Here is a 56,494-nt window from a genome sequence, read left to right on the forward strand (position 1 = left end):
GACCCCGAGGCCATGCGGCAGAAGATGGTCAAGGAGTACAAGTCCGAGCTGATGCACCCGTACTACGCGGCCGAACGCGGCCTGGTGGACGACGTGATCGACCCGGCGGAGACGCGCGAGGTCCTCATCAAGTCCCTGGCGATGCTCCAGACCAAGCACGCCGACCTGCCGTCCCGCAAGCACGGCAACCCCCCGCAGTAACCCACAGGTACCGCTGCGGAAACCTCTCTCACGGAGACTGTGACCTATGAGCACCCCTGACATCCGCGTCGAGAAGGGCCACGCCGACCCCGAGGAAGTCGCCGCCATCACGGCCGTCCTCCTCGCCCGCGCCGCCGCCCAGCCCGCCGAGACCCCGGACCGTCGCCGCCCCAAGGCAGGCTGGCGCCGCCTGGAGCGCGAGGGCGGCTTCCGAGCCCCGCACAGCTGGCACTGAGCCGTACAGCGACACAGAGGCCCCGACCGTCACTTCGTGGCGGCCGGGGCCTTCGCGTGCGTACGGTGGGCTGGTTGACGCCGAGGGAGGGGGAACTGGTGGGTGTGCCGGGCGAGTTGGCGGACGAGGTGGAAGTGATCGACGCGCTGCTGAAGTCTCTGCCGCAACCACAGGTGGACATGACCGACCCCGAATGGTTCGCCAAACTCAGCGCGGGACCGCTGCCGCTGGACCAGGCGAACGTCCGAGCGGAGGCCGAGGCGGCCCTGCGCGAGCTGCTCGCGCTCTACGAGCGGGGCGACGAGCGAGCCCGGACGGCCGTGCGGGCGCTGCTGACCCGCTGCCACCGGTTCTCCGAGGCCACCGGAGTGCCGCGCGGCCGGACCCCCGAGGCCTTCCGGCAGCAGTTGCTCCTTCTGTCCGCGCGGGACCAAGGTCGTGACACCCGGGACGAGATGGTCTGGCTGAACGACATGTGCGAGCGGGCTCGTGAGGCGGGCGTGGACATGCGCTCTCTCCTCCTGGAGATCGCCGAACTCTCCAGCACCGAGGACAAGTACGGGATGGGATCCGTCCGCGACATCCTGCTCAGGGCCGCCGGACGCGACCCCGTCGGGCTCTGGTAGCTCCCGGCCGACACAAAGGCCCCTGAGCCTCCTTGGAGGGGCTCAGGGGCCGTGTGGCGTGTCGGAGTTCTAGCGGAGGCGCGCCATGAGGGCGTGCTCCACCAGGGTGATCAGCGCCGACTTCGCGTCCGCGCGGTGGCGGGCGTCCGTCGTGATGATCGGGGTGTCGGGGCCGATCTGCAGCGCCTCACGGACCTCGTCAGGGTTGTACGGCTGGTTGCCGTCGAAGCCGTTGAGGGCGATGACGAAGGGGAGACCCGAGTTCTCGAAGTAGTCGACCGCGGGGAAGCAGTCGGCGAGACGCCGGGTGTCCACGAGCACGATCGCGCCGATCGCGCCGCGCACCAGGTCGTCCCACATGAACCAGAAGCGGTCCTGACCGGGCGTACCGAAGAGGTACAGGATCAGGTCCTGGTCCAGGGTGATACGGCCGAAGTCCATGGCCACCGTGGTGGTGGTCTTGTCTCCGGTGTGGGTGAGGTCGTCGATGCCGGCCGACGCGGACGTCATCACGGCCTCGGTGCGCAGCGGGTTGATCTCCGAAACGGCCCCGACGAACGTGGTCTTGCCCACGCCGAAGCCACCCGCCACCACGATCTTCGCCGAGGTGGTGGAGCGGGAAGGACCGCCGCTAGAGCTTGCGAAGTCCACTGAGCACCCTTTCGAGCAGTGTCACGTCTGGCTGGCCGCCGGCGTTCTCGTCGCCGCCGGGCTGATGGATCGCGACCAGTCCTGCCTCCGCCAAGTCGGCGACGAGGATCCTGGCCACACCGAGAGGAATGGTCAGCAACGCCGAGATCTCGGCTACCGACTTGATCTCCCGGCAGAGGTTGCAGATCCGCTGATGCTCGGGCAACTGGCCCTGCATCTGGTGCGGCTGCGCGGTGGTGTGCACCAGCGCCTCGATGGCGAGCTGGTAGCGGGGGCGCGTCCGGCCGCCGGTCATGGCGTACGGGCGCACCAAGGGGTTGTTCGACGCCCCTGCGGGCGCCGGCTCAGGGGAGCGTCGCTGCGGCTGCACCGGCTGGATGCGCGGCGCCGGCGGCTGGTCGTACGGCGACGGCCCGGGACCCTGGGGGTGCTGAGGGGCGTACGGCTGCCGCTGGCTGGGTGCGGAGGGGAAGTTGTAACGGTTCGGGTTCTGGGCGCCGTCGTTCTGGCCCTGTCCGGGACCGTACGACCAATTGCCCGACGATGAACCGCCTGGGGGTGTTGCCACTTTCTCTCCTCCTCCGACTGTGCCGGGCACCGCATCACTGTGGAGCCGCGTCCCGAAACCTTACGGCCCCGGGACGCCAAAACGCACCGTCTGTCTGTTAGTTGAGCAGGCTCCCTTGGAGCTCCGCACGCAGATCGGGCGTCAGGACCGTACCGGCACGGTCCACCAGAAGGGCCATCTCGTACCCAATGAGGCCGATGTCCGCCTCCGGGTGGGCCAGGACCGCGAGCGAGGAACCGTCGGATACGGACATGATGAAGAGGAATCCCCGCTCCATCTCCACAACCGTCTGGTTCACGGCGCCGCCCTCGAAGATGCGGGACGCACCCGCGGTCAGCGAGGTCAGACCGGACGCGACGGCCGCAAGCTGGTCGGCGCGGTCGCGCGGAAACCCTTCGGACATCGCCAGAAGGAGTCCGTCGGCGGAGACCACCACCGTGTGAGACACCCCGGGGGTGTTGTCCACGAAGTTGGTGATCAACCAGTTCAGGTTCTGTGCCGCCTGGCTCATCGGGCTCACACTAACGCTCCTGGTTGTAGGTGCTGTCAGGACCGAGGCCCTGGCCGTTCGTTTCACTTCCTGCGCTTCGACCCCGCTGGACCCCGCGGCGCAGGTTGCTCAGCCTGCCCCGGACGTCCTCGGGAGCGCGGGAGACCTGTGGGCCCCCCTGGGGGGTGGTTTCGGCGGCACCCTCGACCAGGTTGGCCTTGGGTACCCGCCTCGGCAGACCGGAGGAGGTGACCCCGCCCGCCTTGGGCTTCTTGAGCGCCGAAGCCTGCTGCCAGCGCGCGTCGTTGGCCGAGCGCCAGTCGCCGTTGCCGGTTCCGTTGCTGCTGTTGCCGTTGCCGTTGCTCTCCGGTGCGGAGGGCGTCGGCTGCGGGTTCACGGAACGCGTGCCGAACATGTCGGTCGTGGTGCCGCCCGTGCCGTTCGCGCCGCTCGTGCCGTTGGCCGTGCCACCGCCCGATCCACGGCGGGGAAGGCCGGCGTCGGTCAGCTCGTGGACGGCCGACGGGCCCGGACCGGGACGATCGAAGCCTACGTGGTCCCGCTCACTCACGTCAGCGGCCTGCGCGGATTCCGCTTCGGGAGCGTACTGGTCCTGGTAACCGTTCTGGTAGCTGTCCTGCTGCGGCCAGTCGTCCTGGTAGCGGCGCTCCTCGAAGGCCGGGAAGGACTCCGGGGCGGAGCCGTGGACGGCCGCGGACTCCTCCTGGACCGGTTCCGCATACGTGGGCTCGGGGTAGCCGCCGCCGTTCGGCGAGAACGTGTCGCCCTGCGGCAGGCCGCCGTTCGGCGCGTAGTACTGCTCGTCGTACGCCGGCTGGCGGGGCTCCTCGTACGCGGTGCGCTGCGAGTCGGCGTACGCCGACTGCTGCTCCTCGTACGCGGCGGGCTCCTGGTAGCCGTTCTGGCCGTTGTCGTACGCGGCCGGACGGGCGTCGAACTCGTTGCCGTACGACGGGGCCGCGGGCGTCTCCTGGCCGGGCTCCGTGGGGTGCGCCTGGGCCTCCAGGGCCGCGCGGCGCTCCTCGCGCATCAGGGAGCGACCCACCGGGTCCAGCTCACGGATGTCGTCGGGGATCTCGGTGCTGTAGCGGCTGTCGTCGAAGCCCAGCTCGGCGGCCGTACGCATGGGCAGACCGTTGTTGAAGTCCTCGCCCTGGTACTGCTGCTGCTCCGGGATGATCTGCGAGACGGTGAACTCGTCCACCGGCGCCTGCTGCTCGCCACCGCCACCGTGGGTGATCGCGTCGGGCAGCATGACCAGCGAGGTCGTGCCGGCCTGCTCGCCGGAGGGGCGGAGCTGGACACGGATGCCGTGCCGGTCGGACAGCCGGCCGACCACGAACAGGCCCATGCGCTGCGAGATCGCGGCGTCCACGGTCGGCGGGTTGGCCAGCTTGTGGTTGATGTCCGCGAAGTCCTCGGCGGTGAGGCCGATGCCCTTGTCGTGGATCTCGATCATCACGCGGCCGTCGGGGAGACGGGTCGCGGTGACGCGGACCTTGGTCTGGGGCGAGGAGAACGTGGTGGCGTTCTCCAGGAGCTCGGCGAGCAGGTGCACGAGGTCGGTCACGGCGCGGCCGTGGATCTCGGCCTCCGGGACGCCGGAGAGCTCGATGCGCTCGTACTGCTCCACCTCGGAGGAGGCGGCGCGCAGCACATCGACCAGCGGGACCGGCTGGTCCCAGCGGCGGCCGGGCTCCTCGCCGGCGAGGACCAGGAGGTTCTCGCCGTTGCGGCGCATACGGGTCGCGAGGTGGTCCAGGCGGAAGAGGTTCTCCAGCTGGTCCGGGTCGGCCTCGTTGTTCTCCAGGTCGGTGATCAGGGTCAGCTGGCCCTCGATCAGCGACTGGTTGCGGCGCGAGAGGTTGGTGAAGATCGCGTTGATGTTGCCCCGCAGCAGGGCCTGCTCGGCGGCGAGCCGGACGGCCTCGCGGTGGACCTGGTCGAAGGCGCGGGCGACCTCGCCGATCTCGTCGGTCGAGTTGATCGGGATCGGCGCGACCCGGGTGTCGACGCGACCGGGGTCGGTGCGCGAGAGCTGGTCGACCAGCATCGGCAGGCGCTGCTCGGCGATGCCGAAGGCGGCGTTGCGCAGCTGGCGCATCGAGCGGGACATCTGGCGGGCCACCATGCCGGCCAGGATGAACGCGGCGAGCAGGGCGACGACCACGGCGGCACCGGTGATGAAGGCGTCACGCTTGGCGTCGTCGGCGATGGTCGCGGCCTCGCTCACCGCCTTGTCGGCCATGTCGGACTCGATGGTCCGGTAGGTCTTGTACTTGAGGGTGTTGAACGCCCACCAGTTGTTGGCCGTGACGCCCTTGGCGGCGAGCGTCTGGCGCTCGGCCGCGTCTGTGGAGGAGATGCTGCCCACGAGCTTGACGAACTCGGCCGTGTCGGTCGTCGGCGCCGGCACGTAGTTCGGGTTCTGCTTCGCGGCGTCCTGGGCCATCGTCTTGCCGTCGGTGAGGGCCTGCGCCTGAAGCGACTTCAGCTTCGCGGCGTCGGCCTCGGTGCCACCACCGATGTACTCCTCGATGGCGATGCCCTCGAGGTAGGCGTAGGAGGTGAGCGCGGTGCGCTGGGCGCCCAGGTCGGTGGCCTTGGGGCCCGGGGCGATCAGCAGGTGCATACCGATGGCGCGCTCCAGCGACAGAGACGCCTTGGTCAGCGCGATCGCGTAGACGGTACGGCCGTAGCTGGTGATGTTTCCGGTGCCCAGACCGAGCTCGTTGGCGAACTCCATCAGGGGGTGCGCGACCTGGACGTAGCCCTCTTCGGTCTGCACGCCCTTGAGCCGGCTCGTGTAGGCGTTCGTGCGCAGGGCCTGGAGGCCCGCCTCACCGTCGCGGAACAGCTGGAGGCGGCGCTGGAGGCCCGCCGTCTGCGGCATGTTCTGGGCGGCCTCGTCGAAGGCGTCGGCGGCGTCGTCCGTGGCCTTGCGGGCGGCGACGACCGTCTTGTCGTCCTCGCCCTTGCCCTCCAGGAGGGGGGCGGCCGTGGTGTCCCGCTCGGTGTAGAGGGCGTCGCCGTAGGTGAGCGCGGCCTGGACCAGGCGCGCGGTCTTCTCGGCGTTCTCCGCCTCGGTCCAGGTGTCGATCGAGCTCTTCACCTGGAAGCCGCCCATGACGAGGCCGACCAGCACGGGTATGAGCAGGATCGCGTTCAGCCTGGTCGGCACCCGCCAGTTACGGGGGGACAGCCGACCACCGCTCGGCGCCGGAGCAGCCGTTGGTTCGGATCCGGGCACAGGGGCGGGCGCCGCTCCGCGCGGCGGCGGGGTGAAGTTGCCCCGGGCCGACGGCTCGGGACCGTTCTTGCTTCGCCTCACTCGACCAACAACCTCTCGGAGGGGTCGGCACCTACGTTGTGCCGCAGTCTCTCAGAGCCCAGTTCGCCTTCGACTGATGAGTACGTCTTTGACTATTGGGCAGTTCAGGCATTCCAGCACGTGGTCCTGCGCTCGTCCAAACATGGGAGTGCGGGGATTCCGAGTGATGTAAGCCCTAGATAAAACGGTCATAAAGAGCGAGCCCCGTCAAAAGACGGGGCCTTTGTGGACGCAGCGACACCGGTTGACCGCGACGCGTGGCGATACCACCCGATTCCTCTGCCGAAACGTTATGAACACCGGGGCCGACCGTGTCAAAGGACACAGTCGGCTCCGGTGCATCTACGACAACTGCCGTATGGCGCGGACGATTTGAGTGCTATCGCAGACGTGCCATGAGGGCGTGCTCGACCAGTGTGATCAGGGCACTCTTCGCATCTGAGCGGTGTCGGGCGTCCGTCGTGATGATCGGGGTGTCCGGGCCGATCTGCAGCGCCTCGCGCACCTCCTCGGGTGCGTAGGGCTGGTGTCCGTCGAAGCCGTTGAGGGCCACGACGAACGGCAGACCGCTGTTCTCGAAGTAGTCGACCGCGGGGAAGCAGTCGGCCAGGCGCCGGGTGTCCACCAGGACCACCGCGCCGATCGCGCCGCGCACCAGGTCGTCCCACATGAACCAGAAGCGGTCCTGACCGGGCGTACCGAAGAGGTACAGGATCAGGTCCTGGTCCAGGGTGATACGGCCGAAGTCCATGGCCACCGTGGTGGTGGTCTTGTCCCCGGTGTGGGTGAGGTCGTCGATGCCGGCCGACGCGGACGTCATCACGGCCTCGGTGCGCAGCGGGTTGATCTCGGAGACGGCGCCCACGAACGTGGTCTTGCCGACGCCGAAGCCGCCGGCCACCACGATCTTCGCGGAGGTGGTCGCCCGGCCTCCGTCAGAGCTTGCGAAGTCCACTGAGCACCCTTTCGAGCAGTGTCACGTCCGGAGCGCCGGTGCTCTCGTCGCCGCCCGGCTGGTGAATGGCGACGAGCCCCGCCTCGGCGAGGTCCGCGACGAGGATGCGGGCCACGCCGAGCGGCATGGCCAGGAGCGCCGAGACCTCCGCGACCGACTTCACCTCGCGGCACAGATGGCAGATGCGCTGGTGCTCCGGGAGCAGGCCCATGAGCGCTGCCGGGTCGGCCGTGGTGCTGATCAGGGCCTCTATGGCCAGCTGGTAGCGCGGCCGGGTCCGGCCACCGGTCATCGCGTACGGACGTACCAGTGGCTGGTCGCCCTCATCCTCGTACGGCTCCGCGTACGGATCATGAGAGGCGGTGGGCGGGGTCATTGATCCTCCGGGCGGGACAGCAAACTTCCGGTCAGTCGTGCCGTCTTGGTGAGGCCGGTGGGGGGATTGTGTCGGCCGACGGTGATTTCGTGAGGCGGGTGGATCGAGGCGGTTCAGTGAAGCAGACTGCCCTGTAGTTCCGCGCGGAGATCGGGCGTGAGGACCGCACCCGCGCGGTCTACGAGAAGGGCCATCTCGTAGCCGACGAGGCCGATGTCGCACTCGGGGTGCGCGAGGACGGCCAACGACGAGCCGTCCGAGACGGACATCAGGAACAGGAAGCCCCGTTCCATCTCGACGACCGTCTGTGCCACGTTGCCGCCCTCGAAGATCCGGGAGGCGCCGGCCGTGAGCGAGGTCAGACCCGACGCGACGGCCGCCAGCTGGTCGGCACGGTCACGCGGGAAGCCCTCGGACATCGCCAGCAGAAGACCGTCGGCGGACACGACGACGGTGTGGGACACCCCGGGGGTGTTGTCCACGAAGTTGGTGATCAACCAGTTGAGGTTCTGTGCCGCCTGGCTCATCGGGCTCAACTAACGCTCCTGCTGGTGAGTGGGGTTCGGGAAGCTGCCCGTCTGGCCGTTACCGCCGACCTGACGACCTTGTGCGATACCCCGACGGAGATTGGTCAGACGGCCGCGTACGTCATCAGGCGCACGGGAGACCGCCGGACCGGCTTGGTGCTGTTGCTGCTGAGCCGTGCCCGGGACGAGGTTCGCCCGGGGCACCCGGCGCGGCAGGCCGGAGGTGGTGACACCGCCCGCCGCGGGCTGCCGGACGCGCTCGGCCTGCCGGACGAGATCGTCGTTCGGCGAGCTGCGCCAGGCGGCGGAGGCGGGACGCTGGGGAGCGGCCGGGGGCTGCGGCTGCTGGGAGGCCTGGGCCGGAGCGGCCGGAGCCGCGCCGTTGCCGTTCGCGGGCTGGCCCGGCTGACCCGGCGCACCGTGGAACCAGTTGGTCTCCAGGGTGTCGTACAGCGGCGTACGTCCGTCACCGGGTCCCGCCGCCGGGGGCAGCGCCTCCGGCTCCTGGCGTACGGGCCGCTGCGCCTGCGGACGCTGCGGGGCCGGGGGCTGCGGGACGCCGAAGTCGGCGGGACCGCGTCCGGCACCCTGCTGAGGCCGCTCGAACTGGCCGCTCTGCTGCGGGTTCGCCGGTCCGGTGGGGGACTGGCGGCCCGGCAGGGCGTGCTGGCCGGTGGAGCCGCTGTCCTGGTTCGGTACCGGGAACTGGCCCGTCGAGCCGTTGTCGTACCCCTGCGGGACCGGGAACTGACCGGTCGCGGACGGGCCGGTCTGGGCCGGGGTGCCGAAGACGTCCGGGCGGACGAAGGAACCGGTGCCGTTCTGCTGGGCGTTGCCGCCCGGCTGGGCGAACTGGCCCGTGTTCTGCGGGGCGTCGAAGTCCGGCCGCGGGAACTGACCGGTGCTCTGCGGGCTGTTGAAGTCCGCCGACGCGAACTGGCCGGAGTCCTGGGCACCGGGCACCGCGCTCGGGCGGGGGTACTGGCCGGTGTGCTGCGGGCCGCCGGTGCCCGGCATGGGGGCGTCGAAGTCCGGGCGGGGGAACTCGGACGTGGAGCCCGGGCCCTGCCGGTCGTCGATCCGCGGCATGCGCGAGGTCTGCGACGGGTCCTGCTCGTCATGGCCGCGCGGGGCGTCGAGGGAGGTGTGCGAGATCTGCGGCTGCGCGTTCTCGTCGCTCCAGCTGGGCCGCGACTGCTGTGCGTTGCCGCCCGGCAGCTCGGCGCGCGGACCGCCCCGGCCCGGCAGCTGGCGGCCACGACGACCGCCGCCCTGCTCACCCGCCGAGGGCGCGGACTGCTGCGGCCGACCGCCACCGAAGGCGTCCTGCGGACCACCGGTACCGGCGGCCTGCAGACCCTGCGGGGCACCGGGCGCCTGACCACCGAAGCCGGCACCCGCACCGGCCGGAGCGGGCCGACCCTGCGGCGGAGCGGACGGGGACTGCGGCCCACGCGGACCACCCGGACGACCGGCGTTGCCAGCCCCCGGCAGCGCGGCCCGCGGACCCTGCCCCGCGGCGAGCCGGCCACCGGCCGGAGCGCCGGCGCCGAGCGCACCGCCACCGGGCGCACCCGCGCCGAGCGCGCCGCCACCCGGTCGGCCGGAGCCGCCCCGGGCCGCGGCCACACCGGCGGCCGCCTGCGCGGCGGACGGCGCACCCGCACCCTGACCGGGCTTGGGCTGCGGCTTCTTGCCGCCCTGGGCGACGTCGACGGGCAGCATGACCAGCGCGGTCGTACCACCGGAGTCGGACGGGCGCAGCTGGATACGGATGCCGTGCCGCTGCGACAGACGACCGACCACGAACAGACCCATGCGGCGGGAGACCGACACGTCCACGGTGGGCGGCGAGGCGAGCCGCTCGTTGATCGCCGCGAGGTCCTCGGGGGAGAGGCCGATACCGGTGTCGTGGATCTCGATCAGGACGCGGCCGTCGGGCAGCGCGTGACCGGTGACCTTGACCTTGGTCTGCGGCGAGGAGAACGAGGTGGCGTTCTCCAGCAGCTCGGCGAGGAGGTGCACGAGGTCGTTGACCACACGGCCGGCCACTTCGGTGGTGGGCACGGCGGCCAGCTCGATGCGCTCGTACTGCTCCACCTCGGAGGCGGCGGCGCGGAGCACGTCGACCAGCGGGACCGGACGGGTCCAGCGGCGGCCGGGCTCCTCACCGGCGAGGACGAGGAGGTTCTCACCGTTACGGCGCATGCGGGTCGCGAGGTGGTCGAGCTTGAAGAGCGAGGACAGCTGGTCCGGGTCGGCCTCGCGGGACTCCAGTTCGGAGATGAGCGAGAGCTGACGCTGGATGAGGCCCTGGGAGCGGCGCGAGAGGTTGGTGAACATCGCGTTGACGTTGCCCCGCAGCAGGGCCTGCTCGGCGGCGAGACGGACCGCCTCGCGGTGCACGTCGTCGAAGGCCGCGGCCACCTTGCCGATCTCGTCGCGCGAGTGCACACCCACCGACTCGACGGACGTGTCGACGTCCTGCGGGTCGGACTCGGACAGTTGCTTGACCAGCTCGGGCAGACGGTCGGTGGCGACCTTGGTCGCGGTCTCCTCCAGGCGCCGCAGCGAGCGGATCATGGAGCGGGCCACCACGAAGGCGCCGACGAGCGAGATACCGAGCACGAGCAGGATCAGCGCACCGGAGAGGATCGCCTCGCTCTCCGACTCGTTGCGCAGCTCGCGGGCCTTCTGCTCCATCTGCTCGAGCAGTGTGCTCTCGATCTTGCCCATCTGGTCGATCTTGGTCGAGCTGTCGTCCAGCCAGTCCTTGTACGACCGCTTGTCCAGGTTCTCCAGACCGTTGGTGGAGTCCAGGGCACGGCTGGCGTAGGTGTCGGAGGACTGGATGGTCGTGTTGTTGTCGCTGATGGGTTCCAGCAGCTCCACGGCCGCGGTCTGGCCGTAGATGGACTGGAAGCTCCGGAGTTCGGCGTCCTGGCTCTGCAGCGCCGACTGGGCGTACAGCCGGTCGTTCTCGGAGAGGTCGCCCAGGGACGTCTTGTTCGCGGGCAGGGCCGCGGCGAGGACGGCGCGCTGGATCGAGGCGTACTCCTTGGCGGCGGAGAAGGCCGCCAGGGAACGCGTCCGCTGGATCATGTCGGGGTTGCTGGTGGCCTGAGCCATGTCCTGCGAGAGGTCCAGCAGCTGCGTGATGATCCGGTGGTAGGCCTCCACCGTCTGGGTGGAGTTGCCCTGGGCCTCGTAGGCGTCGTTGCGGACCTTGTCGACCGAGCGCAGGTTCTCGACCAGGAGCACCACGTTGTCGCGGATGCCCTGGAGGCCGCTGCCCTGGTCGTCGATCTCCTCGGACGAGTCGATGAAGTCGTCGCGCGCGCGGTCGGTCTTGTCCCGCAGACCCTTGATCGTGTAGTCGCTCGCGCTGGAGCCATGCGCCAGCGGGCCGGCGGACTGGTCACGCTCGTTCTGCAGGGCCTCGGCCAGGGCCGTCGCCTGCTTGGTCATGTCGGTCAGCAGCTTCATGTTCTCGAGCTGCTGGATGTCGTCCACGTTGTCGCTGATGCGCAGCGCGCCCAGCGAGGTGGCCGCCACCACGGGCAGCGCGAGGAGCGACACCAGGCGCGTGGAGATACGCCAGTTGCGCAGCGCTATTCGCGAACCGGGCCCGCTCGGGCTCTTCGACGGCTTGGGGGTGGCGGGTTTGGCGCTGCCGGAGGGCGCCGCGCCGGGGCGCGCGCCTCCGTCGCCGGACGCCGCCTGGCCCGGGTTCTGGGCGTGCTGGGGCGAGGAGCTGCCATTGCTGGGGGCAGTCCCGCCGTGCGGCTCCGGCTCCGCCGAAGCACTGCCATCCCTCTTGAAACGTCCCTGCACTAGCGTCGCAACCTCTGGACCAGGCACCCCTCCGCGTGAACGGAAGGGCACGGTGTCGGCGTACTGAGGGGCGCCCTGAATTACGCCCCCCGATGGTCGTGAGTGACCGGCGCTGGTTCCCCCTTCTCGCCGCCACTAGGCGCGCGGTGCGCCACCTGTGCGCCGGCTCGTTCCTGCGGCGGTCCGTGAGATTCCAGCACAGTGCCGGATCTCCAACAAGGGCCGTGTGTCAGGCCGTGACCTACGTGACAGCATGTGAGGGCCGAGTTACCGGTCGTAGAAAGTGATCTGGACGATAACGGACGTATGCCTACGGAACGTTGACGCGGGGCAGGTGTCCCAGTCGCCATGATCAGGAGCGGAATGATGGCTTCAGGGGGCCAATGTCCGTTTCGTAGGGGTGAGTTGTGTGCCCGAATTGACCGCTTTACCCCTGGGGTCGTGAGCAAACTCACACGCGGATCGTGGGGTCTTCGCGTCTTCGGAGGGGAATCGCATGTTTAGCCTGACGCTTTACATGACGTAGGAAACTGCCAACTCACTCACGACAGGGCCTCGTACAACCGTGAAGACGACGATGATGTTCCGCAACATAGCCAACCCGCGGCGCACGACGCTGGCGCACCTCGAGGACGCCGACGACCTGCAGACCCAGGAGCTCCCGGAGCACTCCGTCGACCTCCCGGCCCAGACGGCCAACCCGCGCCGCACGATCCTGATGGACGTCCCGGTCACCGCCGCCGCCGAGTAGATCACGACGGCACCCGTCGCACGACCGCCGGGGCGCCCGCGCGTTAATGCGCGAGGTGCGGCCACCTCCCCGCGTTAGCCTGGAGCGTCAGACTTCAGCCGGCTCAGTGAGGGGCGCCAGGATCCCGTGCGCATCGCCAGATTCTCCATCGACGGGAACGTCGCCTTCGGCGCGGTCGAGGGCGACAAGCCGGACGAGCTCGTCCTTGACATCATCAAGGGCATCCCGTTCGCCGACTTCGAGCTCTCCGGCACGAAGGTCCCGCTGAGCAAGGTCCGGCTGCTGCCGCCGGTGCTCCCCAACAAGGTCGTGGCCTACGGCCGCAACTACGCGGAGCACGCGCGCGAACTCGGCAACGAGGTCCCCGACGCCCCCTTCGCCTTCTTCAAGCCGTCCACCTCGGTGATCGGCCCCGGCGACGAGATCCAGTACCCCTCCTTCTCCGCGGACGTCCACCACGAGGCCGAGCTGGCCGTGGTCATCGGCCGTATGTGCCGCGAGGTCCCGCGCGAGCGCGTCAAGGACGTCGTCCTCGGCTACACCTGCGCCAACGACATCACCGCCCGTGACGTCCAGAAGCGCGAGAAGCAGTGGGCCCGGGCCAAGGGCTTCGACACCTCCTGCCCGCTCGGTCCCTGGGTGGAGACGGACCTCGACCCGAGCGACCTCACCATCCAGCTCACGGTCAACGGCCAGCAACGCCAGCTCGGCCGCACCAGCGAGATGATCCACCCGATCGAGGATCTGATCGTCAACATCTCCGAGGCCATGACGCTGCTCCCCGGCGACGTGATCCTCACGGGCACCCCGGCAGGCGTCGGACCGCTCACCGTCGGCGACGAGGTCGCCGTCACCATCGAAGGCATCGGCACTCTCACCAACAAGGTTGTCAAGCGTGGCTAGCGCACCCGTCCGCGTACGTTTCTGCCCCTCGCCCACCGGTAACCCGCATGTGGGCCTGGTCCGCACCGCCCTGTTCAACTGGGCGTTCGCCAAGCACCACCAGGGCACGCTCGTCTTCCGCATCGAGGACACCGACGCGGCCCGCGACTCCGAGGAGTCCTACAACCAGCTGCTCGACGCGATGCGCTGGCTGGGCTTCGACTGGGACGAGGGCCCCGAGGTCGGCGGCCCGCACGCGCCGTACCGCCAGTCGCAGCGCATGGACCTCTACAAGGACGTCGCCGCCAAGCTCCTGGACGCCGGTCACGCCTACCGCTGCTACTGCTCCCAGGCGGAGCTGGACGAGCGCCGCGAGGCCGCCCGCGCCGCCGGCAAGCCGTCCGGCTACGACGGCCACTGCCGCGACCTGAGCGCCGAGCAGGTGGAGGCCTACCGCGCCGAGGGCCGCGAGCCGATCGTCCGCTTCCGCATGCCCGACGAGACGATCACCTTCACGGACCTGGTCCGCGGCGAGCTGACGTTCACCCCGGAGAACGTCCCGGACTACGGGATCGTACGAGCCAACGGGGCGCCCCTGTACACGCTCGTCAACCCTGTCGACGACGCCCTGATGGAGATCACCCACGTCCTGCGCGGCGAGGACCTGCTCTCCTCGACGCCCCGGCAGATCGCGCTCTACAAGGCGCTGACGGAGCTGGGCATCGCCAAGGACACCCCGCGGTTCGGCCATCTGCCGTACGTCATGGGCGAGGGCAACAAGAAGCTCTCCAAGCGTGACCCCGAGTCCTCGCTCAACCTCTACCGCGAGCGCGGCTTCCTGCCCGAGGGCCTTCTCAACTACCTCTCCCTGCTGGGCTGGTCGCTCTCGGCGGACCAGGACATCTTCTCGATCGAGGAGATGGTCGCGGCCTTCGACATCGACGACGTGCAGCCCAACCCGGCCCGCTTCGACCTGAAGAAGTGCGAGTCGATCAACGGCGACCACATCCGACTGCTGGACGTGAAGGACTTCACGGAGCGCTGCGCCCCGTGGCTGAAGGCTCCCTTCGCCCCCTGGTCCCCGGAGGACTTCGACGAGTCGAAGTGGCAGGCGATCGCCCCGCACGCCCAGACCCGCCTGAAGGTCCTGTCGGAGATCACCGACAACGTCGACTTCCTGTTCCTGCCGGAGCCGGTCTTCGACGAGCAGTCCTGGACGAAGGCGATGAAGGAGGGCTCGGACGCCCTTCTGGTCACGGCCCGCGAAAAGCTGGAGTCGGCGGACTGGACCTCCCCGGAGTCCCTCAAGGAGGCCGTCCTGACCGCCGGTGAGGCCCACGGCCTCAAGCTCGGCAAGGCCCAGGCCCCGGTCCGCGTCGCCGTCACCGGCCGCACGGTGGGCCTGCCCCTCTTCGAGTCCCTGGAGGTCCTGGGCAAGGAGACGACGCTGGCCCGCATCGACGCGGCCCTGGCGAAGCTCGCGGCCTGACGCACGCGCACGTGAGGGGCGGTATCCGGATCACCGGGTGCCGCCCCTTCGCCGTACCCCGGACAGGGCGGCAACTGCCGGGTTACCGTCGGATCATGAGCATTCTGGCTGTGGTCTGGGACGTCGACGACACCCTTTTCGACTACTCCGGTGCCGACCGTGCCGGAATGCGGCTGCATCTGACGGCCGAGGGGCTGCTGGACGGGTACGAGAGCGTCGAGCAGGCCATCGTGCGCTGGCGGCGGATCACCGACGTCCAGTGGGCGCGGTTCTCGGCCGGGGAGGTCGACTTCCAGGGGCAGCGCCGGGACCGGGTACGGGCGTTCCTGGACGCGGAGCTGAGCGACGCGGAGGCCGACGCCTGGTTCCAGCGGTACGTCGCCCACTACGAGACCGTCTGGGCGCTCTTCCCGGACGTCCTGCCGGCCCTCGACGCCCTCGCCGGCAGCCACCGGCACGCGGTGCTCTCCAACTCCAGCATCCATGTCCAGGACCGCAAGCTGCGCAGCCTCGGTGTCCACGACCGCTTCGAGGCGATCCTGTGCGCCGCGGAACTCGGCGTCTCCAAGCCCGAGGCCGGCGCCTTCCACGCGGCCTGCGCGGCACTGGAACTCGCCCCGGAGCAGGTCGCCTACGTCGGCGACCACCCGGAGATCGACGGCCGCGGTGCCGCCGAGGCCGGACTGCGCTCGTTCTGGATCGACCGTGACGGCGTGTACGCCGCCGCCGACGCACCCGTCGGTCTCCACCGGATCGCCACCCTCGCCGAACTCCCCGCGCTCCTCGGCGCGGATACCCGTTTTGGAGCCCCGTCCACCTTCGGGTAATGTTCTTCCTGCGCCGAGGGGAGCGGGCCGAGAGGCCGGAAACCCGGAGCGTACAACTAGAACAAGATCCCCCTCGGGGCTTGCGTTCCGGTGGCCTATGGTGTAATTGGCAGCACGACTGATTCTGGTTCAGTTAGTCTTGGTTCGAGTCCAGGTAGGCCAGCTCGCAGAGCTCATCTGCAAAGCCCCCGTTGTGTAGCGGCCTAGCACGCTGCCCTCTCAAGGCAGTAGCGCCGGTTCGAATCCGGTCGGGGGTACAGATCCTTCCCGGAGGGTCAGTCAGGGTCGCACCCGCTGACTCTCATGCAGGATCGCTAGGGCCCCCGTTGTGTAGCGGCCTAGCACGCCGCCCTCTCAAGGCGGTAGCGCCGGTTCGAATCCGGTCGGGGGTACTGACTGGTCTAAACCACATTGGTCTATGGTGTAATTGGCAGCACGACTGATTCTGGTTCAGTTAGTCTTGGTTCGAGTCCAGGTAGACCAGCTCGGACCTGCGGCGGTGCAGTACTGAACGCCAGCAGGCTCCACGCCCCCGTTGTGTAGCGGCCTAGCACGCCGCCCTCTCAAGGCGGTAGCGCCGGTTCGAATCCGGTCGGGGGTACGTAGAGGAAAGCCCTCCACTTCGGTGGGGGGCTTTCGCCGTTCCTGGCCCCCCTTCCCCGCCCTACTCGAAGCCGTACCGCCGCGTCGACTCCTCCTCCTGTGCCAGCCGGTGCAGCGCCCGCAGCATCGGCTCGACGAGCACCACGCCCAGCACCGCCACCTCCGCCTTCTCGGCCTCCGAGACATGCGACTCCATGAACTCCATGTCCAGCTCGGCGACTTGGCGCATCAGTCGGGCGTACGGCACGAGCGTCTCCGGATTCCAGTCGTAGCCGAGTCGGCGCAGCGCGGCCGTCGCCACCACCAGGGAGCGGAAGGACGGTGAGACGGTCGCCATGGCCTGGGCGTTGGACCACCCCAGCGTTTTGAGCAGCCCCTCCATCGCGACCCGCGCGCCCTGGACGAACTCGTCGTCCGCGTCCGGCTCGGGCACCTGGGGGAGGGCCCAGACCGCCGCGCCGAGGCGCATGGCGCGGGGCAGGGAGTCGTCGTCGACATGGCTCAGCACCTCCCGCACCGTCGCGACCGGCACGCGGCCGACCTGGATCATCGCGCGGATCAGCCTCAGTCGGCGCAGATGCTCCTCGTCGTACTCGGCCGTGGTCGTGTTGATCTGGCGGCCGGGCGCCAACAGCCCTTCGCGCAGGTAGTACTTGATCGTCGCGGTGGACACCCCACTGCGCTCGCTCAGTTCGGCCAGCCGCATGTCTTGCGCCCTTCATTGGGGAGTGCCACTATCCAAGCACTACCGAGAAGGATAGTGCCGCTATCCGATGAGAGTCATGGGGGAGCCGTGTTCGCGAAGCCGGTGCTGGGGCGGACGACCGCCGATGCCGAGGGGGACGTGGTGGTCCTGCTCATCGGGATGCGCGTCAACCACTTCTGGGCGGTGCACCAGTGGGGGCTGGTGATGATCTCGATGTTCCGCATGCTGGCCGAACTGGGCAGGGACCCGGGCCGCGGGCTGCTGGGCAAGGTGATGCTGACGGCGTCGCCGCGGACGTACTACGTCGTCCAGTACTGGGAGTCCAAGGAGAAGCTCTACGCCTACGCGCACTCACCGGAGATGCTGCACCACCGCATCTGGGCCCTGCTCAACCGCAAGGAGCGGGACGGTGCGATGAAGGGGCACGTGGGGATCTGGCACGAGGCCTATGTGGTGCCGGAGGGGTCCTACGAGGCGATCTACGGGGACATGCCGGCGTTCGGGCTCGCGGCGGCGCACGGGCAGGTTCCGCTGGAGAAGCGGGGGCGCTACGCGAAGGACCGGTTCGCGCACCGGTCGGCCAGGGCGGAGGCGGTCGAAGAAGCCGGGTGACGGGGTGATCGGGGGACGAGGAGGGCCTGCCGCGGCGTTGAGGCAGGCCCTCCTCGGCGTTGTCCCGGCGTCGTCCCGGGGGAGCGTCAGCCCGTGCGGCGCAGGGCCTCGGAGAGGCGGGCGGCGGCGTCGATGACCGCCTGGGCGTGCATCCGGCCCGGGTGGCGGGTCAGGCGCTCGATGGGGCCGGAGACCGACACGGCCGCCACGACGCGGTTGGAGGGTCCGCGTACGGGCGCGGAGACGGAGGCGACGCCCGGCTCGCGCTCGCCGATCGACTGGGCCCAGCCGCGGCGCCGTACGCCCGACAGGGCCGTCGCCGTGAAGCGGGCGCCCTGGAGGCCGCGGTGCAGGCGCTCGGGCTCTTCCCAGGCCATCAGGATCTGGGCCGAGGAGCCGGCCTTCATGGTGAGCGTCGAGCCGACCGGCACCGTGTCCCGCAGGCCGGACAGGCGCTCCGCCGCGGCGACGCAGATACGCATGTCGCCCTGGCGGCGGTAGAGCTGCGCGCTCTCGCCGGTGATGTCCCTGAGGTGGGTCAGGACCGGGCCCGCCGTGGCGAGGAGACGGTCCTCACCGGCTGCCGCGGCCAGTTCCGCGAGGCGCGGGCCGAGAATGAAACGGCCCTGCATGTCGCGCGCCACCATACGGTGGTGTTCCAGAGCCACGGCCAGTCTGTGAGCCGTGGGCCGTGCAAGTCCGGTGGCCGCCACAAGCCCCGCGAGGGTGGCCGGACCGGACTCCAGGGCGCTGAGGACAAGGGCTGCCTTGTCCAGAACGCCGACGCCGCTACTGTTGTCCATGAAACGATACTCACGTCTCACTCTGTGAAACGCAAGTTCCTTTTTTCGTGAGACGCGCAACCCTTGGATGCACAGCGGCCCGCGGACCAAACGGGCCTGGCGGCGGCTGCCCGGGAATCCAGGGGTACGGGCGCCGCTTCCGGAAGATCTCTAGTTGGGCCGGCGCACCTTTGCCGGCCGGAGGGAAAGCGATGGGTAGGACACTCGCGGAGAAGGTCTGGGACGACCACGTCGTCCGGCGCGCCGAGGGCGAGCCCGACCTCCTCTTCATCGATCTGCATCTGCTGCACGAGGTGACCAGCCCGCAGGCCTTCGACGGCCTCCGCAAGACCGGTCGCCAGGTGCGCCGCCTCGACCTCACCATCGCGACCGAGGACCACAACACCCCGACCCTCGACATCGACAAGCCCATCGCCGACCCGGTCTCCCGGGTCCAGCTGGAGACGCTGCGCAAGAACGCCGCCGAGTTCGGCGTGCGCCTGCACCCGCTGGGCGACGTCGAGCAGGGCGTCGTGCACGTCGTCGGCCCGCAGCTGGGTCTGACCCAGCCCGGCATGACCGTCGTCTGCGGCGACTCCCACACCTCCACCCACGGCGCCTTCGGCGGCCTGGCGTTCGGCATCGGCACCTCCCAGGTCGAGCACGTGCTGGCCACCCAGACGCTGCCGCTGGTCCGCCCGAAGACCATGGCCATCACGGTCAACGGCGAACTGCCCGAGGGCGTCACCGCCAAGGACCTGATCCTGGCGATCATCGCCAAGATCGGCACGGGCGGCGGCCAGGGCTACGTCCTGGAGTACCGCGGCTCCGCCATCGAGAAACTCTCGATGGAAGCCCGCATGACCATCTGCAACATGTCGATCGAGGCCGGTGCCCGCGCGGGCATGATCGCCCCCGACCAGACCACCTTCGACTACCTCGAGGGCCGGGTGCACGCCCCCAAGGGCGAGGACTGGGACGCGGCCGTCGCGTACTGGAAGACCCTGAAGACGGACGAGGACGCCGAGTTCGACGCCGAGGTCGTCATCGAGGCCGCCGAACTGTCGCCGTTCGTCACCTGGGGCACCAACCCCGGTCAGGGCGCGCCGCTTTCGGCGGACGTCCCCGATCCTGCTTCGTACGAAGACGCTTCGGAGCGCCTCGCCGCCGAAAAGGCCCTGGAATACATGGGGTTGGAGGCCGGCCAGCCGCTGCGCTCCATCAAGGTGGACACCGTCTTCGTAGGTTCGTGCACCAACGGTCGGATCGAGGACCTGCGCGCCGCCGCCGAGCTCCTCAAGGGCCGCAAAGTCGCCGACGGCGTACGGATGCTGGTCGTTCCCGGCTCCGCCCGGGTCGGTCTCCAGGCCGTCTCCGAGGGCCTGGACGTCGTCTTCAAGGACGCCGGCGCCGAATGGCGGCACGCGGGCTGCTCGATGTGTCTGGGCATGAACCCGGACCAGCTGGCCCCGGGTGAGCGCTCCGCGTCCACCTCCAACCGCAACTTCGAGGGCAGGCAGGGCAAGGGCGGCCGTACGCACCTGGTCTCGCCGCAGGTCGCCGCGGCGACCGCCGTCCTTGGCCACCTGGGCTCGCCCGCCGACCTGTCCGACGCCCCTGTCGCCGCTGGAGTCTGAGAGTCATGGAAGCATTCACCACGCACACCGGCCGGGCCGTCCCGCTGCGCCGCAGCAACGTCGACACCGACCAGATCATCCCTGCTCACTGGCTCAAGAAGGTCACGCGGGACGGGTTCGAGGACGGGCTGTTCGAGGCCTGGCGCAAGGACGAGACGTTCATCCTCAACCAGCCCGAGCGCAAGGGTGCGACCGTCCTGGTCGCGGGCCCCGACTTCGGCACCGGCTCCTCCCGTGAGCACGCCGTGTGGGCGCTGCAGAACTACGGCTTCAAGGCCGTCATCTCCTCCCGGTTCGCCGACATCTTCCGCGGCAACTCGCTCAAGAACGGCCTGCTCACGGTCGTTCTGGACCAGAAGATCGTGGAATCGCTCCAGGAGCTGAGCGAGAACGACCCCGAGGCCGAGATCACCGTCGACCTGGAGGCCCGCGAGGTGCGCGCCGAGGGCGTCACCGCGAGCTTCGAGCTGGACGAGAACTCCCGCTGGCGGCTGCTGAACGGGCTGGACGACATCTCCATCACCCTCCAGAACGAGGCCGACATCGCCGCGTACGAGGCCAAGCGGCCCTCGTTCAAGCCGCGGACGCTCGAGGTCTGACCGCGACCCTCGCGCGACACAACTGAACAGGTCGAGTTTCGGCCACCGAACACCCCCCGCTGTACCCCCGATCAGCCCGATCGGGGGTACAGCCGTGTCTGCACCCGAACGGCCCTGCGCGTGCCGGGAGCGGTCCCCAACTTCCCACGTTAGAGGGGGTGTTGCAGGGGTACGCGACTGTGTAAGGCGCGGCTTCCGCCGACGCCGGGAAGGCTGTTCTGGGCGGCAGTTGCACCCTGAGCGGGCGACAACTCGCCCCAGATGGCACAATCTGTGCATGGAACACGACGGCCAACTCGAGCTCTATGCGGCGGTCGCGGACCAACTCAAGGAAGCGCACACAACAGTGCGCGCACTGCAAGTCCCGGAGGGCGTACGGATGGCGCTGACCCGGAAGCTGCTGGTCATTACGGCCGCGGCCAAGCACGATCTCGCCGATGCGGCAAGGCGTCTGGAGGCCTTCACGGCGGACCTCGACGCGGGTCGATTCCCCGAAGAGGAACGCTGAACAAGTCCAAGACAGTCGAACCCGTTGCGGCACAAGGGTGATAAGCCCGTTTCGTGTTTGATTTGCGGTATATATCTGCCTAACGTGCGAAAAAGCCTGAACAGTTTCGTTCGGGCGATGTCTCCGAAGGGGAAGACGTGAACAAGGCGCAGCTCGTAGAAGCGATTGCCGACAAGGTCGGTGGCCGTCAGCAGGCCGCCGACGCGGTCGACGCGGTCCTGGACGCCATCGTCCGCGCGACCGTGGCGGGGGACCGGGTCTCGGTCACCGGCTTCGGTTCGTTCGAGAAGGTCGACCGCCCGGCCCGGTACGCCCGCAACCCCCAGACGGGCGAGCGGGTTCGGGTCAAGAAGACCTCCGTTCCGCGCTTCCGCGCGGGCCAGGGCTTCAAGGACCTGGTGAGCGGCACGAAGAAGCTCCCGAAGAACGACGTCGCGGTCAAGAAGGCCCCCAAGGGCAGCCTGACCGGTGGAGCTTCGGCGACGGTCAAGAAGGCCGCCGCGAAGAAGGCCGCCCCGGCGAAGAAGGCGACGGCCGCCGCCGCGAAGAAGACCACGGCGAAGAAGACGACCGCCAAGAAGACCACGGCGACCGCGAAGAAGACCACGGCGAAGAAGACGACCGCCAAGAAGACCACGGGCGCCGCCAAGACCTCCGCCGCGAAGAAGACCACCGCCAAGAAGGCGACGGCCAAGAAGGCCCCGGCGAAGAAGGCGACGGCCAAGAAGGCCCCCGCCAAGAAGTCGACGGCTCGCACCACCACCGCCAAGAAGGCCACCGCCCGCAAGAGGTAGGGGCGCAGCGTACTCACGCGCCGGGCCGGACTCCGTTGTGGAGTCCGGCCCGCGGCGCGTTTTTCGCTGAGAGGGCTCAGAAGGTCTGCAGGGTCACCAGGGTGACCTTGCTGTCCTCCAGCTCGATCCGCACCCGCTGTCCGGGGCGCAGCAGCCTCAGACCGCCCGCGTCGAACGCCGGGGCGTCGAAGGGGACGGGGGTGCCGTCGTCCAGCAGCACGCTGCCGGTGCGGGTTTCGGCGTCGTAGGTGTAAGCGGTCGCCTGCATGCTCGCAGCCTAGTGCCCGGGCACCGGGCCCAGGAGCTGGGCCGTCACCGTCGCCGTGCGCGGCCCCACCCCCAGTGCCAGCGCCGCCCGCAGATCCTCGCCGGTGTCCACGTCCTGGCGTACCGAGTCGACGCCCGTGAGCGTCAGTTCCACCGCTCCCGAGGCGCGATGCCCGGACCGGGAATCCATGCCGAATGCCGGGTGCAATTCCTGGCCCGCGCGGATCGCCAGGAGCGTCGTACCGATTCCCGTCGCGTCCGGCAGGAAAGCCCGGGGGAATTCCGCCGCCGCGTTCAGCACCCGGGTCAATTCATGGGGGCGCAGGGCCGGCAGATCGGCGTTCAGGGTCGCCAGCGGGGTTTCCGGGTGCGATGCCCTGACGACCGCCGCCCCGTAAGCCAGCGCCGCGTTCAGGCCGCCTTGCGGCTCGTCGGGGACGATTCGGGCGCCCAGGGCGGCCAGCTCGCGGGCGGCCAGGGGATCGTCCGTGACGACTGCCACATCGCCGACCGCGGGGGAGGCCAGCGCCGCTGCCACCGTGTCCTGGGCGAAGGCGAGGGCGAGACCCGGGCGCAGCCCGTCGCCGGCGGTGTCCGAGAGCCTGCTCTTGGCCCGCTCCAGGGGCTTCAGGGGTATGACCAAGGTCCACTGCACGAGCGTTCCGTCCCTCCCTTGTCGCGATCATTGTCACTCAGCCGTCACCTGGTCCATCTGGCGGTCGTCGCCGCGAGGCGTACGGTGTTCTCGACAGACCGGCGGCCTGGGGCGACACTTGTCCGGCCCTGAAGGCCCCTAGAGGAAGGTGTCCGCGTGCCCCGCCGCAGAATCGGCTTCTGGTACCGCTTGGCAGCGGTGATCGCCAAACCTCCGCTGGTGGTTCTGATCAAGCGGGACTGGCGCGGAATGGAGAACATTCCGGCTGATGGCGGATTTATCACCGCGGTGAACCATAATTCGCACATCGATCCCTTCGCGTACGCGCACTTTCAGTACAACACCGGCCGTGTTCCGCGATTCCTCGCGAAGAGCGGTCTTTTCAAGAAGGGATTCGTCGGTGCCTTCATGCGCGGCACCGGACAGATCCCCGTCTACCGCGAGACCACGGACGCGCTGAGCGCCTTCCGCGCCGCGATCGACGCCGTGGAGCGCGGTGAGTGCGTCGCGTTCTACCCCGAGGGCACCATCACCCGGGACCCCGACCAGTGGCCCATGACCGGCAAGACCGGCGCCGCGCGGGTGGCCCTCCAGACCAAGTGCCCGGTGATCCCGGTCGCGCAGTGGGGCGCCAACGAGGTGCTGCCGCCGTACGCCAAGAAGCTCAACCTCCGCCCGCGCAAGACCTCGCAGGTCCTCGCGGGCCCGCCGGTGGACCTGACGCCGTTCTACGACCAGGAGATGACCCCGGACCTCCTCAAGGACGCCACCGAGGTCATCATGGCCGCCGTCACCCGCCAGCTGGAGCAGATCCGCGGCGAGAAGGCGCCCGCCACGCCCTACGACCCGCGCCGGGAGCGGATCGAGCAGCGTCGACGGAGTCAGGCCGAGACCGGCCACGAGGAGGAGAGCGCCAAGTGAGCAAGCCCGTCAAGGCGGCTGTCTTCGGTACCGGTTCCTGGGGCACCGCCTTCGGCATGGTCCTCGCGGACGCGGGCTGCGAGGTCACCCTGTGGGGCCGCCGCGCCGAACTCGCGGACGCGGTCAACTCCACGCGTACGAACCCGGACTACCTCCCCGGCGTCGAGCTCCCGGTGAACCTGCGGGCGACGACGGACGCCGCCGAAGCCGCGCGCGACGCCGACTTCACCGTCCTCGCCGTCCCGTCCCAGACGCTGCGGGGCAACCTCGCCGAGTGGGTGCCGCTGCTCGCGCCGAACACCGTCCTCGTGTCGCTGATGAAGGGCGTCGAACTCGGCTCCGCCATGCGGATGAGCGAGGTGATCGAGGACGTCGCCAAGGTGGGGCAGGACCGTATCGCCGTGGTCACCGGACCCAACCTCGCGCGCGAGATCGCCGCCCGGATGCCGGCCGCCGCGGTGGTCGCGTGCACCGACGAGGCGGTCGCGCAGAAACTCCAGTCCGCTTGCCACACGCCCTACTTCAGGCCGTACACCGAGACGGACGTGGTCGGTTGCGAGCTCGGCGGCGCGGTGAAGAACGTCATCGGGCTCGCCGTCGGCATCGCGGACGGCATGGGACTCGGCGACAACGCCAAGGGCTCGCTCATCACGCGCGGCCTCGCGGAGACCGCGCGGCTCGGTGTCGTGCTCGGCGCCGACCCGCTCACCTTCGCCGGACTCGCCGGTCTCGGCGACCTGGTGGCGACCTGCTCCTCGCCGCTCTCGCGCAACCACACCTTCGGCACCAACCTCGGCAAGGGCATGACCCTTCAGGAGACCATCGCGGTCACCAAGCAGACCGCCGAGGGCGTCAAGTCCTGTGAGTCCGTGCTGGATCTGGCCCGCAGACACGGCGTCGACATGCCGATCACCGAGACGGTCGTCGCCATCGTGCACGAGGGCAAGCCCCCGGTGGTCGCCGTCAAGGAGCTGATGTCGCGCAGCGCGAAGCCCGAACGACGCTGAGCGACGCCGGTCGAGGCACGCTGTATCGGGGCTCTACCAACGGGTACTCTCAACGCGATATGAGCACCGAGAACCTCCCCCAGAGCCCTGAGCAGCCGTCTCGCAAGCCGCGCGTGGCCGTCGTGTTCGGCGGGCGCAGCTCCGAACACGGGATCTCCGTGGTCACAGCGGGCGCCGTCCTCAAGGCCATCGACCGGACCAAGTACGACGTCCTGCCGATCGGCATCACCCAGGACGGCCGTTGGGCGCTCACCGCCGACGAACCGGACCGCATGGCGATCACCGAGCGCCGTACGCCCAACGTCGACGAGCTGGCCGAGTCGCACGAGGGCGGCGTGGTGCTCCCCGTCGACCCCGCGAACCGTGAAGTCGTCTACAGCGAACCGGGATCGGTGCCCAAGGCGCTCGGCGAGGTCGACGTCGTCTTCCCCGTCCTGCACGGCCCCTACGGCGAGGACGGCACCCTTCAGGGCCTGCTGGAGCTCTCCGGTGTCCCCTACGTCGGCTCGGGCGTGCTCGCCTCGGCCGTCGGCCAGGACAAGGAGTACATGAAGCGGGTGTTCACCTCCTTCGGGCTCAAGGTCGGCCCGTACGTGGTGATTCGGCCCCGTGAGTGGGAGCAGGACGAGCAGGCCGCCCGCAAGAAGATCGTCGACTTCGCCGGCGAGTACGGCTGGCCGCTGTTCGTGAAGCCCGCACGCGCGGGTTCCTCGATCGGCATCACCAAGGTCGACGACCTGTCGGGGCTCGACGAGGCGATCGAGGAGGCCCAGCGGCACGACCCGAAGATCCTCGTCGAGGCGGCCCTGCGCGGCCGTGAGATCGAGTGCGGTGTCCTGGAGTTCGAGGACGGCCCGCGTGCCTCGGTGCCCGCCGAGATCCCGCCGCCGGACGCCCACGCGTACTACGACTTCGAGGCCAAGTACATCGACTCGACCCCGGGTCTGGTGCCGGCCCCGCTGACCCCCGAGGAGACGGCGGAGGTCCAGCGGCTCGCCGTGGACGCCTTCGACGCGGCCTCCTGCGAGGGGCTGGTCCGCGCGGACTTCTTCCTCACCGAGGACGGCGAGTTCGTGATCAACGAGATCAACACGATGCCGGGCTTCACCCCGATCTCGATGTACCCGCAGATGTGGCAGGCGACCGGGATCAGCTACCCGGAGCTGGTGGATCTGCTGATCCGGGCGGCGCTGCGGCGGTCGACCGGACTGCGTTGACCTAGTCGGCGATCCCTTCGGGGATCGCCTTCTTCACGGACCCGGCCAGGTCGATCAGCACGGTCGAGGTGTCCACGCCCTTCGGCACGGTCACCTCGACGTACGCCTCACGATTGGCGCAGGTGAAGCGGTACGCCCCGGCCTCCTGCTTCTCCATCAGCCAGTCGACGCCGTTCACGCCGCCCGCGACCGCGTCCGGGTCGCCTCCCTCGGCCACCTTCGGGTCGATCATCTTCGGCGGTCGTGTCACGCCGCAGCGCAGTATGATCGCCGGGTTCCCCCAGCCCGCGGTCAGCGCGGACGCGGGCTCGGGATCCTCGCGGCTCTCACCGTTCACCTTGGCAGGCAGCGCTTTGTCCAGCTTCCGGCACAGCTCGGTGGCCTTCGTGCCGGCACTGGGAACCGCCGCCGACGCGCCGTCGTCTGCAGAGGAGCAGCCCGCGGCGGTGATCAACAGGGCGAGCGCGGGCAGACCGATGAGCCGGTGACGGAAAGAGTTCACCGGCCAAGGGTAGACGGGGGCTACAGATGTACGACCGGGCAGGTCAGGGTGCGGGTGATGCCGTCCACTTGCTGGACCTTGGCGACCACCATCCGACCGAGGTCGTCGACGGTGTCCGCCTGGGCCCGCACGATCACGTCATAAGGTCCTGTCACGTCCTCGGCCTGGATCACCCCAGGAATCTTGCTGATCGTCTCGGCGACGGTCGACGCTTTGCCGACCTCCGTCTGGATCAGGATGTACGCCTGTACCACGGAACCTCCAGGGCGGCCACGAGGATCATGTGGGGAAAAGGAACGCCACGGTATCGCGTCGCCGCTCGCCGCGGGGAGACCCGCGGGGGCGTGGACGCCCGCGCCGGGGTACCGGCATGACAGAAGTTGACGGTCACTTCGACCGTATCGAGGACACTGGTCACGCGCGACCGGGCACGGCAAGGGACAGAAGGGGCGAAGGGCAATGAAGGGCACTGTTGGTGAGCTCGGGGAGTTCGGGCTCATCAGGGAGCTCACCTCCCGTCTCACCACCACCCCGGCGGTCCGGGTCGGCCCCGGCGACGACGCCGCCGTGGTGTCCGCTCCCGACCGCCGGGTCGTGGCCAGCACCGACATCCTCCTGGAGGGACGGCACTTCCGCCGGGACTGGTCCACGGCCTACGACGTGGGCCGCAAGGCCGCCGCGCAGAACCTCGCGGACATCGCCGCCATGGGCGCAGTGCCGACGGCCCTGCTGCTCGGTCTGGTCGTCCCGGCCGAACTCCCGGTGACCTGGCCGAGCGAGCTCATGGACGGCCTGCGCGACGAGTGCCAGGTCGCGGGCGCCTCGGTGGTCGGCGGAGATGTCGTACGAGGGGACACGATCATGGTCTCCATCACCGCGCTCGGCGATCTGCGCAACCAGGAGCCCGTCACGCGGGCCGGGGCGCAGCCGGGCGACCTCGTCGCCGTGACCGGCTGGCTGGGCTGGTCCGCGGCCGGGTACGCGGTGCTGTCGCGCGGTTTCCGCTCGCCGCGGGCCTTCGTGGAGGCACATCGGCGCCCCGAGCCGCCGTATCACGCGGGGCCGGCGGCGGCGGGCCTGGGCGCGACCGCCATGTGCGACGTGAGCGACGGGCTGATCGCCGACCTCGGACACATCGCCGAGGCCAGCAAGGTCCGCATCGACATCCGCTCCGGCGCGATCGACATCCCGTCCCAGATGAACGACATCGGCCAGGCCGTCGGCGTCGACCCCATGCAGTGGGTGCTGACCGGGGGAGAGGACCACGCGATCGTGGCGACCTTCCCGCCGGACGTGAAGCTTCCCGCCCGCTGGAAGGTGATCGGCGAGGTCCTGAACCCCTCGGCGCTGCCCCAGGTGACGGTCGACGGGGCGCCGTGGACGAGCAAGGGCGGCTGGGACCACTTCGGGGACATCGAGTCGTGACCGCCCGGCCGAGGGTGCTCACGGTGGCGGGCTCCGACTCCGGCGGAGGCGCGGGGATCCAGGCCGACTTGAAGACGATGCTCGCGCTCGGCGTGCACGGCATGAGCGTCGTCACGGCCGTCACCGCGCAGAACTCCCTGGGTGTGCAAGGGGCTTGGCCGCTGCCCGTGGAGACCGTGCGGGCCCAGTACCGCAGCGTCGTCGACGACATCGGTGTACAGGCCGTGAAGACCGGCATGCTGGCCTCGGCCGAACTGGTCGAGGAGGTCGCCGAGTTGCTCGCCGGGACGGACGCTCCGGCGGTCGTCGACCCGGTCGGGGTCTCCAAGCACGGGGACTCGCTGTTGGCCGCGTCCGCGCTGGAGTCGGTGCGCACACGGCTGCTTCCGGTGGCGACCGTGGCGACCCCGAACCTCGACGAGGTGGCCCAGCTGGCGGGGGTGCACGTCGAGTCCGAGCAGGACCTGCGGCGGGCCGCCGAGGCCGTGCTGTCGTACGGGCCGCGGTGGGTGCTCGTCAAGGGCGGTCATCTCGCGGGGGACGCCGTCGATCTGCTGACCGACGGGTCCGAGGAGCACTGGCTGCGGGCGCCCCGCTACGACAACCGGCACACACACGGGACGGGCTGCACCCTGGCTTCGGCGATCGCGTCGGAGCTGGCGAAGGGGCGGTCCGTGCCGGAGGCGGTGACGGCCGCCAAGGAGTACGTCACCGGGGCGATCAAGGCAGGGTTCGCGCTGGGCGGCGGCATCGGACCTGTCGATCATGGATGGCGGTTCCAGGCATAGGCACGGCAAAAAGCCGGCCCACCCTGAGGTGGACCGGCTCTGTGCAGCGAACCAGCAGTGGCCGCGCGCTTAGCTGTGCGTCAGCGCGAGACCTTGCCGGCCTTGATGCACGAGGTGCAAGCGTTCACGCGCTTCGGCGTCCCGCCCACCACGGTACGAACGCGCTGGATGTTCGGGTTCCAGCGACGGGACGTACGGCGGTGCGAGTGCGAGATGTTGTTGCCGAAGCCCGGCCCCTTGCCGCAGACGTCGCAGTTGGCAGCCACGGGTCACTCCAAAGACTTCAGATGCACTTACGGTTGGATCCCGGCAAGCCGGGATCGAGATCGCAGGATCAAAGATCTGAGTGGCGCTGCCAGGGGAATGGCCCGATGGGATCGGGCAACCGGAGCAGCATACAACGACTGCGCCAGTAGAACGAAACTACCATGCCTGCTCAGGGCCCTGCTCCCAGCCCTCTTCCGGCGGACCCCTTTTCGGGGTCTACGCTGCGTCCACGTCCAGCAGTCCAAGGAGGCGCAGGTGGCGCAGGTGCCGCAGACATTCTTCGATGCTCTCGCGGTGCGCACCTGGTGCGGTCTCGCGCTGGAGGCGCTCGGGCGGGCGCGCGAGGAGATCGACGCGATCAATGTCTACCCGGTGGCCGACGGCGACACCGGGACGAACCTGTATCTGACGGCGGAGTCCGCGGCGGCGGCCGTCGAGGCCGTCTTCACCGCCTACGACGAGGGCGGCAGGCCCTCCCTGGCCGACGCGGCGCGCGCGATGGCGCACGGCGCCCTCATAGGCGCCCGCGGGAACTCCGGGACGATCCTCGCCCAGCTGCTGCGCGGCATGGCCCAGGTCCTCGCCCACGACGGTGAGGCGTCTCACACCGACGGCTCCGGGCTCCGGCTCGCGCTGCGGCGCGCGGCCGACTCCGCCCGCCAGGCCGTGGCCCACCCGGTCGAGGGCACGGTCCTGTCCGTGGCCTCGGCCGCGGCCGAGGCGGCCGAGGCGGCCGAGCGGAGCGCGGGCGAGGGTGACTGCGGGGCCGTCGCACGGGCCGCCTACGAGGGAGCGCGGGCGGCGCTGGCGGCGACGCCCGGACAGCTGGTGGTCCTGGAGCGGGCCGGGGTGGTCGACGCGGGCGGGCGCGGGCTGGTGGCGGTGCTCGGGGCACTGGTGGAGACGTTCACGGGGGAGGCGCCCAGGAGGGTGGCGACTTCCTCTGCTGTGCACGCGCGCGTGGACACCGTTTCCGGTACGGCGTCCATGGCGGCCGGCGACGAGTGCGCCGACGTGCCGGGGGAAGCCGACGGGCCCGCCTTCGAGGTGATCTACCTCCTGGAGGCCGAGGACGCGGCCGTGACGCGGCTGCGGAACCGTCTCGACGCCCTCGGAGACTCCCTCGTCGTCGTCGGCGGCGACGGGCTGTGGAACGTCCACGTACACGTCGACGACGCGGGCGCGGCCGTAGAGGCGGGCGTCGAGGCCGGGCGGCCGTACCGGATCCGGATCACGCACTTCGGGGTCGGCGACGTCCACACGCGCGGGGGCGAGAGACCGCCCAGGGAGCGGGTGCAGCGGGCCGTCGTCGCCGTCGTGCCCGGCGAGGGCCTGGCCGGGCTCTACACGGAGGCCGGCGCCACCGCCGTGCTCGCGCGCCCCGGGGAGCCGCCCGCGAGCGGGGAACTCGTCGAGGCCGTTCGGCGGGCCCACGCGCGCGAGGTCGTGCTGCTGCCCAACGACGCGGACCTGCGGCACACCGCGGCCGCCGCGGCCGAGCAGGCCCGTACCGAGGGCATCCGGGTCGCCCTGATCCCTACCCGCTCCGCGGTCCAGGGCATCGCCGCGCTCGCCGTGCACGAGCCCGAGCGCCGCTTCGACGAGGACGTGGTCTCGATGACCTCGGCGGCCGGCGCGACCCGCTACGCCGAGGTCGCCGTCGCCGAGCGCCAGTCCTGGACCCTCGCCGGCATCTGTGAGGCGGGCGACATCCTCGGCCTCATCGACGGGGACGTGGCCGTGATCGGCTCCGATGTCACCGCCGCCGCCGAGACCGTCCTGGACCGCATGCTGTCGGCGGGCGGCGAGCTCGTGACGCTCGTCCTCGGCGACGACGCCCCCGATTCCATCGCCGACCACCTCGAAGCACGCGTGCGTGAGGCGTACCTCGCCGTCGACACCGTGGTGTACCGGGGCGGACGGCAGGGCGCGCTGCTCCTGATCGGCGTCGAGTGACCCGTCCCTAGTCCTCCAGCACCTCCAGGATCTGCTGGGCCTCCGCGCGTCGGGCCTGAGCCGTGTCCTCGGTGTCGTACGCGTCGTCCGTCTCGTCCGTCCCGCTCCTGTCGTACGCCTCCTGGCCCTCGTACGCCTCATACGCGTCGTACGCCGCCAGCACCGCCCGTGCGCGTGCCGCCGCGCGGTCGGGGCGGCTGAGGTCGGCCTCCAGCCAGCCGGCGGCGAGCTCGGCGCCGGTACGGCTGTGCAGGGCGGCGTCGCCGAGGGAGGCGAACACCACGATCGCCTCGGTGATCTGGTCGAGTGCGTCCTCCAGGGCGGCCTGGATCGTCTCGTCCTCGGCGTCCTCCGCGGCCGAGCGGGCGAGCAGGTCGCCGTACTGCCGGTGGGTGTACCCGAGTTCGGCGACGAGCCGCCGGCGGGCCTCGTCGTCGACGGAGTCCGGGCCCAGCGCCTCCGCGCACTCCCGCACCGCCGCCTCCATCAGCTCCCGGGCCTCGTCCTGCCCGCCCTCCGCGCCCAGCGCCAGCCACGCGCGGGCGCGCAGGGCGCGGACCAGGCCGTGCACGTCACCGAGCGAGCGCCACAGCTCACCCGCGCGCGTGTACGCCCGGTCGGCCTCGTCGGACAGGCCCGCCTGGCCGAGCGACTCGGCGGCGAGGTGGGCCAGCGTCGCGTGGTCCTGCTGCTCGGGCCACTGGCGGGCGAGCTCGGCGGCCTGGAGACGGCGTGCGGCGGCCTCGCGGTGTTCGCCGAGCTCGCTCAGACAGTCGCCGAGCCACCACTGCGTCTGGACGACCGCTCCGTCGCCGTGCGTCTCGACGCTCAGGTCGGGCAGCGCCGACTCCAGCACCTCCGCCGCCTCGGCCCACCGGCTCTGCCGCAGCAGGAATCCGCCGAGCAGATGCCGCGCCCACGCGCCGAGCGTGGGCCCCGCCCCGGCCGCGTCGGCCCAGTGCGCGGCCTCCAGGGCCTGCTCCGCGGCCTCCTCGGCCTGCCCGGTGCCGCCGAGCACCTCGGCGAGCTGGAGGTGCAGCTGGGCCCGCCCCGTGGCCTCCAGGTACGGCCCACCGTGGTCCAGGGCGGCCCGCAGCGCCCGCTCGGCCCGCGCCATGTCGCCGAGATGATGGGCGAGCCCGGCCACCCGGGCCTGGTACTCCACCGCGAACCACGGCAGCCCCGCCGCCACGAACCCCTCCGCGGCCCGCGCGAACAGCTCGGCCGCCTTCGGCAGGTCCCCGGCGTGCGCCGCCAGCTCGGCGAGCATGGCCCGCGCCTCCGCGGCCCGGGCGCCGAGCCGTACGTCGTCCCCGGCCCGCCCGCCGACGAGCGCGAGCACCTCCCGTACGGCGGCCTCCGCGTCGGCGAGGACCCGGGCCTCCGGGGCACCCTCCTCCTCGGCCGCCTGCACCCGTCGCATCAGGATCCGCGCCCGCCCCATCAGCACCGACGCCGTCTGCCGTACGCCGGTACCGTCCTCGGCGTACAGGGCCAGCGCCTCGTCGTACGGCCCCGCGACCGCCGCCAGCGCCCCGTCCACGTCTCCGGCGAGGGCCCGCATGAACGCGCCACGCGTGCGTGCCGCCAGTGCCTCTCCCGGGTCGCCCGCGGCCGCGAACAGCTCGGCGGCGCGCTCGAACAGGTGGGCGCCTTCGGGGCCGAGGTCCATCGCCCGGTGGTCGAGGATCTCCGCCTGGTCGCGCGGGTCGAGCTCGACGCCCTCCGCGGCGCGCGCGACCGCCGCCCACGCCTCCACCGCGTTCGGCTGGAGGCCGTCCGCGAGGCGGCGGGCCTCGGCGATCAGGGCGGTGAGGTCGGTGCGCTCGGGCTCCGGAGCGGCGGGCGCGGGCGGGGTGGCCGGCGCGGTGGCCGGGCGGGTCGAGCGCACGCCCAACGGCAGCCGCTCCACCAGTGGTTCCCGCGTCATACGCGCCCGTGCCCGGTCGCTGACGTATGTCGTCCCGTTGCGCCGGTCGAACTGACCGGCCAGGTCCAGGGTCTCCGCACGCGCGTGTGCGGCGAGGTCGTGGGCGGTCCACGTCCGGTCGGCCGGTCCCGGCACCTGCCGGTCGCCCAGGCCGAGAGCGGTCAGCCGGTCCATGAGCAGCGTGACCACGCTCAGGAACTCCAGCCTGCCGCGCGGATGACCGGTGTCCGTGAAGTACGCCGGGCGCTGCGCCAGCAGCTCCAGGCCGCGGGCCTCGTTGCCGGTCAGCGCGCAGAACTCCACATGGTCCGCGTACGCGGACCGCATGCTCTCCATGGCCCGCACCAGCCGGAAGCCCCGCAGATGGTGGGCGCGCGCCTCGTCCAGGCGACCCAGCCGCAGCAGCGGGACCAGGGACGATGCGAGGACCGTGTGCGGCTCGTGCGCACAGGTGAACTCACCCTCCAGGACCGGCGCCCACAACTCCAGCGCCTCCGCGTCCCGGCCCTGCTCCGCCCGCCACCAGCCCTGCCCGTTCAGCTCGCACGCGTGACAGTCGGACATCCGGTCCCGGTCGGCGGCCAGCCACGCGGTGAACGCCCGCTCCGCGCGCGCGGTGTCCCCGACATGCGCGGCGACGGTGAACTCGACGCTGCGCACCGCCCGTTCGGAGTGCCCGGCGAGCCGGTAGCGGTGCTCCATCTCGCCGAGCCACTTCTCTATGGAGGCGAGCGGGATGTGGGGCTGGTCGAGCATCCCCGACGACATCCACTTGAAGACCCAGTGCAGCGTGTGCGTCTCGTACTCGTCGAAGTCCTCGGGCCGCTCGTCCCACAGGCGCAGCAGACGCGCGAAGGGGACGAACATCTTGTCCTTCTCGGAGCTGTAGTTGTAGACCTTCAGCTGGTGTCCGAGCGCCTCGATCACGGCGAGCGGGATGTTCAGCTTCTCGGCCTCGGCCAGCAGCTGCTCCGCGCGCGCGTTGCGGGCGGGGCCCTCCGGTTGCTCGCCGTTCTCCGCCATCGCCCGGCGCAGTGCGTCGAAGTCCGTGATCTCCCCCATCAGTGCCCCTCCTCGCCGTTCGTGGCCCACTCCAGCAGACCGATGAAGGACCGGTTCAGCAGCGCCGAGTCCGCGGGCCTGAGCGGTCGCTGCGCCATCAGCAGCGCCTGCCCGTACAGGGACTCCGTGGCGGTGCCGATCAGTTCCGGTCCGCGCAGCGAACTGATCCGCCGGATCAGCGGGTTGAGGTGGTTGAGCACCAGCCGCGCGCGCGGGGCGGTGCCCCGCAGCGAGCCCAGGATGCCCGCCCACAGGTCGTCCGCCTGCGCCTCGGCGTCGGCACGGGCCTGCTCGTGCCGGGCCGCGCGGTCGTCCAGGTGCAGCGCGGGCACGGTGAGCGGGTGGAAGGCGCGCAGGACGACATCACAGCCCAGGGGGTCCAGGGTGGCCCGCGCGACGGCCAGGAAGCCCGCGAGCGCCAGCTCCTCGGCCGGGTCGACGGCGTCCAGATGCGCGGTCACGGTCTCCGCGTCCAGCTCCGCGACCACCGTCCCCGGCCGCACCGACGGCAACGCCTGCACCAGGTCGCTGTCGTACGTGTAACCGCCGTTGACCACCCCGATGCCCTGCGCCGACGCGATCGGCGCGACCTGCCGGTACTCCTCGACGGTCCGGGTGAAGTGCACGACCGGGTGCCGCCGCGCGAACTCCTCCAGGGACACCTGCCCGTCCGTCGTCTCGAAGGGCAGCCACGGCAGCATCGTGCGCAGCATCTCCGCGTCGTGCCGCGCCAGCGCCTTCACACCCAGGTGGTGCACCGACAGGAACGCCGCAAGACGTTCCGGATCGCCCGCGGCCAGACCCGTCAGCCAGGACCGAATCCTTTCGCCCAGCGCCTCCCGTACGGCGGCCAGCGTCTCGTCCTCGTACAGCGCCTCGCGTGACGCGGTGGGCCGCAGACTGTCCGTGTCGAGGACGCACCGCACGAAGAACGCCCAGTCGGGCAGCAGCTGTTCGGCCTGCTCGGTCAGCAGCATCCCCTTGAGGTGGACGCGGTGCGTGGCCCGCTGCGCCGGACTGACCGCCGACGGCAGCACGTACGCCACCCCGCGGATCCCGGCGAGCGGCACGTCGAGGCCGACCGAGTCCAGCGGGGTGAACCCGAACAGGTCATGACAGTGCCGCGCCAGGGCCACCCTGCGGGCGGCGGGGGAGTGGTACGACCGGTCCCAGGGCGCCGGCAGATCGGTGACCGCCTCGCCGTCCACGCGCACGTCGTACGGCAGCAGCGCGCCGAAGTCCCGGGCCAGCGCACGGACCTTCTCCGGGGCAAGCCACTCCCCGGCCCCGGCCCGTGCCGTCAGATGCACGGTGGTACCGGGCTCGGTCCGGGCCTCGGGCGCCAGCGTCCGCACGGTGTACGAGCCGTCGTCGCTCGCCGTCCACTCCACGGGCGCCGCGTCCGGCGTACGGGCGCTGCGGCTGACCACCCGGATCCGCTCGGCCACCACGAAACAGGCCAACAGCCCGATGCCGAACTGCCCGAGGAAGTCGGAGCGCGCCTCCTGGATGCCGTCCGCCCGCTTCGAACTGCGGCCGATGGTCGCCAGCAGGTCGTGCACGTCGGCCTCGGTGAGCCCCACGCCGGAGTCCTCGACCCGCAGCGCGCCGCCCGCCGCGTACAGCCGTACCGTCGCCGGGGCGCCCGGCTGTTCGGCCCGCCGGGCGGTGATGGCGTCCACGGCGTTCTGCAGCAGTTCGCGCAGATAGACCCTCGGACTGGAGTAGAGGTGATGGGAGAGCAGGTCCACCAGACCACGCAGGTCGACCTGGAAGGTGTGCGGTGACGGGGAAGCCTGGGATGACGGTGAGGTCTGGGAGTCCATCGCAACGGCGCCGTGGGCGGGGGACGGTCGACGGCGCGGGGTCGGGCGGTCCCGGTGGGGCGGTGACCGCGGAGGGATGGCCGGAGGCGCGTCATCCTAAAGCCGGAACAGCCCGCCTGACCAGGGGTTTCGCAAGACGTATACGGCTTTGTCAGTGGGGTGGTGTGCAATGGATCTCGTGCCCGCGCTCGAAGAACCACTGAAAAAGGTGCTCGGACCACCCACCGCGAAGGTGATGGCCGAGCATCTCGGCCTGCACACCGTCGGCGATCTTCTGCACCACTACCCGCGCAGATACGAGGAGCGGGGCCAGCTCACCCACCTGGCCGACCTCCCCATGGACGAGCACGTCACGGTGGTGGCGATGGTCGCCGACGCCCGCCTGCACACCTTCGCCTCCAGCAAGGCCCCGCGCGGCAAGGGCCAGCGCCTCGAAGTCACCATCACGGACGGCAACGGCCGTCTCCAGCTGGTCTTCTTCGGCGCCGGTGTCCACAAGCCGCACAAGGAACTCCTGCCGGGCACCCGCGCGATGTTCGCGGGCAAGGTCTCCGTCTTCAACCGCCGCCTCCAACTGGCGCACCCGGCATACGAGTTGCTGCGCGGCGACGCGGAAGAGACGGTCGAGACCTGGGCCGGCGCCCTCATCCCCCTCTACCCCGCCACGGCCAAGCTGGAGTCCTGGAAGATCGGCAAGGCGATCCAGACGGTCCTGCCCAGCGCCCAGGAGGCCGTCGACCCCCTCCCGGACTCCCTGCGCGAGGGCCGCGGTCTGGTCTCCCTTCCCGAGGCCCTCCTCAAGATCCACCGCCCGCACACCAAGGCCGACATCGACGACGCCCGCTCCCGCCTCAAGTGGGACGAGGCCTTCGTCCTCCAGGTCGCCCTCGCCCGCCGCCGCCACGCCGACGCCCAACTCCCCGCGGTCGCCCGCAGACCCAAGCCGAACGGCCTCCTCACGGCCTTCGACGACCGCCTCCCCTTCACCCTCACCGAGGGCCAGCAGAAGGTCTCCAAGGAGATCTTCGACGACCTGGCGACAGAGCATCCGATGCACCGGTTGCTGCAAGGAGAGGTCGGTTCGGGCAAAGCTCAGCCTCTTGATTCCCTGGTGCTCACCCCTGTCGGTTTTCGTCCCATGGGGGACCTGAGGGTCGGGGACGAGATCGTCGTGCCGGACGGGGACATCGCGCTGATCGATGGTGTGTACCCGCAAGGAGAGCGAGAGGTCTGGCGCCTGATCCTGTCCGACGGGAGCTCCGTCGAGTGCGACGACGAGCACCTCTGGATCGTTGGTACGAGTCGTGGATGGGACCGAGGCCAAGCTCCCAAGGTCATGACGACTCGGGAGATCCGGCTGGATGCCTTCAAAGCCAACGGATCTTCGAAGTGGTATCTCCCGACAGCTGACCCGGTTGATCTCGGAGATGACTCGGGGTTGCCCCTCGATCCGTACCTGTTCGGTCTCCTCTTGGGAGACGGATCAGTCCGGCACCACCTACGGCTGGCGACCGTGGACGACGAGATGTCGCACGGGAAATTCGTTCCCGACGAGTTCAAGAACACATCGATCAAGAACCGTCTCGCGCTGCTGCAAGGCCTTCTGGACACCGATGGCACCGTCGGCAAGGACGGCCTGAGCATCTCGCTCTGTTCAGCCTCGCGGAGGCTCGCTGAAGACGTCGCATGGCTTGTCCGCTCGCTGGGTGGCCGTGCAACAGTCCTTCCGAAGAAGGCCGCCTTCAACGTCTCGGTGGCTCTGCCGGACGACTACGCACCCTTCAGGCTGACCCGTAAAGCCGAGCAGGTGCGTTCGCGCCCCAGGTACGACACCTTCCGGCGGGGAATCCGTGCGGTGGAACACGTGGGGCGAAAGCCCGTCCAGTGCATCAGCGTCGCCCACCCGAGCCATGCCTACGTCACCGACAACTTCACTGTCACACACAACACGATGGTCGCCCTCCGCGCGATGCTCGCCACGGTCGACGCCGGTGGTCAGGCCGCCATGCTCGCCCCCACCGAAGTCCTCGCCCAGCAGCACCACCGCTCGATCGTCGAGATGATGGGCGACCTCGCCGAGGGCGGAATGCTGGGTGGTTCCGAGCACGCCACCAAGGTGGTCCTGCTGACCGGCTCGATGGGCACCGCTGCCCGCCGCCAGGCGCTGCTCGACCTGGTCACCGCGGACGCCGGCATCGTCATCGGCACCCACGCGCTGATCGAGGACAAGGTCCAGTTCCACGACCTCGGCCTCGTCGTCGTCGACGAACAGCACCGCTTCGGCGTCGAGCAGCGCGACGCCCTGCGGGGCAAGGGCAAACAGCCCCCGCACCTCCTCGTCATGACGGCCACGCCCATTCCGCGCACGGTCGCGATGACGGTCTTCGGCGACCTGGAGACCTCGGTCCTCGACCAGCTCCCGGCGGGCCGCTCCCCGATCGCCAGCCATGTCGTCCCGGCCGCCGACAAGCCCCATTTCCTCGCCCGCGCCTGGGAGCGGGTGCGCGAGGAGGTGGAGAACGGCCATCAGGCGTACGTCGTCTGCCCCCGCATCGGCGACGCCATCGACGAACCCGCCGACCCCAAGAAGGCCCGCAAGTCCGCCGAGGACGAGGCCGAGAAGCGCCCGCCACTGGCCGTCCTGGAGATCGCCGACCAGCTCACCAAGGGCCCGCTGAGCGGGCTGCGGGTCGAGGTCCTGCACGGCCGTATGCACCCCGACGACAAGGACGCGGTCATGCGCCGCTTCGCCGCCGGCGAGACCCATGTCCTGGTCGCCACCACGGTCATCGAGGTCGGCGTCAACGTCCCCAACGCCACCGCGATGGTGATCATGGACGCCGACCGCTTCGGCGTCTCCCAGCTCCACCAGCTCCGCGGCCGGGTGGGCCGGGGCTCGGCGGCGGGCCTCTGCCTCCTGGTGACCGAGATGCCGGAGGCCAGCGCCGCCCGCCAGCGCCTGAACGCGGTGGCCTCGACCCTGGACGGCTTCGAACTCTCCCGCATCGACCTCGAACAACGCCGCGAGGGCGACGTCCTCGGCCAGGCCCAGTCCGGCGCCCGCACCTCCCTGAAGGTCCTCGCCGTCATCGAGGACGAGGAGGTCATCGCGGAGGCGCGGGAGGAGGCGGTGGCGGTGGTGGAGGCGGACCCGGAGCTGGAGAACCTCCCGGCTCTGCGCACGGCTCTGGACGCCCTCTTGGACGACGAGAGGGAGCAGTACTTGGAGAAGGGCTGAGAAACTGAACCCATCCCCATCCCCATCCCCATCCCCGAACAAGGACCGAAGATGACTCGCGTGATCGCCGGGACAGCCGGTGGACGTCGCCTGGCCGTACCCCCAGGAAACGGAACCCGCCCCACCTCCGACCGCGCACGCGAAGGTCTCTTCTCCACCTGGCAGTCCCTCCTGGGCGGCCCGCTGGACGGCGAACGAGTCCTCGACCTCTACGCCGGATCAGGCGCGGTCGGCCTCGAAGCCCTCTCCCGCGGCGCGAGCCACACCCTCCTCGTGGAGGCGGACGTGAGAGCCGCCCGGATCATCCGGGAGAACGTGAAAGCGATCGCCCTCCCCGGCGCCGAGGTCCGGGCGGGCAAAGCGGAGCAGATCGTCCAGCAACCGGCGCCGGCCGAGCCGTACGACATCGTCTTCCTGGACCCGCCGTACCGAGTCACAGATCACGATCTTCGGGAGATTCTCCTCACACTCCGCTCGGGGGGCTGGCTCGCGGCGGACGCGCTCGTCACCGTGGAGCGCAGCACCAGAGGCGGTGAATTCGGATGGCCGGAGGGTTTCGAAGCGCTCCGGTCCCGTCGCTACGGCGAGGGAACGTTTTGGTACGGTCGCGCCGCCTCTACGTGCGAAGACGCACGATGACCGGACCGGAGAGCGAGGGAGCTCAAGTGCGCCGCGCCGTCTGTCCCGGGTCGTTCGACCCGATCACCAACGGACATCTCGACATCATTTCCCGCGCCTCCCGTCTGTACGACGAGGTCTACGTCGCGGTCATGATCAACAAGTCCAAGAAGGGCCTGTTCGAGATCGACGAGCGGATCGATCTGATCCGCCAGGTCACCGCCGAGTACGGCAACGTGAAGGTCGAGGCCTTCCACGGACTTCTCGTCGACTACTGCAAGCAGCGCGACATCCCCGCGATCGTCAAGGGCCTGCGCGCGGTGAGCGACTTCGACTACGAGCTGCAGATGGCCCAGATGAACAACGGCCTCTCGGGCGTGGAGACCCTGTTCGTCCCCACCAACCCCACCTACAGCTTCCTGTCCTCCTCCCTCGTCAAGGAGGTCGCGACCTGGGGCGGCGACATCGCCCACCTGGTGCCGCCGGTCGTCCTGGACGCCCTCAACGAGCGCCTGCACAAGGACTGATGGGGCTACAGTCGTCCCGTCCGTCTCCAACACAGCTGTAGAGAGTGGCGAGCACAGGTGGACGTGCAGAAGAAGCTCGACGAGATCGTCGCCTCGGTCTCCGGCGCCCGGTCGATGCCCATGTCGGCCTCGTGCGTGGTCAACCGCGCCGAACTGCTCGCGATGCTGGAGGAGGTCCGGGCGGCCCTGCCCGACTCCCTCGCCCAGGCGCAGGTGCTGATCGGCGACCGTGACTCGATGGTCGAGCAGGCCCGCCAGGAGGCCGAGCGGATCATCTCCGGCGCGCATGCCGAGCGCGGCTCGCTGATCTCCGACACCGAGGTGGCCCGCCGCTCGCAGGCCGAGGCCGACCGGATCCTGAACGAGGCCCGCAGGGAGGCCGAGGAGGTCCGCGCCGAGGCCGACGACTACGTCGACTCCAAGCTCGCCAACTTCGAGGTCGTCCTCACCAAGACCCTCGGCTCGGTCGGCCGCGGCCGCGAGAAGCTCCTCGGCACCGGACCGGGCCTGGACGAGCAGGGCTACGAGGACGAGGACGCCCCCGAGCGCAGCCACGACCCCGAGACCCTGCGCCGCGACGCCGACGCCTACGTCGACACCAAGCTCGGCGCCTTCGAGGCGGTCCTCGCCAAGACCCTGGAGGCCGTCGGCAAGGGCCGCGCCAAGCTGCACGGCCGGATCGCCACCGACGACCTGGGCGCCCTCGCCGACGACCTCTCCACCGTCCAGCACTCCAGCGACGCCGACTACCTCGCCGACCTCGCGGCCCTCGCCGAGCAGGACACCCCGGCGGCCCAGGCGGCCCCCGCCGAGCAGCCGGACTACGCCCAGCAGCCGGCCTACGGCTACCAGCAGACGGACACCTACGGCGGCTATCCGCAGCAGGCCTACGCCCAGCAGCAGGACCCGTACGGCTACCAGCAGGCCGATCCCTACGCCTACCAGGGCTACGACGCCCAGCAGGTCCCCTACGACGCCGGACAGGCCCAGCAGGCCGCGCAGGCCCAGCAGGCGTACGCGCTCGACGAGACCAGCCTCTTCGACACCGGCATGATCACGCCGGAGCAGCTGAGGGCGTACGAGCAGGGCCGCGGCCAGTAAGCACCGGTCGGGGACGGGTCGCCGACCACCGGATTGGGCCGTGAGCGAAAGGTCCAGTATCCTGGCTCTTCGGTCGCGCGTACGTCCGCGATCAACGCTGCCCGGGAACACCGAAGGGCGGCGTCCCTCTGAGCTCGAAGATCGAAAGCAGGAATGGTTCTGAACGCCCGCCTCGACCACCGCAACCCTCTCGTGTTCGATACGCACGAGCTGGGGCGGCGTCCTGGTGCGCTGCAGCGCCTGACCCGTGAGATCGACGCCCCCAAGGATCTCGGGATCCAGGGAGTCATCGGAGTGCCGGAAGGCGCCCCGGTGGAGCTCGAACTCCGCCTTGAGTCGGTCATGGAAGGGGTGCTTGTCACAGGCACCGCCCGTGCACAGGCGAAGGGGGAGTGCGTAAGGTGTCTGGAGCCGCTCGAGCTCACTCTCGAAGCGGACTTCCAGGAGATGTTCTCGTACCCTGACGCCGATGAGCGGGGCCGCGCGAAAGCGACGGAGCCCGACGACGACGCCGAGGACGACGAGGACAGGCTCTATCTCGAGGACGGCCTGTTCGACCTCGAACCCGTGCTGCGTGACGCGGTGGTGCTTGCCCTGCCGATGCAGCCGGTGTGCCAGGACGACTGTCTGGGCCTGTGCTCCCAATGCGGAGCGCGGCTCACGGACGACCCGGACCACCACCATGACGCCGTCGACATCCGTTGGGCGGCACTGCAGGGACTCGCCGGTTCACTCGAAGATGGCGAGAAGGACGAGATGAGCGGCGCCGAAGCGGAAGCGGGCGTCGACGAGAAGCAGGAGAAGTAGCCGTGGCTGTTCCGAAGCGGAAGATGTCGCGCAGCAACACGCGCCACCGCCGGTCGCAGTGGAAGGCTGCGGTCCCCACCCTGGTTGCGTGCGAGCGCTGCCACGAGCCCAAGCTGCAGCACATCGCGTGCCCGTCTTGCGGCACCTACAACAAGCGCCAGGTCCTCGAGGTCTGAGCGGCTGGTGAGAGGCACTGTGTCCACGCCGAAGAAGAACTCTGCGGAGACCACGGCCTCGTCCCACACGCTGTTGGAAGGGCGGCTCGGGTACAAGCTCGAGTCCGCCCTTCTGGTGCGTGCGCTGACCCACCGGTCCTACGCGTACGAGAACGGCGGTCTGCCGACCAACGAGCGGCTGGAGTTCCTCGGGGACTCCGTGCTCGGCCTCGTGGTCACCGACACGCTGTACCGCACCCACCCCGACCTGCCCGAAGGCCAGCTGGCCAAGTTGCGGGCCGCGGTGGTCAACTCTCGTGCGCTGGCGGAGGTGGGCCGTGGGCTCGACCTTGGCTCCTTCATCCGGCTCGGCCGCGGTGAAGAGGGCACGGGCGGCCGGGACAAGGCGTCCATCCTCGCCGACACCCTCGAAGCGGTGATCGGCGCGGTCTATCTCGACCAGGGTCTGGACGCGGCGGGCGAACTCGTCCACCGGCTCTTCGACCCCCTGATCGAGAAGTCCTCCAACCTCGGTGCCGGCCTGGACTGGAAGACCAGTCTCCAGGAGCTCACCGCGACCGAAGGACTCGGCGTGCCCGAGTACCAGGTCTCGGAGACCGGCCCCGACCACGAGAAGACCTTCACTGCTGCCGCCCGCGTCGGAGGCGTCTCGTACGGCACCGGCACCGGCCGCAGCAAGAAGGAGGCGGAGCAGCAGGCCGCCGAGTCCGCCTGGCGGTCCATCCGGGCCGCGGCGGACGAGCGCGCCAAGGCTGCTGCGAAGGCCGCCGAGGCCGACGCGGGTGCCGATGAGGCGTCCGCCTCCGCTTGACCGAACAGAGCAGTACACCGAGCGCCCGTCCCGCACCGGGGCGGGCGCTTGGTTCATACACCGGCTTGTCACGGGGGATCCCATGCCCGAGTTGCCCGAGGTCGAGGTCGTACGGCGCGGTCTGGAGCGGTGGGTCGCCCATCGCGCGGTCGCCGAGGCCGAGGTACTGCACCCGCGTGCGGTACGCCGTCACCTCGCCGGTGCCGATGACTTCGCGCACCGTCTCAAGGGCCATCGCATCGGTGTCCCCAGCCGCCGCGGCAAGTATCTGTGGCTGCCCCTGGAGGACACCGGCCAATCGGTCCTGGCGCATCTCGGCATGAGCGGACAGCTCCTGGTCCAGCCGCACGAGTCACCGGACGAGAAGCACCTGCGCATCCGCGTCCGTTTCGCCGACGGTCTCGGCACCGAGCTCCGTTTCGTCGACCAACGCACCTTCGGCGGACTGTCGTTGCACGACAACACCGAGGACGGCCTGCCCGACGTCATCGCGCACATCGCCCGCGACCCCCTGGACCCCCTCTTCGACGACGAGGCCTTCCACCAGGCCCTGCGCCGCAAGCGCACGACCATCAAACGGGCCCTGCTGGACCAGTCGTTGATCAGCGGCGTCGGCAACATCTATGCGGACGAGGCGCTTTGGCGCTCCCGCGTCCACTACGAGCGTCCGACCGCCGGCTTCACGCGCCCCCGCACGGCCGAACTCCTGGGCCACGTAAGGGATGTGATGAACGCGGCCCTCGCGGTCGGCGGCACCAGCTTCGACAGCCTGTACGTCAACGTCAATGGAGAGTCCGGCTACTTCGACCGCTCGCTCGACGCGTACGGCCGTGAAGGCCTGCCCTGCAAGCGGTGCGGTACGCCGATGCGCCGACGGCCGTGGATGAACCGGTCGAGCTACTTCTGCCCGAAGTGTCAGAGGGCGCCGCGCGTCTCGTCGTAGCGCTGACGTGCGTCGAGCACGTCGTCCATCCGGCCCTCCAGGAAGTGGATGAGGCCGAGCAGTCGCGTGGCCATCTCCTGGCCCAGCGGCGTCAGTTCGTAGTCCACGCGGGGCGGGTTGGTCGGCTGGGCCTCGCGGTGCACCAGGCCGTCGCGCTCCAGCGCGTGCAGGGTCTGGGACAGCATCTTCTCGCTCACGCCGTCGACGCGACGGCGCAGCTCGTTGAAGCGCAGGGAGCCCTCGTGCAGCGCGCCGAGCGTGAGTGCGCCCCAGCGGCCGGTGATGTGCTCCAGGGTGCCCCGCGACGGGCAGGCCTTGGCGAACACGTCGAAAGCCAGGTCCTGGTCCTGCTCCGGCGTGCGCTCCTGCGTGATGTCCATACCTCAAGCGTACTCGAACGCAGCGCTAACCGGTAGGTTGCACTAACTAGAAGTTAGTGCTTTCCTTTCCTCATCGTCAGTGACCTGCGCATCCCAGGAGTACCCATCGTGACCACCCCCGTTGTCTCCATCGCCTACCACTCGGGCTACGGCCACACCGCCGTCCTCGCCGAGGCCGTCCGCGCCGGTGCGCAGGAGGCCGGAGCGGAGGTGCATCTGATCAACGTCGCCGAGATCACCGAGGAGCAATGGACCGTCCTCGACGGCTCCGACGCGATCGTCTTCGGCTCCCCGACCTACATGGGCACCGCGTCCGGCCCCTTCCACGTCTTCGCCGAGGCGACCTCGAAGCGCTGGTTCGGACAGGACTGGAAGGACAAGCTGGCCGCCGGCTTCACCAACTCAGGCTCCAAGAGCGGCGACAAGCTGCACACCCTGCAGTTCTTCCAGATCCTCGCCGCCCAGCACGGCATGCACTGGATCAACCTCGGTCTGCACCCGGGCTGGAACAACAGCGAGGGATCCGAGCACGACCTCAACCGCCTCGGCGTCTTCGCGGGTGCCGCCGCGCAGACCAACGTGGACGAGGGCCCGGACGCCGTCCACAAGGCCGACGTGGCGACGGCCGAGCACCTGGGGCGCCGGCTGGCCGAGACGGCGAAGGTGTTCGCGCACGGCCGCACCGCCGTCGCCGCGTAGGCGCCGAAGCAGCACGAAGGGGCTCCCGTCCGATCACCGGACGGGAGCCCCTTCGTGTCGCGCGCTGCTCAGTAGCCGAAGTCCTGCGTCCACCAAGGACCGCCGGACCCGAAGTGAACACCCACGCCCAGCGTCTTGAAGTCGCAGTTCAGGATGTTCGCCTTGTGGCCCGGGCTGTTCATCCAGGCCTCCATCACCGCTGCCGCGTCGGCCTGGCCCCTGGCTATGTTCTCGCCGCCGAGGTTGCTGATGCCGGCCGCCTCGGCCCGGTCCCAGGGGGTGTTGCCGCTGGGGTCGGTGTGGTCGAAGAAGCCCTCGGCCGCCATGGCGTCGCTGAAGTCCTCGGCGAGCTCGCCCAGCGCGCTGTTCGCGGACACCGCGCTGCACCCCACCTTCGCCCGCTCCTCGTTCACCAGCTTCAGCACCTCGGCCTCGGCCTGCGCCTCGGCCGACACCGTGATGCCCGGAGCGGTGGTGTTCTGCGGTGCCTTGGTGGCCGTCCGCGTAGGAGTCGCCTTCGGCTCCTTGGACGGCGTCTTCGTCGGTTCCTTGCTCGGCGTCTTGGTCGGCGCCGCCGTCGAGGCCGAGGCGGACGGGGTCGGAGACGGCGAGGCCGTGCGGTCGCCGCCGCGGCTGGCCGCCTCGTCCTCCCGGCTGTCGTCGGCGCTGCCGGACGTGCCGCCCTGCTCGGTCGCGGAGTTGGTCGGGGTGTCCGCGGCCTGCACCTTGTCGCCGCCGCTGCCGCCGCCGAGCTTGTAGTTGTCGAGGCCGGGCACCACACCGGTGGCGACCGCGACGGTGCCGATGGCGACCGCGGCGGAGACCCCGAGCAGACCGGTCTTGACCGGCGTCACGACCCGCTTCTTGCGCCGACGCCGCGAGCCCCCGCGCCGCGGCCCGTCGTCCGGCGAGAAGCCCTCGCTCGGGAACATGGCGGTGCCGCTGGTCCGGGCGTACTCGTCGTTCGTCGCGTAGAGATAGGCCTCGCTGCGGGAGTGCGCCTCGGGTTGCAGATAGGGCGCGATACCCATCGTGGGGTATTCGCCCGTGTGCGGACCCCGGGCGTCGGCCTCGAAGTCGTACGAGAACTGCTGGTCGATGCCGTACGCGTGCTGCTGGTCGATGCCGTACGGATCCTGCTGGTCACTGTTGTACGAGTGCTGCGGGTCATAGCCGCCCGTGTACGAGCCGTCTGTTTCCGTGACCCCCGTGGCGCGGCCCGTGGCGGCGCGGCCGGCGGCGGAGCGTCGGTGGCGTCCCATGTGTCCTGGCCTTCCTCGTCCTTTGTGGCCGACTCGTCCCCGGCGGTCGGACCGAACTCACAAAACTCACACGATCGAGTGAGTTTCGTATGAGATTCATTGGCAGGGGACGGTACCGCATGGCGCCAGGGGAGGGAGCGTCCGGAGAGACATTGGTTGGTTAGGTTGCACTCATGAGCGAGGATGTACGACTGGTCGCCTGGGTGCGTGGACGCGTCCAAGGTGTGGGTTTCCGCTGGTTCACGCGGGCCAAGGCCCTGGAGCTCGGTGGGCTGAGTGGTTTTGCTCTCAATTTGGGGGACGGGCGGGTCCAGGTGGTCGCCGAGGGCCCGCGCGAAGGGTGCGAGGGGCTCCTCGAGTGGCTTCTGGGTGACGACACGCCCGGACGCGTGGACGGTGTCACCGAGATCTGGGACACACCCCGCGGGGGTTACGACGGCTTCGCCATCCGTTGAACCGGTTCTGTAAACCACGCCTGGTGGAAGCGGAGGGACATGCCACCGGCAGCTGCCCGAAGCAGAAAGGCCCTGGTGGTTGCCAAGAACGGCTTTTCCTGGGAGGCTCCGCACTTAAGGATGATCGCTACGCCCCGAGGGCCCCGCAGGAGTCGCTGCGCCGCCGTTTCCAGGCCGCGCGCCCCCGGGTTGCCCGCCAATACGGGGCGTGATCGTGTTGACCGTCAAACTTTTTGGTGAGACGCTGAATGCACCCCGCGCACCTTAGCTGTTTGGCATGGATGAACGGCAGCACGAACTCAACAGTGTCAAGCATCGCGGGTGCGAATCCCTCACGACCCACACCGCTTCGGTCGGTCACTCAGTGTGGAGGACCATCCATCATGGCAAAGGCGCTTCTCGGTTACGTCGGCGGCTCCGACCCGCGACTCATTGCCGAGATGCGACGGCTCCAGCAGCGCGTACAGGACCTGGAATCCGAGCTCGTACGGATCCAGGCCGAGAACGACGCGCTCGCGGCTGCCGCTTCTCACGACTCGCTTCTGGAGAGCATCGACGCACACCAGGCGGAGCCTGCGCTCACCTGATCACTGCATCGCATCACGACAAGCAGTGGTTGGGCTGCCCGTATCAACCGCTAAGTTGTCAGAGTTGCAAGGGACGCTTCGGCGTCCCTTCTTTCTTTCCCCCGCACTTCCCTCACTCTCTTTAACGTCTGATGTGCCCTGCACGTTCATGGGTGAAACCGCGGGAAACAGCACGTTCATGGAGTGAGACAACCCCGGCGGGTAGAGTCCAGCGGCGTGCACCTCAAGGCCCTGACCCTCCGCGGGTTCAAGTCGTTCGCCTCGGCGACCACGCTCCGGTTCGAGCCGGGCATCACGTGTGTCGTGGGACCGAACGGCTCGGGCAAGTCCAACGTCGTCGACGCCCTCAGCTGGGTCATGGGCGAGCAGGGCGCCAAGTCGCTGCGCGGCGGCAAGATGGAGGACGTCATCTTCGCCGGCACCACCGGGCGTCCGCCGCTGGGCCGCGCCGAGGTGTCCCTGACCATCGACAACTCCGACGGGGCGCTGCCCATCGAGTACGCCGAGGTCACCATCACGCGGATCATGTTCCGCAACGGCGGCAGCGAGTACCAGATCAACGGCGACACCTGCCGGCTCCTCGACATCCAGGACCTTCTCTCCGACTCCGGCATCGGCCGCGAGATGCACGTCATCGTCGGCCAGGGCCAGCTCGACTCCGTCCTGCACGCCGACCCGATGGGCCGCCGCGCCTTCATCGAGGAGGCGGCCGGAGTCCTCAAACACCGCAAGCGCAAGGAGAAGGCCCTCCGCAAGCTGGACGCGATGCAGGCCAACCTCGCGCGCGTGCAGGACCTCACGGACGAACTCCGCAGGCAGCTCAAGCCACTGGGCCGCCAGGCGGCGGTGGCCCGGCGGGCCGCCGTCATCCAGGCCGACCTGCGCGACGCCCGCCTGCGCCTGCTCGCCGACGACCTCGTACGACTGCGTGAGGCGCTCAAGACCGAGGTCGCCGACGAGGCCGCGCTGAAGGAGCGCAAGGAGACCGCCGAGCAGGAGCTGAAGAAGGCGCTCCAGCGCGAGGCGCTCCTGGAGGACGAGGTACGGCAGCTCACGCCACGCCTCCAGCGCGCCCAGCAGACCTGGTACGAACTCTCCCAGCTCGCCGAGCGGGTGCGCGGCACCGTCTCGCTCGCCGACGCGCGCGTGAAGAGCGCGACCTCCGCCCCGCCCGAGGAACGCCGGGGCCGTGACCCCGAGGACATGGAGCGCGAGGCCGCCCGCATCCGGGAGCAGGAGGCCGAGCTGGAGGCGGCTCTGGAGGCGGCCGAGCACGCACTCGAGGACACGGTCGCCCACCGCGCCGAGCTGGAACGCGCGCTGACCGACGAGGAACGGCGTCTGAAGGACGTGGCCCGTGCCATCGCCGACCGCCGCGAGGGCCTGGCCCGCCTCAACGGCCAGGTCAACGCGGCCCGTTCCCGCGCGGCCTCCGCCCAGGCCGAGATCGACCGCCTGGCCGCGGCACGGGACGAGGCCCAGGAGCGGGCCGTCACCGCGCAGGAGGAGTACGAGGCCCTCAAGGCCGAGGTCGACGGCCTCGACGCGGGAGACGCGGAGCTCGCGGAGCAACATGACGCGGCGAAAGCGGCCCTTGCTGAGGCAGAGGCAACGCTGACAGCCGCGCGGGAGGCGGCGACGGCGGCGGAGCGGAAGCGCGCGGCGACCCAGGCGCGGCACGAGGCGCTGGCGCTGGGCCTGCGCAGGAAGGACGGGACGGGCATACTGCTGGGCGCGAAGGACCGCCTCACCGGCTTGCTGGGCCCTGCGGCGGAGCTGTTGACGGTGACACCGGGCTACGAGGTGGCGCTGGCGGCGGCATTCGGCGCGGCAGCGGACGCAGTGGCGGTGACGTCCCCGTCAGCGGCGGCAGATGCGATCCGCCTCCTGCGCAAGCAGGACGGTGGACGTGCGTCACTCCTCTTGGCAGGGTCCCCGGACATGCCGTTGAGGGGCGCGGGGAACTGCGCGACCAGCCACGACGGACCCGCAGCCGCCACACAACCCAACGCATCCGATTTCGTCCGCGGCCCTTCCGACCTCATGTCGGCGGTAAAACGTCTCCTCCACGGCATCGTCGTCGTCAGCACCCTCGAAGACGCCGAAGACCTCGTGTACGCCAACCCCCACCTCACCGCGGTCACCGCCGAAGGCGACCTGCTCGCCGCCCACTTCGCCCACGGCGGCTCCGCCGGCGCCCCCAGCCTCCTCGAAGTACAGGCATCCGTGGACGAGGCAGCCGCGGAGCTGGAAGAACTGGCCGTCCGGTGCGAGGCGCTCACCGAGGCACAGCACACGGCAGCGGACCGTCGTAAGGAATGCACCGCGCTCGTCGAGCAGCTCGCAGAGCAACGCCGAGCCGCAGACCGGGAGAAGTCCACCGTCGCCCAGCAGCTCGGCCGCCTCTCAGGGCAGGCGAGGGGCGCCGCCGGTGAGGCCGAGCGGTCGACCGCGGCCGCGGCTCGGGCGCAGGACGCGCTCGACAAAGCGCTCCAGGACGTGGAAGAGCTCGCCGAACGCCTCGCGGTCGCCGAGGAGATGCCCGTCGAGGAGGAGCCGGACACCGCCGTGCGCGACCGGCTCGCCGCCGACGGTGCCAACGCGCGGCAGACGGAGATGGAGGCCCGCCTCCAGGTCCGTACGCACGAGGAGCGCGTCAAGGGTCTCGCCGGCCGCGCCGACTCCCTCGACCGTGCCGCCCGCGCGGAGCGCGACGCACGCGCGCGTGCCGAGCAGCGACGGGCGCGGCTGCGGCACGAGGCGGCGGTCGCCGAGGCCGTCGCTTTTGGTGCGCGGCAACTGCTGGCCCATGTCGAGGTCTCCCTGACCCGTGCCGACGCGGAGCGGACCGCCGCCGAGACCGCCAAGGCCCGCCGGGAGCAGGAGCTCACCGCCGCTCGTGCCGGCGGCCGCGATCTGAAGGCCGAGCTCGACAAGCTCACCGACTTCGTGCACCGCGGCGAGGTTCTCGGCGCCGAGAAGCGGATGCGGATCGAGCAGCTGGAGACCAAGGCGCTGGAGGAGCTGGGGGTCGAGCCCGCGGGGCTGGTCTCCGAGTACGGCCCGCATCAGCTCGTACCGCCCTCTCCGCCCGCCGAGGGCGAGGAGCTGCCGGAGGACCCGGAGCATCCGCGCAACCAGCCCAAGCAGTTCCACCGGGCGGAGCAGGAGCGGCGGCTCAAGGCGGCCGAGCGGGCGTACCAGCAGCTCGGCAAGGTCAATCCGCTGGCGCTTGAGGAGTTCGCGGCGTTGGAGGAGCGGCACAAGTTCCTCAGTGAGCAGCTGGAGGACCTGAGGAAGACCCGCGCCGATCTCCTCCAGGTGGTGAAGGAGGTCGACGAGCGCGTCGAGCAGGTCTTCACCGAGGCGTACCGGGACACGGCCCGCGAGTTCGAGGGTGTCTTCAGCCGGCTGTTCCCGGGCGGTGAGGGGCGGTTGATCCTGACCGATCCCGACAACATGCTCACCACGGGTGTGGACGTCGAGGCGCGCCCGCCGGGCAAGAAGGTCAAGCGGCTCAGCCTGCTGTCCGGTGGCGAGCGTTCCCTCACGGCCGTAGCGTTGCTGGTGTCGATCTTCAAGGCACGGCCGAGCCCGTTCTATGTGATGGACGAGGTCGAGGCCGCGCTCGACGACACCAATCTTCAGCGGCTGATCCGGATCATGCAGGAGTTGCAGGAGGCCTCGCAGCTCATCGTGATCACGCACCAGAAGCGGACGATGGAGGTCGCCGACGCGCTGTACGGCGTCTCCATGCAGGGCGACGGCGTCTCGAAGGTCATCAGCCAGCGGCTGCGCTAGTCACGTCTACCCGGTCTTCACTTCTTCAATCCTTGAACTCAATCTCCTCACCGGTGCCTGTTTTCTCACACCGCCACCTGTGTTGACTTCATAACTTGAAGGCATAAGGTCTGCATCGTTGTTCTTGCCTTCAGGCAGCGTTGCCGATGGCCTTAGGAGTTGAACGTGACCAGCACTGCGCAGCCACCCAAGTCAGGAGCCAGGACGGCTCATCCCGATCATCTCGGGCACGTCATCTTCATCGCGGCGGCGGCCGCGATGGGCGGTTTCCTGTTCGGCTACGACAGTTCCGTGATCAACGGTGCTGTCGAGGCCATCCGCGGCCGTTACGACATCGGCTCGGCGGCGCTGGCGCAGGTCATCGCCATCGCCCTGATCGGCTGCGCCATCGGCGCCGCGACCGCGGGCCGTATCGCCGACCGCATCGGCCGGATCCGCTGTATGCAGATCTCGGCCGTGCTCTTCACGGTGAGCGCCGTCGGCTCGGCGCTGCCCTTCGCGCTCTGGGACCTCGCGTTCTGGCGCATCGTCGGCGGCTTCGCCATCGGCATGGCCTCCGTGATCGGCCCCGCCTACATCGCCGAGGTCGCCCCGCCGGCCTACCGCGGCCGTCTCGGTTCCTTCCAGCAGGCCGCGATCGTCATCGGCATCGCCATCTCGCAGCTGGTCAACTGGGGTCTGCTCAACGCGGCCGGCGGCGACCAGCGCGGCAAGCTGATGGGCCTGGAGGCCTGGCAGGTCATGCTCGGCGTCATGGTGATCCCGGCCGTCCTCTACGGCCTGCTCTCCTTCGCCATCCCCGAGTCCCCGCGCTTCCTCATCTCCGTCGGCAAGCACGAGCGCGCCCGCGAGATCCTCAAGGAGGTCGAGGGCGACAAGGTGAACCTCGACGCCCGGGTGGCCGAGATCGAGCACGCCATGAGCAGCGAGCACAAGTCCACCTTCAAGGACCTGCTCGGCGGCAGCTTCTTCTTCAAGCCGATCGTCTGGGTCGGTATCGGGCTGTCGGTCTTCCAGCAGTTCGTCGGCATCAACGTCGCGTTCTACTACTCCTCGACGCTGTGGCAGTCGGTCGGCGTCGACCCGACGGACTCGTTCTTCTACTCCTTCACGACGTCGATCATCAACATCGTCGGCACCGTGATCGCCATGATCTTCGTCGACCGCATCGGCCGTAAGCCGCTGGCCCTCATCGGCTCCGTCGGCATGGTGATCGGTCTCGGCCTGGAGGCCTGGGCGTTCTCCTTCGACCTGGTCGACGGCAAGCTCCCGGCCGCCCAGGGCTGGACCGCCCTCATCGCGGCCCATGTCTTCGTCCTCTTCTTCGCGCTGTCCTGGGGCGTCGTCGTCTGGGTCTTCCTCGGCGAGATGTTCCCGAACCGGATCCGTGCCGCCGCGCTCGGCGTCGCCGCCTCCGCGCAGTGGATCGCCAACTGGGCCATCACCGCGAGCTTCCCGTCGCTGGCCGACTGGAACCTCTCCGCGACCTACGTGATCTACACGGTCTTCGCCGCGCTCTCCATCCCCTTCGTCCTCAAGTACGTCAAGGAGACGAAGGGCAAGGCGCTGGAGGAGATGGGCTGAGCGGCCCGCACGAACCCGGGGAGACGGGCCCAACCCCGCTGCCCGTCTCCCCGTAACCGCCACCGCCGCCCCGGCTCGGCCACTGCCCGAGCCGGGGCGGCGGTGTCATGCCGCGGAGGTCAGCCGCCGAGCCTCGGCAGTACGTCCTCGCAGAACAGCCGCAGACTCCGCCACCCCTCCGCGACCGGCATCCCGCCCGCCAGCGGATGCAGTACGAGATTGTCGAGGCCCTGCGCCACACACGCGTCCGGCGTCAGGATCCGGTACACGCCCTCGGCGCGCAGCTCGTCCACACTCGTCGCCGCCGACCTCACCGCCGACCGGATGTCCCCGGACTGCCAGGAGGCGTACGTCCGTGCCTCGTGCAGGAAGTGCTCCCCGTGCGCGGCCCACACCGCCTCCGGGTCCTCGGCAATGTGCAGCAACGGGGTCTCGGCGGCCGGCATCATCGTCCAGCCCTCCGTCCCGTACTCGACGAGCCGCTCCTTGTAGTACGCCTCCAGCTCCGGCAGATGCGCGCTGGGGAAGAAGGGCAGCCCGAGCCGGGCGGCCCGGCGGGCGGCGGCCTTCGAGGAGCCGCCGACCAGGAGAAGGGGGTGCGGGTCGGTGAACGGGCGCGGGGTGACCCGTACCGTACGGCCCCGGTGGACGAACTCCTCGCCGGTCCACGCCTTCAGCAGCGTCTCCAGCAGCTCGTCCTGGAGTTTGCCGCGCCGCTTCCACTCCACGTCGAACAGCGCGTACTCCTCGGGCCGGTAGCCGATCCCGGCGACCGTGACCAGACGTCCGCCGCTCAGCAGGTCCAGTACGGCGATCTCCTCGGCCAGCCGCAGCGGGTCGTGAAGCGGGCCGATGATCGCGGAGACGGTGACCGCGATGCGTCGGGTGGCGCCGAAGACGGCTCCCGCGAAGGCGAAGGGGGAGGGGAGCCAGTTGTTCGCGACGCCGTGGTGCTCCTCGGTCTGCACGGTGGTGACGCCGTGGTCGTCGGCGTACGCGGCCATCTCCAGGGCGGCCTGGTAGCGGGCGCGGAGCGAGGCGGGGGTGGCGGCGGGCTCGACGAGGTTGAAGCGGACGACCGTGACGGGCATGGGGGTCCCCCTTCAGTCGGTGGTGGGGGACGTTAGCTGACGGAGTGTCAGATGGCCATGGTCTTGCGGGCCCCTCGACCGCGGCCGGGCGGCACGGAACCGATGGCCGGCCGGTCCGGCGCGGGAGGCGCGCGGCCCCTGTCGGGCAACGGCCGACCGTACCCGGGGTCACGCATACTGGACCCGTTATGGAAACCGTCATCCTTGCTGTAGTCATCGCCGTGGTCGTGCTCGGTGTGCTCGGCGGGCTCGTCGTCGGCAGCCGACGTAAGAAGCCGCTGCCCCCGCCGCCTCCGTCAGCACCCGACATCACCGCCCCTCCGGCCGAGCCGCACGTCGGCGACGAGGCCGAGACGCCCCGCGACGAACCGCGCCGGACGATAGAGGAGGTGGACCTGCCCGACGGCACCGCCCCGGTCGCCGTCGGGGAACCGCCCGTCGTCGAAGAGCTCCCGCCGACCGAGATCGAGGTCCCGGAGCCCACAGCCGGCCGCCTGGTGCGGCTGCGCGCCCGTCTCTCCCGCTCGCAGAACGCGCTCGGCAAGGGCCTGCTGACCCTGCTGTCCCGCGAGCACCTCGACGACGACACCTGGGAGGAGATCGAGGACACCCTCCTCACCGCCGACGTCGGCGTCGCCCCCACCCAGGAACTGGTCGAGGGCCTGCGTGAGCGGGTGAAGGTGCTCGGCACCCGTACCCCCGAGGAACTGCGCGCGCTGCTGCGCGAGGAGCTCCTGAAGCTGGTCGGCACCGACTTCGACCGTACGGTCAGGACCGAGCCCGAGGCCAGCAAGCCCGGCATCGTCATGGTCGTCGGCGTCAACGGCACCGGCAAGACCACGACCACCGGCAAGCTCGCCCGTGTCCTGGTGGCCGACGGTCAGTCCGTCGTGCTCGGCGCCGCGGACACCTTCCGTGCCGCCGCAGCCGACCAGCTCCAGACCTGGGGCGAGCGGGTCGGCGCCCACACCGTGCGCGGTCCCGAGGGCGGCGACCCCGCCTCCATCGCCTTCGACGCGGTGAAGGAGGGCAAGGAGATCGGTGCGGATGTCGTGCTGATCGACACCGCCGGGCGCCTGCACACCAAGACCGGGCTCATGGACGAGCTCGGCAAGGTCAAGCGGGTCGTGGAGAAGCAGGCGCCGCTGGACGAGGTGCTGCTGGTGCTGGACGCGACGACCGGGCAGAACGGTCTGGTGCAGGCGCGCGTCTTCGCCGAGGTCGTCGACATCACCGGCATCGTCCTCACCAAGCTCGACGGCACGGCCAAGGGCGGCATCGTCATCGCGGTCCAGCGGGAACTGGGGGTGCCGGTGAAGCTGGTGGGTCTGGGCGAGGGCGCGGACGACCTGGCGCCGTTCGAGCCGGAGGCGTTCGTGGATGCGCTGATCGGCGACTGAGCGCGCCACTGGGAGTGCCTGGACAGGCCGTCGAGCGTCTGCGGCGCCTTCGGGGCTTGTCGCGCCCACGCGGTGGAGCCGCAAAATCGACACAGCCCCGCGCCCCTTAGGCGCGCTGCCCAGCCGTATGCGAAGAAGTGCCCGCCCCCAAGGTGCAGTTGGGAGCGGGCACTTCGCTGTGTACGGCCTAGGCGCGCGACCGGTGTGCCACGTACGCCAGCGTCCCCAGCAGCAGCCTCGCCGCCGGTGGCTTCGTCGCCGAGTCCAGGGCCGGTGGGCGCAGCCAGCGCACCGGGCCCAGGCCGGCGCGGTCGGACGGGGGAGCCGTGATGTGGGTGCCGGGGCCCAGGCCGCGCAGGTCCAGGGAGGTGGGGTCGTCCCAGCCCATGCGGTAGAGGAGCTCCGGGAGCTCGGCGGCGGCGCCCGGGGCGACGAAGAAGTGGGCGCGGCCGTCCGGGGTGGCGGTCACCGGGCCGAGGGGCAGGCCCATGCGCTCCAGGCGGACCAGCGCGCGGTGCCCGGCGGGCTCGGCCACCTCGATCACGTCGAAGGCGCGGCCGACCGGCAGCATCACCGCGGCGCCCGGGAACTCGCCCCAGGCGCCGGTCACTTCGTCCAGCGTCGCGCCCGCGGGCACCTCCGGGGCGAAGTCCAGTGGATGCGCGCCCGGTGCCCGGCAGTCGGAGTGCCCGCAGGAGCACGCGCCGGCGGCGGCCCGGGCGCCCGGGACCACGTCCCAGCCCCACAAGCCGGTGAACTCGGCCACGGCGGTGCACTCCGACGAGCGGCCGCGGCGACGCGAGGAGGAACGGATGTCGCGGATCCCTCGACTGCTGCCGATCGTGAAGCCCATGCCCCCTCCAACGGGTCCAGCACACCGGTGGTTACGAGACGTGTACGGAAAGTGACCTGAGTGGTGCCGCACCCGTCCACTCGGCGCCCGGATGCGCCCCGGGTGGTGCGCCCGGTCCCGCGCGCCCCTGAGTGCACCGCTCCGCCCACTCCCGGCCGTCCTATGTCAAGTGAATCGCGTGCGGGCGACCGTGAGTTCATTCGAAGGGGTGGCGAATGGTGGCGTTTCCGCGATCGCCATGGCTGGAGGGGTGATCGTAGGATTACTTTGAGTACACAAGGCCTGGGGGCGCATCCACTCGTGGGTATGCCGGAGGCAAGTCGATATCCCGTT

At 70.1% G+C, this 56,494-nt stretch carries 53 protein-coding genes and 5 tRNA genes; 37 read left to right on the forward strand and 21 right to left on the reverse strand.

Going from position 1 to position 56,494, the window contains the following annotated elements; genetic code table 11:
* The 3 genes from ACIHIX_RS45440 to ACIHIX_RS45450 form a co-directional block, all read left to right on the forward strand.
* Positions 1-201 (forward strand): carboxyl transferase domain-containing protein (locus ACIHIX_RS45440; RefSeq protein WP_399966554.1); only part of this gene is annotated, 201 nt, incomplete at its 5' end.
* Between the two features lie 46 nt (positions 202-247).
* The gene (locus ACIHIX_RS45445) at positions 248-436 is read left to right on the forward strand and encodes an acyl-CoA carboxylase subunit epsilon (protein WP_399966555.1); all 189 of its coding nucleotides are present in this window, start codon (positions 248-250) and stop codon (positions 434-436) included.
* Positions 437-510: 74 nt separating this feature from the next.
* Positions 511-1,062: a hypothetical protein gene (locus ACIHIX_RS45450; RefSeq protein ID WP_399966556.1), complete on the forward strand. Its 552-nt coding sequence runs from the start codon at positions 511-513 to the stop codon at positions 1,060-1,062.
* Between the two features lie 69 nt (positions 1,063-1,131).
* Here ACIHIX_RS45450 and ACIHIX_RS45455 read toward each other — a convergent pair whose 3' ends face one another.
* The 8 genes from ACIHIX_RS45455 to ACIHIX_RS45490 all read right to left on the reverse strand — a co-directional run bounded on the left by ACIHIX_RS45455 (position 1,132) and on the right by ACIHIX_RS45490 (position 11,815).
* Positions 1,132-1,713: an ATP/GTP-binding protein gene (locus ACIHIX_RS45455; protein WP_026248371.1), complete on the reverse strand. Its 582-nt coding sequence runs from the start codon at positions 1,711-1,713 to the stop codon at positions 1,132-1,134.
* A complete protein-coding gene (locus tag ACIHIX_RS45460) occupies positions 1,694-2,281 on the reverse strand; it encodes a DUF742 domain-containing protein (protein ID WP_399966557.1) in 588 nt (195 codons plus the stop codon). The genes ACIHIX_RS45455 and ACIHIX_RS45460 overlap by 20 nt, the downstream gene beginning before the upstream one ends.
* A gap of 97 nt (positions 2,282-2,378) precedes the next feature.
* Entirely contained in the window at positions 2,379-2,792 is a 414-nt protein-coding gene (locus tag ACIHIX_RS45465) for a roadblock/LC7 domain-containing protein (RefSeq protein WP_003993185.1), read from the reverse strand.
* A gap of 10 nt (positions 2,793-2,802) precedes the next feature.
* Complete coding sequence (locus ACIHIX_RS45470; protein ID WP_399966558.1) at positions 2,803-6,123, reverse strand: nitrate- and nitrite sensing domain-containing protein; 3,321 nt, start codon at positions 6,121-6,123, stop codon at positions 2,803-2,805.
* Between the two features lie 379 nt (positions 6,124-6,502).
* Entirely contained in the window at positions 6,503-7,078 is a 576-nt protein-coding gene (locus tag ACIHIX_RS45475) for an ATP/GTP-binding protein (protein WP_015657619.1), read from the reverse strand.
* Positions 7,059-7,454: a DUF742 domain-containing protein gene (locus tag ACIHIX_RS45480; RefSeq protein ID WP_030611532.1), complete on the reverse strand. Its 396-nt coding sequence runs from the start codon at positions 7,452-7,454 to the stop codon at positions 7,059-7,061. The genes ACIHIX_RS45475 and ACIHIX_RS45480 overlap by 20 nt, the downstream gene beginning before the upstream one ends.
* Positions 7,455-7,567: 113 nt before the next feature.
* Complete coding sequence (locus tag ACIHIX_RS45485) at positions 7,568-7,981, reverse strand: roadblock/LC7 domain-containing protein (RefSeq protein WP_003973453.1); 414 nt, start codon at positions 7,979-7,981, stop codon at positions 7,568-7,570.
* A gap of 9 nt (positions 7,982-7,990) precedes the next feature.
* Positions 7,991-11,815, reverse strand: coding sequence for a nitrate- and nitrite sensing domain-containing protein (locus tag ACIHIX_RS45490; protein ID WP_399966559.1), 3,825 nt, complete (start codon positions 11,813-11,815; stop codon positions 7,991-7,993).
* Between the two features lie 565 nt (positions 11,816-12,380).
* Between ACIHIX_RS45490 and ACIHIX_RS45495 the strand changes: the two genes are divergently transcribed.
* From ACIHIX_RS45495 to ACIHIX_RS45535, 9 genes are all read left to right on the forward strand, one after another.
* Entirely contained in the window at positions 12,381-12,566 is a 186-nt protein-coding gene (locus ACIHIX_RS45495; RefSeq protein WP_399966560.1) for a hypothetical protein, read from the forward strand.
* A 126-nt stretch (positions 12,567-12,692) separates the two neighbouring features.
* On the forward strand, positions 12,693-13,469 hold the full coding sequence (locus ACIHIX_RS45500; protein WP_399966561.1) for a fumarylacetoacetate hydrolase family protein: 777 nt from the start codon (positions 12,693-12,695) through the stop codon (positions 13,467-13,469).
* Positions 13,453-14,937, forward strand: a complete 1,485-nt coding sequence (gene gltX / locus ACIHIX_RS45505) for a glutamate--tRNA ligase (RefSeq protein ID WP_399966562.1) — start codon at positions 13,453-13,455, stop codon at positions 14,935-14,937. Before ACIHIX_RS45500 ends, gltX begins: the two co-directional genes overlap by 17 nt.
* 95 nt (positions 14,938-15,032) lie before the next feature.
* Positions 15,033-15,764: an HAD family hydrolase gene (locus ACIHIX_RS45510; protein ID WP_399966563.1), complete on the forward strand. Its 732-nt coding sequence runs from the start codon at positions 15,033-15,035 to the stop codon at positions 15,762-15,764.
* Positions 15,765-15,855: 91 nt separating this feature from the next.
* Positions 15,856-15,927: transfer RNA gene (locus ACIHIX_RS45515), tRNA-Gln, on the forward strand.
* A gap of 21 nt (positions 15,928-15,948) precedes the next feature.
* Positions 15,949-16,021, forward strand: a tRNA-Glu gene (locus tag ACIHIX_RS45520).
* 62 nt (positions 16,022-16,083) lie between these two features.
* Positions 16,084-16,156: transfer RNA gene (locus tag ACIHIX_RS45525), tRNA-Glu, on the forward strand.
* A gap of 20 nt (positions 16,157-16,176) precedes the next feature.
* Positions 16,177-16,248 (forward strand) — tRNA-Gln (locus ACIHIX_RS45530).
* Between the two features lie 44 nt (positions 16,249-16,292).
* Positions 16,293-16,365, forward strand: a tRNA-Glu gene (locus ACIHIX_RS45535).
* A 63-nt stretch (positions 16,366-16,428) separates the two neighbouring features.
* Here the strand turns inward: ACIHIX_RS45535 and ACIHIX_RS45540 are convergent.
* Entirely contained in the window at positions 16,429-17,073 is a 645-nt protein-coding gene (locus tag ACIHIX_RS45540) for a MerR family transcriptional regulator (RefSeq protein ID WP_399966564.1), read from the reverse strand.
* A gap of 87 nt (positions 17,074-17,160) precedes the next feature.
* On the opposite strand from ACIHIX_RS45540, the gene ACIHIX_RS45545 reads away from it, so the two are divergent.
* Positions 17,161-17,685 carry a DUF4188 domain-containing protein gene (locus ACIHIX_RS45545; protein ID WP_399966565.1) on the forward strand — a complete coding sequence of 175 codons (525 nt, stop codon included), beginning with the start codon at positions 17,161-17,163 and terminating at the stop codon, positions 17,683-17,685.
* A gap of 86 nt (positions 17,686-17,771) precedes the next feature.
* Here ACIHIX_RS45545 and ndgR read toward each other — a convergent pair whose 3' ends face one another.
* Positions 17,772-18,488, reverse strand: coding sequence for an IclR family transcriptional regulator NdgR (gene ndgR / locus ACIHIX_RS45550; RefSeq protein WP_007384919.1), 717 nt, complete (start codon positions 18,486-18,488; stop codon positions 17,772-17,774).
* Positions 18,489-18,679: 191 nt separating this feature from the next.
* Between ndgR and leuC the strand changes: the two genes are divergently transcribed.
* The 4 genes from leuC (at position 18,680) to ACIHIX_RS45570 (ending at position 22,005) form a co-directional block, all read left to right on the forward strand.
* Positions 18,680-20,104 (forward strand): 3-isopropylmalate dehydratase large subunit, encoded by a 1,425-nt coding sequence (leuC, locus tag ACIHIX_RS45555; protein ID WP_399966566.1) that lies wholly within the window; start codon positions 18,680-18,682, stop codon positions 20,102-20,104.
* Positions 20,105-20,109: 5 nt separating this feature from the next.
* Positions 20,110-20,703, forward strand: coding sequence for a 3-isopropylmalate dehydratase small subunit (gene leuD / locus ACIHIX_RS45560; protein ID WP_329334301.1), 594 nt, complete (start codon positions 20,110-20,112; stop codon positions 20,701-20,703).
* A 277-nt stretch (positions 20,704-20,980) separates the two neighbouring features.
* Positions 20,981-21,211, forward strand: coding sequence for a hypothetical protein (locus tag ACIHIX_RS45565; RefSeq protein ID WP_329334300.1), 231 nt, complete (start codon positions 20,981-20,983; stop codon positions 21,209-21,211).
* A 137-nt stretch (positions 21,212-21,348) separates the two neighbouring features.
* Positions 21,349-22,005 (forward strand): HU family DNA-binding protein, encoded by a 657-nt coding sequence (locus tag ACIHIX_RS45570; protein ID WP_329334299.1) that lies wholly within the window; start codon positions 21,349-21,351, stop codon positions 22,003-22,005.
* Between the two features lie 76 nt (positions 22,006-22,081).
* On the opposite strand, the gene ACIHIX_RS45575 is transcribed toward ACIHIX_RS45570, so the two are convergent.
* Together ACIHIX_RS45575 and cofC are read right to left on the reverse strand one after the other, a co-directional pair.
* Positions 22,082-22,273, reverse strand: a complete 192-nt coding sequence (locus tag ACIHIX_RS45575; RefSeq protein WP_126274561.1) for a hypothetical protein — start codon at positions 22,271-22,273, stop codon at positions 22,082-22,084.
* Positions 22,274-22,282: 9 nt separating this feature from the next.
* Positions 22,283-22,927, reverse strand: a complete 645-nt coding sequence (gene cofC / locus ACIHIX_RS45580) for a 2-phospho-L-lactate guanylyltransferase (protein ID WP_399966567.1) — start codon at positions 22,925-22,927, stop codon at positions 22,283-22,285.
* 156 nt (positions 22,928-23,083) lie between these two features.
* On the opposite strand from cofC, the gene ACIHIX_RS45585 reads away from it, so the two are divergent.
* The 3 genes from ACIHIX_RS45585 to ACIHIX_RS45595 are packed head-to-tail and all read left to right on the forward strand — an operon-like array spanning position 23,084 to position 26,072.
* Positions 23,084-23,848, forward strand: coding sequence for a lysophospholipid acyltransferase family protein (locus ACIHIX_RS45585; RefSeq protein ID WP_399966568.1), 765 nt, complete (start codon positions 23,084-23,086; stop codon positions 23,846-23,848).
* A complete protein-coding gene (locus tag ACIHIX_RS45590; protein ID WP_399966569.1) occupies positions 23,845-24,855 on the forward strand; it encodes an NAD(P)H-dependent glycerol-3-phosphate dehydrogenase in 1,011 nt (336 codons plus the stop codon). Before ACIHIX_RS45585 ends, ACIHIX_RS45590 begins: the two co-directional genes overlap by 4 nt.
* A gap of 59 nt (positions 24,856-24,914) precedes the next feature.
* Positions 24,915-26,072 carry a D-alanine--D-alanine ligase family protein gene (locus tag ACIHIX_RS45595; RefSeq protein WP_399966570.1) on the forward strand — a complete coding sequence of 386 codons (1,158 nt, stop codon included), beginning with the start codon at positions 24,915-24,917 and terminating at the stop codon, positions 26,070-26,072.
* A 1-nt stretch (position 26,073) separates the two neighbouring features.
* Here the strand turns inward: ACIHIX_RS45595 and ACIHIX_RS45600 are convergent, their stop codons facing one another.
* Together ACIHIX_RS45600 and ACIHIX_RS45605 are read right to left on the reverse strand one after the other, a co-directional pair.
* Positions 26,074-26,574: a DUF3515 domain-containing protein gene (locus tag ACIHIX_RS45600; protein ID WP_399966571.1), complete on the reverse strand. Its 501-nt coding sequence runs from the start codon at positions 26,572-26,574 to the stop codon at positions 26,074-26,076.
* 20 nt (positions 26,575-26,594) lie between these two features.
* The gene (locus ACIHIX_RS45605; protein WP_003997603.1) at positions 26,595-26,828 is read right to left on the reverse strand and encodes an Lrp/AsnC family transcriptional regulator; all 234 of its coding nucleotides are present in this window, start codon (positions 26,826-26,828) and stop codon (positions 26,595-26,597) included.
* A 205-nt stretch (positions 26,829-27,033) separates the two neighbouring features.
* Between ACIHIX_RS45605 and ACIHIX_RS45610 the strand changes: the two genes are divergently transcribed.
* Together ACIHIX_RS45610 and thiD are read left to right on the forward strand one after the other, a co-directional pair.
* Positions 27,034-27,999: a thiamine-phosphate kinase gene (locus ACIHIX_RS45610; protein ID WP_399966572.1), complete on the forward strand. Its 966-nt coding sequence runs from the start codon at positions 27,034-27,036 to the stop codon at positions 27,997-27,999.
* Positions 27,996-28,787: a bifunctional hydroxymethylpyrimidine kinase/phosphomethylpyrimidine kinase gene (thiD, locus tag ACIHIX_RS45615; RefSeq protein ID WP_399966573.1), complete on the forward strand. Its 792-nt coding sequence runs from the start codon at positions 27,996-27,998 to the stop codon at positions 28,785-28,787. The genes ACIHIX_RS45610 and thiD overlap by 4 nt, the downstream gene beginning before the upstream one ends.
* A gap of 80 nt (positions 28,788-28,867) precedes the next feature.
* On the opposite strand, the gene rpmB is transcribed toward thiD, so the two are convergent.
* Positions 28,868-29,053 carry a 50S ribosomal protein L28 gene (gene rpmB, locus ACIHIX_RS45620; RefSeq protein WP_003993230.1) on the reverse strand — a complete coding sequence of 62 codons (186 nt, stop codon included), beginning with the start codon at positions 29,051-29,053 and terminating at the stop codon, positions 28,868-28,870.
* Positions 29,054-29,309: 256 nt separating this feature from the next.
* On the opposite strand from rpmB, the gene ACIHIX_RS45625 reads away from it, so the two are divergent.
* The gene (locus ACIHIX_RS45625; RefSeq protein ID WP_399966574.1) at positions 29,310-31,010 is read left to right on the forward strand and encodes a DAK2 domain-containing protein; all 1,701 of its coding nucleotides are present in this window, start codon (positions 29,310-29,312) and stop codon (positions 31,008-31,010) included.
* 7 nt (positions 31,011-31,017) lie between these two features.
* Here the strand turns inward: ACIHIX_RS45625 and ACIHIX_RS45630 are convergent, their stop codons facing one another.
* Complete coding sequence (locus tag ACIHIX_RS45630; protein WP_399966575.1) at positions 31,018-34,002, reverse strand: tetratricopeptide repeat protein; 2,985 nt, start codon at positions 34,000-34,002, stop codon at positions 31,018-31,020.
* The gene (locus tag ACIHIX_RS45635) at positions 34,002-35,828 is read right to left on the reverse strand and encodes an HSP90 family protein (RefSeq protein WP_399966576.1); all 1,827 of its coding nucleotides are present in this window, start codon (positions 35,826-35,828) and stop codon (positions 34,002-34,004) included. The genes ACIHIX_RS45630 and ACIHIX_RS45635 overlap by 1 nt, the downstream gene beginning before the upstream one ends.
* Before the next feature lie 169 nt (positions 35,829-35,997).
* Here ACIHIX_RS45635 and ACIHIX_RS45640 point away from each other — a divergent pair, with 169 nt between their 5' ends.
* The 8 genes from ACIHIX_RS45640 to mutM all read left to right on the forward strand — a co-directional run bounded on the left by ACIHIX_RS45640 (position 35,998) and on the right by mutM (position 44,049).
* Positions 35,998-39,066 (forward strand): helicase-related protein, encoded by a 3,069-nt coding sequence (locus tag ACIHIX_RS45640; protein ID WP_399966577.1) that lies wholly within the window; start codon positions 35,998-36,000, stop codon positions 39,064-39,066.
* Positions 39,067-39,117: 51 nt separating this feature from the next.
* On the forward strand, positions 39,118-39,705 hold the full coding sequence (gene rsmD / locus ACIHIX_RS45645) for a 16S rRNA (guanine(966)-N(2))-methyltransferase RsmD (protein WP_399966578.1): 588 nt from the start codon (positions 39,118-39,120) through the stop codon (positions 39,703-39,705).
* A 26-nt stretch (positions 39,706-39,731) separates the two neighbouring features.
* The gene (gene coaD, locus ACIHIX_RS45650) at positions 39,732-40,211 is read left to right on the forward strand and encodes a pantetheine-phosphate adenylyltransferase (RefSeq protein WP_399966598.1); all 480 of its coding nucleotides are present in this window, start codon (positions 39,732-39,734) and stop codon (positions 40,209-40,211) included.
* Positions 40,212-40,268: 57 nt separating this feature from the next.
* Positions 40,269-41,312 carry a cell division initiation protein gene (locus tag ACIHIX_RS45655; protein ID WP_399966579.1) on the forward strand — a complete coding sequence of 348 codons (1,044 nt, stop codon included), beginning with the start codon at positions 40,269-40,271 and terminating at the stop codon, positions 41,310-41,312.
* A gap of 153 nt (positions 41,313-41,465) precedes the next feature.
* Positions 41,466-42,119 carry a YceD family protein gene (locus ACIHIX_RS45660; protein WP_399966580.1) on the forward strand — a complete coding sequence of 218 codons (654 nt, stop codon included), beginning with the start codon at positions 41,466-41,468 and terminating at the stop codon, positions 42,117-42,119.
* 2 nt (positions 42,120-42,121) lie between these two features.
* Positions 42,122-42,295 (forward strand): 50S ribosomal protein L32, encoded by a 174-nt coding sequence (gene rpmF / locus ACIHIX_RS45665; RefSeq protein WP_007493396.1) that lies wholly within the window; start codon positions 42,122-42,124, stop codon positions 42,293-42,295.
* A gap of 7 nt (positions 42,296-42,302) precedes the next feature.
* Positions 42,303-43,106, forward strand: a complete 804-nt coding sequence (gene rnc / locus ACIHIX_RS45670) for a ribonuclease III (RefSeq protein ID WP_399966581.1) — start codon at positions 42,303-42,305, stop codon at positions 43,104-43,106.
* 82 nt (positions 43,107-43,188) lie between these two features.
* Positions 43,189-44,049: a bifunctional DNA-formamidopyrimidine glycosylase/DNA-(apurinic or apyrimidinic site) lyase gene (gene mutM / locus ACIHIX_RS45675; RefSeq protein WP_399966582.1), complete on the forward strand. Its 861-nt coding sequence runs from the start codon at positions 43,189-43,191 to the stop codon at positions 44,047-44,049.
* Here mutM and ACIHIX_RS45680 read toward each other — a convergent pair.
* Positions 44,022-44,429: a winged helix-turn-helix transcriptional regulator gene (locus tag ACIHIX_RS45680; RefSeq protein ID WP_399966583.1), complete on the reverse strand. Its 408-nt coding sequence runs from the start codon at positions 44,427-44,429 to the stop codon at positions 44,022-44,024. The genes mutM and ACIHIX_RS45680 overlap by 28 nt on opposite strands.
* Positions 44,430-44,537: 108 nt before the next feature.
* On the opposite strand from ACIHIX_RS45680, the gene ACIHIX_RS45685 reads away from it, so the two are divergent.
* Entirely contained in the window at positions 44,538-45,128 is a 591-nt protein-coding gene (locus tag ACIHIX_RS45685; RefSeq protein WP_399966584.1) for a flavodoxin family protein, read from the forward strand.
* 68 nt (positions 45,129-45,196) lie between these two features.
* Here ACIHIX_RS45685 and ACIHIX_RS45690 read toward each other — a convergent pair whose 3' ends face one another.
* Positions 45,197-46,390, reverse strand: a complete 1,194-nt coding sequence (locus tag ACIHIX_RS45690) for a CAP domain-containing protein (RefSeq protein WP_399966585.1) — start codon at positions 46,388-46,390, stop codon at positions 45,197-45,199.
* Positions 46,391-46,563: 173 nt separating this feature from the next.
* Between ACIHIX_RS45690 and ACIHIX_RS45695 the strand changes: the two genes are divergently transcribed.
* The 4 genes from ACIHIX_RS45695 to ACIHIX_RS45710 all read left to right on the forward strand — a co-directional run bounded on the left by ACIHIX_RS45695 (position 46,564) and on the right by ACIHIX_RS45710 (position 52,817).
* Complete coding sequence (locus ACIHIX_RS45695; protein ID WP_399966586.1) at positions 46,564-46,845, forward strand: acylphosphatase; 282 nt, start codon at positions 46,564-46,566, stop codon at positions 46,843-46,845.
* Between the two features lie 383 nt (positions 46,846-47,228).
* Positions 47,229-47,432 (forward strand): hypothetical protein, encoded by a 204-nt coding sequence (locus ACIHIX_RS45700; protein WP_037649730.1) that lies wholly within the window; start codon positions 47,229-47,231, stop codon positions 47,430-47,432.
* Positions 47,433-47,648: 216 nt separating this feature from the next.
* Entirely contained in the window at positions 47,649-51,233 is a 3,585-nt protein-coding gene (smc, locus tag ACIHIX_RS45705; protein WP_399966587.1) for a chromosome segregation protein SMC, read from the forward strand.
* Between the two features lie 165 nt (positions 51,234-51,398).
* Entirely contained in the window at positions 51,399-52,817 is a 1,419-nt protein-coding gene (locus tag ACIHIX_RS45710; RefSeq protein WP_399966588.1) for a sugar porter family MFS transporter, read from the forward strand.
* 119 nt (positions 52,818-52,936) lie between these two features.
* Here ACIHIX_RS45710 and ACIHIX_RS45715 read toward each other — a convergent pair whose 3' ends face one another.
* The gene (locus ACIHIX_RS45715; protein WP_399966589.1) at positions 52,937-53,908 is read right to left on the reverse strand and encodes an LLM class flavin-dependent oxidoreductase; all 972 of its coding nucleotides are present in this window, start codon (positions 53,906-53,908) and stop codon (positions 52,937-52,939) included.
* A 188-nt stretch (positions 53,909-54,096) separates the two neighbouring features.
* Here ACIHIX_RS45715 and ftsY point away from each other — a divergent pair, with 188 nt between their 5' ends.
* Positions 54,097-55,308 carry a signal recognition particle-docking protein FtsY gene (gene ftsY / locus ACIHIX_RS45720; protein WP_399966590.1) on the forward strand — a complete coding sequence of 404 codons (1,212 nt, stop codon included), beginning with the start codon at positions 54,097-54,099 and terminating at the stop codon, positions 55,306-55,308.
* 187 nt (positions 55,309-55,495) lie between these two features.
* Here the strand turns inward: ftsY and ACIHIX_RS45725 are convergent, their stop codons facing one another.
* Positions 55,496-56,161, reverse strand: coding sequence for a bifunctional DNA primase/polymerase (locus ACIHIX_RS45725; RefSeq protein ID WP_399966591.1), 666 nt, complete (start codon positions 56,159-56,161; stop codon positions 55,496-55,498).
* Positions 56,162-56,494 lie beyond the last annotated feature (333 nt).

The sequence above is a fragment of the Streptomyces sp. NPDC051913 genome (assembly GCF_044593635.1).
Lineage (GTDB): Bacteria > Actinomycetota > Actinomycetes > Streptomycetales > Streptomycetaceae > Streptomyces.

Coding starts and splice junctions, on each gene's coding strand:
- ACIHIX_RS45445 (WP_399966555.1), top strand. CDS start 248: ATGAGCACCCCTGACATCCGCGTCGAGAAGGGCCACGCCGACCCCGAG.
- ACIHIX_RS45465 (WP_003993185.1), bottom strand. CDS start 2,792: ATGAGCCAGGCGGCACAGAACCTGAACTGGTTGATCACCAACTTCGTG.
- ACIHIX_RS45480 (WP_030611532.1), bottom strand. CDS start 7,454: ATGACCCCGCCCACCGCCTCTCATGATCCGTACGCGGAGCCGTACGAG.
- ACIHIX_RS45485 (WP_003973453.1), bottom strand. CDS start 7,981: ATGAGCCAGGCGGCACAGAACCTCAACTGGTTGATCACCAACTTCGTG.
- ACIHIX_RS45510 (WP_399966563.1), top strand. CDS start 15,033: ATGAGCATTCTGGCTGTGGTCTGGGACGTCGACGACACCCTTTTCGAC.
- ACIHIX_RS45540 (WP_399966564.1), bottom strand. CDS start 17,073: ATGCGGCTGGCCGAACTGAGCGAGCGCAGTGGGGTGTCCACCGCGACG.
- ndgR (WP_007384919.1), bottom strand. CDS start 18,488: ATGGACAACAGTAGCGGCGTCGGCGTTCTGGACAAGGCAGCCCTTGTC.
- leuC (WP_399966566.1), top strand. CDS start 18,680: ATGGGTAGGACACTCGCGGAGAAGGTCTGGGACGACCACGTCGTCCGG.
- leuD (WP_329334301.1), top strand. CDS start 20,110: ATGGAAGCATTCACCACGCACACCGGCCGGGCCGTCCCGCTGCGCCGC.
- ACIHIX_RS45565 (WP_329334300.1), top strand. CDS start 20,981: ATGGAACACGACGGCCAACTCGAGCTCTATGCGGCGGTCGCGGACCAA.
- ACIHIX_RS45575 (WP_126274561.1), bottom strand. CDS start 22,273: ATGCAGGCGACCGCTTACACCTACGACGCCGAAACCCGCACCGGCAGC.
- ACIHIX_RS45595 (WP_399966570.1), top strand. CDS start 24,915: ATGAGCACCGAGAACCTCCCCCAGAGCCCTGAGCAGCCGTCTCGCAAG.
- ACIHIX_RS45610 (WP_399966572.1), top strand. CDS start 27,034: ATGAAGGGCACTGTTGGTGAGCTCGGGGAGTTCGGGCTCATCAGGGAG.
- ACIHIX_RS45630 (WP_399966575.1), bottom strand. CDS start 34,002: ATGGGGGAGATCACGGACTTCGACGCACTGCGCCGGGCGATGGCGGAG.
- ACIHIX_RS45635 (WP_399966576.1), bottom strand. CDS start 35,828: ATGGACTCCCAGACCTCACCGTCATCCCAGGCTTCCCCGTCACCGCAC.
- ACIHIX_RS45640 (WP_399966577.1), top strand. CDS start 35,998: ATGGATCTCGTGCCCGCGCTCGAAGAACCACTGAAAAAGGTGCTCGGA.
- rsmD (WP_399966578.1), top strand. CDS start 39,118: ATGACTCGCGTGATCGCCGGGACAGCCGGTGGACGTCGCCTGGCCGTA.
- ACIHIX_RS45660 (WP_399966580.1), top strand. CDS start 41,466: ATGGTTCTGAACGCCCGCCTCGACCACCGCAACCCTCTCGTGTTCGAT.
- mutM (WP_399966582.1), top strand. CDS start 43,189: ATGCCCGAGTTGCCCGAGGTCGAGGTCGTACGGCGCGGTCTGGAGCGG.
- ACIHIX_RS45680 (WP_399966583.1), bottom strand. CDS start 44,429: ATGGACATCACGCAGGAGCGCACGCCGGAGCAGGACCAGGACCTGGCT.
- ACIHIX_RS45690 (WP_399966585.1), bottom strand. CDS start 46,390: ATGGGACGCCACCGACGCTCCGCCGCCGGCCGCGCCGCCACGGGCCGC.
- ACIHIX_RS45695 (WP_399966586.1), top strand. CDS start 46,564: ATGAGCGAGGATGTACGACTGGTCGCCTGGGTGCGTGGACGCGTCCAA.
- ACIHIX_RS45700 (WP_037649730.1), top strand. CDS start 47,229: ATGGCAAAGGCGCTTCTCGGTTACGTCGGCGGCTCCGACCCGCGACTC.
- ACIHIX_RS45715 (WP_399966589.1), bottom strand. CDS start 53,908: ATGCCCGTCACGGTCGTCCGCTTCAACCTCGTCGAGCCCGCCGCCACC.
- ftsY (WP_399966590.1), top strand. CDS start 54,097: ATGGAAACCGTCATCCTTGCTGTAGTCATCGCCGTGGTCGTGCTCGGT.
- ACIHIX_RS45725 (WP_399966591.1), bottom strand. CDS start 56,161: ATGGGCTTCACGATCGGCAGCAGTCGAGGGATCCGCGACATCCGTTCC.